Consider the following 56,290-nt stretch of genomic DNA (forward strand, 5'->3'; position numbering starts at 1 on the left):
GCCGGCACGGTGATGACCGCCTCGGTCACCTTCTCGCCCAGGTAGGCCTCGGCATCGGACTTCAGCTTCTGCAGGATCATGGCGCTGATCTCGGGCGGGGTGTAGCTCTTGCCGTTGGCCAACGTCACCGTGACCCCATCCGACTTCGGGTCCTTTTCGACGGTGTAGGGCACCAGGTCCTTCGAGCGCTGGACCTCCGGATCGTCCCAGCGGCGGCCCATGAAGCGCTTGATCGAGAACACGGTGTTCTCCGGGTTGGTGATCGCCTGGCGCTTGGCGACCTGGCCCACCAGCCGCTCCCCGCTCTTCGCGAAGCCGACCACGGAGGGCGTGATGCGCGAGCCCTCGGCACTGGTGATGACGGTGGGCTCACCGCCCTCCATGACGGCCACCACGCTGTTGGTGGTGCCGAGGTCGATACCGATGATCTTTCCCATGTGTTCGGTTCCTACTCTCCGGGTGTGGTTGGCCCAGCCGGGTGGGCTGGGTTGTTGGCGACGCGGACGAGGGCCGGGCGCAGGACCCGCTCGTGGAGCAGGTAGCCGCGCTGGACCTCGTCGATGACGGTGTTGTCTGGGTATGCGGTCGTGTCCTCGTGGACGACGGCCTCGTGGAGGTTGGGGTCGAATGGCTTGCCGACGGCCTCGATGGGTGTCACCCCCTCCGACTCCAGCAGGCTGTGCAGCTTGCGCTGGACCAGGCGGATGCCCTCGACCCACGCCTCGTGGGTGTCGGGCGGGACGGTGTCCAGGGCGCGATCGAAGTCATCGAGCACGCTCAGCAGGCGCGCCAGGAGAATGGCGTTGGCGAACAGGCCGGTGGCGGCCCGCTCCTCCTCGGTCCGGCGCCGGAAGTTCGACAGGTCGGCGGCCGCACGCTGCCAGTTGTTCAGGTTCTCATCGGCCCGCTGGCGAGTCGCAGCCAGGGCGCGCTCGGCCTCCTGTAGCTGTTCGAGCAGCTCGCTGCGCGACGGCGTGGAGATGGCCTCCGCCCGTTCCTCGGCCCGCGTCTTGGGGCGCGGGTCGCCGTTGATCGGCTTCGCGGACTTGGTCGACTCAGTCATGGGTCCACCCGGTGTGGCTGTCGATGAGCTCATTCAGGACGCTGGACACGAAGCGCACGGTGGGGATGGCGCGTGGGTAGGCCATCCGGGTCGGGCCCAGCACGCCAAGCAGGCCGAGGGCGCGGTCCGGCGTCCCGTAGGGGGCGAAGACCAGGCTCACCTCGCGCATGGCGTCGTTGGGGTTCTCGCGGCCGATGATCACGTGGACACCGCCCCGTCGGGTGACCACGGGGAGCAGCTGCTCCAGGAAGTCGACCCGCTGGAGCATTTCCAGTACGGGGCGCAGGGCGTGGCCGCCGGCGAACTCGGGCTGCTCCAGGACGTAGGCCAGGCCGTCGGTGTAGACATCCTCGATCGAGGTCTCGTCCGCCTCTTCCAGCAGGTCAGCCACCGTGGCGGCCACATGGGCGGCGAGGGGGGTGAGCTTGCGGGCGCGCCGGCGAGCCTGGGGAGCGGTGAGCCCCGCCAGCTCGACATTCAGCTCCGCGGCGGCGGCGTCGAGATCGGCCTGGGTCGCCGGCGAACCGGCGGCACGAGTGAGGGACGCCGGGTCGAGGTGGCGCTGGACGACGGTCCCGTCGGCCAGGACCACCACTGCCATCCGGGCATGATCAGGCAGCTCAACCAGCTGGAGATGGGCGAACTTCGCGCGCCGGGCACGAGCCGGGGTGACGACCGCCGCCGAATGGGTGGACGCGGCGAGGGTCGAAGCCGCGAGGCGCAGCCAGTCGTTGGAGGTCAGCTGTACCTGGCTGAACTGGTGGCGAATCATGAGTGCGTCGGCGCGGTCCAGCTCCGACTCGCGCATGAGGGCCTCGACGTAGTAGCGGTACCCCAGGTCGGAAGGGACGCGGCCGGCGGAGGTGTGCGGATGGCTCAGCAGGCCCAGCGCCTCGAGGTCGGCCATGGCGCCGCGAATGGTGGCCGGGCTGACGTCCAGCCCGTATCGGCGAACGAGGGCCTTGGAGCCGATGGGCTCGGCGGTGAGAACGTAGTCCTCCACCACCGCGCGCAGGACCGCTCGCTGCCGCTCGGTCAGATCGACCGGCGGGTGCGACGCGGAGGCGGTTTGCGGCGTTCGTTGTGACATATCGAGGCGGATTTTAGCACTCTCGATGGTAGAGTGCTAACGACCCGGATTCGATCCTACCAACCCCGCTTGACCACTGTCAACGCGGGGGCAGCCGCGCCAGGAGGTCAGATGCGCTGCATCCGCAGCCGGCCGCCGGCGAAGGCGTAGATCCCCATCGTCACCGCGAAGTGGCCGACCATTGCCGGGATGACGGTGCCGGTGTTGACTGTCACCAGGCCGCACGCATATCCCAGCAGCACCGAGCCGGCGACGAAGTACCAGTCCCGCTCGCGCCACACGCGCCGGTGAGCAGCACCGAAGATGACCGCCTGAAGGGCCACCGCCACGCCGGGGTTGAGCCCGCCCACGAGCATCAGGCCCAGGATGACCGCGCGGAACTGCAGCTCCTCGGCCACGGCGTTTAGGCCGGCCGCCAGGGCGCGGCTGGGGAGCATCTCCAGCGGCAGCGGGAGCAGGGCCCGGAACCGGACCACGGCCAACGCAGCACCGTTGGCGATACCCACCACCGCGAAGATGAGCATGGCCGGCAGCAATTCCCCCACGTCGCCCCCGACCAGGAACAACGAGGCCATGCCGCGCGGCAGGATGATGATGATCCCCGCCGTGAAGATCAGGACCAGCCCGTAGTAGCTCAAGGGGCCCAACCACCAGGATCGGCTCCGGAAGTAGTCGCTGCGCATGATCCGCTCCTGGTCGAAGCGGAGGACGACCATGAACACGGTCATCCCGATCGCGATGGCCAGGCGCAGCGAGTCGCCGAAATCTCCGAGGGCGCCCATCAGGTGGTCGTTTCGTTCATGCGGAGCACGGCCAGGAACGCCTCCTGCGGTATCTCGACCGAGCCGACCCGCTTCATGCGCTGCTTGCCCTCCTTCTGCTTCTCGAGCAGCTTTCGCTTGCGCGTTACGTCGCCGCCATAGCACTTGGCGATGACGTCCTTGCGGAGGGCCCGGATCGTCTCGCGGCTGATGATATGGGAACCGATGGCCGCCTGGACCGGCACTTCGAAGAGCTGACGCGGGATGAGGGCCTTGAGCTTTTCGACCAGGCTTCGACCGATGCGCACCGAATTGGACCGGTGCACGATGAGGCTGAGCGCATCCACGGGCTCGCCGTTGACCAGGATGTCGAGCTTGACCAGGTCCCCGGACCGATAGCCGATAAACGCGTAATCCATGCTGGCGTAGCCCGACGATCGGCCCTTGAGCTGGTCGTGGAAGTCCACGATCAGCTCGGCCAGCGGCATCTCGAAGTGGAGGTTGACCCGGCGTGGGTCGAGGTACTCCATAGTGCCGAAGACGCCACGCCGAGCGGTAGCCAGCTCCATGATCGGGCCGACGTGCTCGGTGGGGGTGATGACCTGGACGCTGACCCATGGTTCGGCGATGTCCTCGATCTCCCCGGGCGGCGGCAGGCGGGCCGGGTTGTCGACGACGACCTCGTCGCCGTGGTGGCCCTGGACGCGGTACTCGACCGACGGGGCCGAGGCGATGAGGTCCAGGTCGAACTCGCGCTCCAGCCGCTCTTGGACGATCTCCATGTGGAGGAGGCCCAGGAACCCGCACCGGAACCCATGCCCCAGGGCCACGCTGGACTCGGGCTCGTACCCGAAGCTGGCGTCGTTGAGGTGGAGCTTGTCCAGCGCGTCGCGCAGAAGCGGGTACTCGTCGCCGCGCAGGGGGTAGATGCCGGCGAACACCAGCGGCAGCGCGGGACGGTACCCGGGGAGCGGTTCCGCCGCGGGATGGCGAGCGGTGGTCAGCGTGTCCCCAACCCGGGCCTGGGCGATGCTCTTCAGCCCGGTGGCCACGTAGCCCACCTCCCCGGCGCCGAGCGAGGCGGCCGCCACGGGCTGAGGTCGAAAGTAGCCCAACTCCAGGATATCGGAGCTGAGCCCGGTGGCCATGAACCGGATCCGGTCGTGGTCATGCAACGTCCCATTCGCCAGCCGGACGTAGGTCACCACCCCCTTGTAGGAGTCGTAGTGGCTGTCGAAGACGAGGGCCTGGAGAGGCGCGGCCGGATCACCGGGCGGCGGCGGGATGCGGGTCACGATGGCCTCCAGGATCTCCGGCACACCGGTTCCGTCCTTGGCCGAGGCCAGGATGGCCTCCTCGCGGGGGATGGCCAGGGTCTCCTCCAGCTCCGCCATCACCATGTCCGGGTCGGCGCTCGCCAGGTCGACCTTGTTGATGACCGGGATGATGACCAGGTGCTGCTCGAGGGCCAGCTGGGCGTTGGCCAGGGTCTGGGCCTCGATGCCCTGGCTGGCATCGATGACCAGCAGCGCCCCCTCGCAGGCCTGGAGGGATCGGCTCACCTCGTAGCTGAAGTCGACGTGCCCCGGTGTGTCGATGAGGTTCAGGACGTAATCCAGCCCGTCCGCCGCGGTGTACTGGAGCCGAACCGCCCGGGCCTTGATGGTGATGCCCTTCTCGCGCTCCAGGTCCATGGAATCGAGGACCTGGCTCGTCATCTGGCGGGGATCGATGGTGTGCGTCGCCTCCAGCAACCGATCGGCGAGCGTGCTCTTGCCGTGGTCGATGTGGGCGACGATGCTGAAGTTCCGGATCCGCTCGCGGGCTGTCACGCGGGCAGAGTCTAGCCGGGCGCCCGCGCCGGGCGCCCGCATCGGGCTAGCCGGTGCCGACCAGGGTGATGCCGTTTACCGTCTTGTACGAGCTGTCATAGGTATTCTGGTGGATCACCTCGCCGGTCGTCCCGTCGCTGACGACCCGGGTCACCGTTACGTCGAACCCGTGGTGCATGTATTCGACCCGCTGGCTGGTGCCGGTCGGCAGGCTGCTCGTGTATTCGATCGTCTCGACCGCATAGGTCCGGTTGGTGATGATCGGGTTGGTGAAGCTGACGACCCGGTTGAGGGGCAGTCCCCACAGGTCGAAGCGGACCAGGCCCCAGTCGGTGTACGAGCGGATGATGAGCGGACCCTCAGTGTCGTTGGTGAAGCTCATCGTCTGCGAGAAGTAGTCGGTCTCGAACACCGTGGCGTCCAGGCCCATGGGGTAACGGTCGATGTAGTAGTAGTGGTTCATCCGGGCGTCCATCTGGAGTCCTGCCCGCAGCGCGGTGTTGAACAGGGTGGTCGATGTCGAGCAGATTCCGCCCGCCAGCGCGACTCCACCGGTGCTCCGGCCGCCAATGATGGCTCCGCCATAGGTATAGCCATGCTCGGGCGTGACCGGGTCGATATCGCGCCAGAAGTCGAATGTGTCGCCGGGCAGGATGACCATGCCGTCGAGGTCGACCGCCGGAATGGAGATGTTGGCCCCGTATCCGTTCCCGTCGCCCGGGACGTAGTAGGTGCTCCAGGTCGACAGGCGGACGAGGTTGGGCAGGATGGCCTCGGCGTCGGCCGTGGTGAGAGTGGGCTCCAAGAACGAGGCGCTGAGCATCACGCCTGGCACGTCGCGACCCGCACCGCGACGGTGCAGCCCGGCCACGATGGCCTCCACGGTCCCATTCACGTCCAGCTCGCGGCCGCGAACAGCCGGAACCACCCCGGATGGGCCGGCGGCGTCGAAGCTGAACCCGGCATCGGTCGGATCGCGCTGAATGGCCTCCGCCAGCTGTTCCACCGCGTCACTCAGCGTGGTCCGATTCAGGATCACGCCGTATAGCTGGTCTTCATCGGTACTGAAGCCGATGGCCGCATGGATGTCATCGGCCGCCAACGTGTAGGCGTCTGCTCCGTCGGTGAGCTGCAGCGGCGCCGCGAACATGGCCCGCGCCGCGGCGGCGGCCTCGGCCGCCTGCCGCTGGGTGACCTCGAACGGCACCGCCTCGGACGCCAGCTCCACCGCCACGTTCCCCGTTTGAGGGGCGAGCAGGACGGCGGTCAGCGCGGCCCGGATGTCGTCGGGGTGCAGTCGACGGCCGGCGCTGGGCGGCGCGACGGCGTAGGTCCCGTCCGGGTTGGTGACCACCGCCCCATCCTGCGGGCGGGCAAACGCACGCGCCGCGATGTCGACCACCAGCCGGTCGAAGCGGGCCTGGTCCACGGACACCGCGTCCGACACCTGGGTGCCCACGACCAGCGAGGCAAGCCGATGCTGACCATCGGTCCACGGGTTGCCGGTTCGCCCGACGGCCATGGCCGCACTCACCAGGGCTGCGAAATCATGATCCCGCCCCAGGCTCTCGAAAGAGACCGCACTGGGGGTCCCGTCGAGTGTGATGAGCAGATCACCGCTTGCCAGGTCCGCCAGTCCGGAGCGCAGCCGGGCCTCCGCTTCGGCGGCGGTCAGGAAGCCGACATCCAAACCCGCCACGCTGACGCGCGGCATGACCCGGCCATCCAGCACCAGTCCCATCCCCGCCGCCACCACGGCCGGGATGGCGAGGGCGGCAGCCAGCACGCCCGCGGCGACGAGTGCCGCGACGACGGGGCGGGGGAGCGCGGGGGCGCGAGGGGCTAGGTCAGCGCCGGGGGTTGCGACCGCAGGGCTACGCATCGGTTGTGTAGGCGATTGTCGCCGAAGCGGCGGATGGGTGTCGAGGCGACCCCGGTGCTATACTCCGCCGCCGATCGGCCCCCCGGCCGAATGCCCCCGCGGAACCCTCCGCGAAGTCCCCTCCGCCAGCACGAGGATGGCCCATTCGTGGCTCGCAAAGCTCGCATCTGGAAGGGCGCACGGACGCCATCCGCCTTGAAGCGCGCCCGGCAGGCGCTGCGCCGTCGGACCGTCAACCGGCGGACCCGGAGCGAGGCCAGGACCCTGGTCCTGCAGGCGGCCAGCGTTGCGAGCGGACGATCCGAGGGTGATGCCGCCGGCGCGGTGGCCGCCGCCATCAGCGCCCTCGACAAGGCCGCCGAGAAAGGGATCATCCATCCCAACAATGCGGCACGCCGGAAGAGCCGGCTGATGGCCAAGATCAACGCGTCCCACGCGCTCGACGCCCAGGCGGGAGCCGGCCCGCGACGCCCGACGACCGCGGGCAAGACCGAGCAGCGCAAGAAGGTCGCCGCCGCTAAGGCCTCCAAGGCCGCTGCTGCCCGTTCCGCCGACCGGCCGCGCACCGCCGCCGGCAAGGCCCGGGTGGCGGTCACGCGTGCGACCCGCGAGACCTCGGCCGCCAAGCGCCGCGCCCCGAAGGCCGCGCCGGCCGGCGACACTCCGTCCGAGATCCCGAGCCCGGAGGGCGGCGAGTCCTGACCCGCTCCTAACCGGCGCGGGCGTACGGCGCTCGGCCGGCGTAGACGGCCCGCTCCCCGAGCTCCTCCTCGATCCGCAACAGGCGGTTGTACTTCGCGGTCCGTTCTGATCGGCTCATGCTGCCGGTCTTGATCTGGCCCGTTCCGAGCGCCACCGAAAGGTCGGCGATGGTCGTGTCCTCCGTCTCGCCCGAGCGGTGGCTGATGACCGCTCCCCATCCGGCCGCACGAGCGGTGTGGACCGCGGACATGGCCTCTGACAGGGTCCCGACCTGGTTGACTTTGACCAGGATGGCGTTGCCCGCGTGCTCCGCGATGGCGCGCTCCAGGCGCGCGAGGCTCGTCACCAGCAGGTCGTCACCCACCAGCTGCAGCCGATCCCCGAGCCGCCCCGTCAGCGCGGCCCAGCCCGCCCAGTCGTCTTCGGCCAGGCCATCCTCCAGGCTGACGATCGGGTATCGGCCGGTCCAATCGGTCCACAGGTCGATCAGGGCTGCGGCGTCCAGGCTTCGGCCCTCGCTGGCCAGCGTATACGTCCCCTCCCCGTACAACTCGCTGGTGGCCGGGTCGAGCGCGATCGCCACGTCCTCTGCGGGGCGGTAGCCCGCCTCCTCGATCGCCTCGAGCACCAGCTCGACCGCCGACTCGTTGCTCGGCAGGGCAGGCGCGAAGCCGCCCTCGTCCCCGACCCCAGTTGGCAACCCGCGCTGGCGGAGCAATCCACCCAGGGCGTGGAACGTTTCCGCCGCCCAGCGCAACGCCTCGCGGAACGTGGGGGCACCGAGGGGAACGACCATGAACTCCTGGAAGTCGGTTCCGCCCGCTGCATGCCGGCCTCCGTTCAGGATGTTCACCATTGGCACCGGGAGGGTGACCGCCTCATCCCCACCCAGGTACCGATACAGGGGCTGCCCGACGGCCGCTGCCGCGGCCCGAGCGCAGGCCAGCGAAACGGCGAGCACGGCATTGGCTCCCAGCCGCGCCTTGTTCGGGGTCCCGTCCAGCTCGACCAGGAACTGGTCCAGCCCTGCCTGATCGGTTGCGTCGCGCTCCCCGACGGCCGAGGCGATCTCGCCGTTGACGTTCGCGACCGCGCGCAACACACCCTTCCCGCCGTAGCGCGCCGCATCGCCATCGCGCAGCTCGACCGCTTCGTGGGTCCCGGTGCTCGCCCCGCTGGGGACGGCGGCTACCCCCACCGCCCCGCCGGCCAGGGTGACCTCGACCTCGACCGTCGGGTTGCCACGCGAGTCAAGGATCTCGCGGGCGTGGACGCGCCGGATGGCGCTGTCGGTCACGGCCGGTCCAAGAGCGCCGCCACCCCGGGAAGCGTCCGGCCCTCCACGAACTCGAGCGACGCCCCGCCACCGGTGCTGACGTGGCTCATCTTGTCGATGAGCCCCAGCTGCTGGACCGCGGCCACCGAGTCTCCCCCGCCGACCACGGTGATCGCCCCGTCCGCGGTGCGCTCCGCAATCGCCTGCGCGATGGCGTTGGTGCCTTCCGCGAAGGGCGCCACCTCGAAGATGCCCATCGGTCCATTCCAGAAGATGGTTCGCGCCTTGCTCAGCGCCTCGCGGAACTTCTCGACCGTCTGGGGGCCGATGTCGACCACCATCCAGTCCTTGGGCACCGCAGTGACCGAAACCACCTCCCGCGGGGCGCGGTGGTGCACCTGGGCCGCCACCAGGACGTCGGTCGGCAGCATGAGCCGCATCCGCCGCCGGCGAGCTTCGGCCATGATCGCGGACGCGTTCTCCAGCTGCTCGGTCTCGACCAGGCTCTTGCCCATCTCCAGCCCCTTGGCGGCCAGGAACGTGTTGGCCATACCGCCGCCCACCAGGATGGCCTGGCAGCGGCCAATGAGGACCCGGAGTACGTTCAGCTTTTCGGAGATCTTGGCTCCGCCGATCACGGTGTGGAATGGGCGCGGCGGGCGATTCAGCAGGCGGGACAGGGAGTTGACCTCGCGCTCGAGGAGCAGTCCGGCCACGGCCGGCAGGAAGTGGGTGATGCCCTCGGTCGAGGCATGGGCCCGATGCGCCGATCCGAACGCGTCGTTGACGTACAGGTCGGCGAACGTAGCCAGGGCCTCGGCGAAGGCGGGATCGTTGGCCTCCTCGCCTGCGTGGAAGCGCAGGTTCTCGAGCAGCAGCAGGTCGCCGGGACGGAGCTTGCCGACCGCGTCCTGGACGCCGGGACCCAGCGCATCGCCGGTCATCTTCACTGGGCGCCGCAGCAGCTGGCTGAGTCGGTCCGCGACCGGCTTGAGCCGATAGGCATCGTTGACTTTGCCGTGCGGCCGTCCGAGGTGGCTGGCCATGATCACGGTGGCGCCCTGCTCGAGGAGGTAAATCAGGGTGGGGAGACTGGCCCGGATCCGGGTGTCGTCGGTGATCCGGCCGTCGTCGATCGGTACGTTCAGGTCCGAGCGGAGGAACACACGCTTGCCGCGGACGTCGACCTCCCGGACGGTCTGCTTGTGGAGCGGCCGGAACCGGGCGACCGTCACATGCGAGCGCCGATGAAGGCGGCCAGGTCGGCGACGCGGCAGCTGTATCCCCATTCGTTGTCGTACCAGGCGACGACCTTCAGGAGCCGATCCCCGGTGACCAGGGTCAAGGCCCCATCGACGATGGACGAGTGGTCGTCGCCCTTGAAGTCCATGCTGACCAGCGGCGCCTCGGTGTAGTCCAGCAGGCCCTTGAGCGGGCCCTCCGCGGCCGCGCGGAACGCCGCGTTGGCCGTTTCGGCGGTCACCGGGCGCATGGTCTGGGCCACGAAGTCGATGACGCTCACGGTTGCGGTCGGAACGCGCAGGGCGTAGCCGTCGAAGCGGCCCTTCAGCTCGGGGATGACCAGGGCCAGGGCGCGCGCCGCGCCGGTGGTGGTGGGGATGATGTTCTGACCCGCGGAGCGCGCGCGGCGCAGGTCCTTGTGGACCACGTCGAGGACGGGCTGGTCGTTGGTGTACGAGTGGACCGTGGTCATGAGGCCGTGCTCGATGCCGAAGGTGTCGAAGATGACCTTCGCTGGCAGGGCCAATCCGTTGGTCGTGCAGGAGGCGTTGCTGACCACGTGGTGGCGGGCGGGGTCGTATCTCGTCTCGTTGACGCCGAGGACCACGGTGATGTCCTCGTTGCGGGCCGGCGCGGTGATGATCACTTTGCGGGCGCCGGCGTCGATGTGGGCATGCGCCTTCTCGGCATCGGTGAAGACGCCCGTTGATTCGACCACGATTTCGACCCCCAGCTCCCCCCAGGGCAGGGCGGCCGGATCCTTTTCGGAGTGGGTGCGGATGTGGCGGCCATCGACCACGATCTCGCCGTCGCCCTCCTCAACGCTGCCCGGGTAGCGGCCGTAGGTCGAGTCGTAGCGGAACAGGTGGGCGTTGGTGGCAGTGGGAGCCAGATCGTTGACAGCCACGACCTCAAGGTCATCCGGGTGGCGCTCCAGGACGGCACGCAGGGTCTGGCGGCCGATCCGGCCGAAGCCGTTGATCGCGATGCGGGTGGTCATCGTGGTCGTCGAGCCTCCATCTCGTGAACGAGCGCCCAGCAGCCGACCAGCGACACGTCATCGCCGAACTGCGGGGCGGTGAGCCGCACGCGGGCGGCGGGAATGGCGAATGCGCGGCGCCTGATCTCGGCCCGGACCACGTCGTGAAGATCCGGTCGGTGGTCGGCGATGGCGCCGCCGAGCACCAGGACCTCCGGGTTGAGGACGTTGACCAGCCCGGCGCACATGGCGCCGATGGCGCTCCAGGCGCGGTCGAGCAGGGAGCGGCAGCCGTCATCGCCGGCGTCGGCGGCGGCGCACACGGCGGCCGCGTCCAGGGTGCTGCCGCGGTTCACGAGCTCCGCCAGTCGGGGCGCCTCTCCGCGTTCGAGCAGGGCGGCGCCGTCTCGAGCCAGGGCGGCTCCGGACGCGATGCCCTCCACGTGGCCGGGGGCGCCCTCCCCGTCCGGGGGCCCGTCCAGATCCACGGTCAGGTGCCCGACCTCGCCGGCCGTGCCATCCGGCCCGTGGAGCAGGCGCCCGTCGATCACCGCCGCGCCGCCGATCCCCGTCGATACGGTGACGTACACCGCGTGGTCCACTCCGGCCGCCGCGCCGTGGCGCCACTCGGCGAGGAGGGCGACGTTCGTGTCGCGCTCGAGGGTGGCGGGCATGTCCAACGCGGCGGACAGCCGATCGGCGATTGGCACCTCCACCCAGCCCGGCAGGTTCGGAGCCTGGTGGATGACGCCGCGCCACGGGTCGAGTGGACCGGGCGATGAGATGCCGATGGCTGTGGGTGCGCCGTCGCCGGCAGCCTCGGCCGCGGCGCGCACGGCGCGGGCCAGCGTCGTGATGCGGTCGAGGGCGTCCTCGACACCGAGCGCGGGCATGGTCGGGATCACCTCTCGGTGGGCGACCGTCAGGTCGGAACCCAGATGGGCTACGCGGATCCGGCTGCCGCCGAGGTCGATGGCCAGAATCGGCCCCAGATTCCCGGCGTGCACTGCCGTCATTCTACCGGCGGGGTACAGATCGGCCGCCGAGCTTGGCTCGGCGGCCGGTGAGGCGTTGGCGTTGATGGGCGGCCCAGATAGGCCGCCCGAACGACCGAATCCCGCGCTCAGCCCCCGATCTTGAACATCTTGGTGCCGCACACCGGGCAGGTGCCCTGCGTCGCAGGCTTGCCGTTCTTCATCGTGATCTTGCGGTCATTCAACATCGTCCGCTTGGTCTTGCACTTGACGCAGTAGCCCTCGGTCGCCATCGGTCCGTTGCCTCCTCAGCCTTGATTGCTTTATTTCGACCCGCCGTCCTGGTCCTTCCCCCACAGCCGGTGGATGCCGGTCAGACCGGCATCGATGCAGCGAGCCTCCGCGGCCTCCTTATCCGCGCCTTCAATGAAGCTCCCGTCCGTCCGCTGCGCGTAGACCGCGCAGATCGTCCCCGCACGCGAACCGGCCAGGCCCGCCAGCACAAACAATGCCGACGACTCCATCTCGAGGTTGACAACGCCTTGACGCTGCAGCTCCTCGGTGAGATCAGGATAGCGAACCGGGAGCGTGCGCATCGCCCTTCCCTGCGGAGCGAAGAATCCGGGCGCCGTGGCGGTGATGCCCAGGTGGTGGGTGTACCCCAGCTGCCGGCAGGCTTCTTCAAGGGCCCAGACCACGTCGCGATGGGCGATGGCGGGGTACCCCGGATGGACGTAGAAGGCGGTCGTGTTCTCGAGGCGCACCGCGCCGGTCGAGACGATGAGATCGCCGAGGCCGATGTTCGGCTGGAGAGCTCCTGAGGAACCGATGCGAACGAACGTCGGCTGGTCGGTGATCTCCAGCACCTCAGCCAGCACGATCTCCACGTTGTCGGGCCCCATCCCGGTCGACATGACGGACAGGCGCATGCCCCCGTAGGTCCCGGTCGCGGTGGTGATCTCGCGGTTGCTCCGCTCGAGCTCGACGCTGTCGAACCGCGCGCTGACCTTGGCCACCCGCCCCGGGTCGCCGACCAGCAGGATGTACTCCGCCAGCTCGCCCCGCTCCAGCGCGATGTGGTACTGGCGCGCTCCGGTGCGCGGCGCGTCGGCGCTCGTCGGCTCCCTCACGGGGCCGGAGTATACGACTCGTCCTCCTCGTCTCCGCCGTCGTGAGCCTCGCCGCCCGCCCGTGCCGCTGCGTGCTGGATCTGGCTCATCGCGCGGCGCAGAGTCCCATGCCGCCAGGCGAGGGTCAGCAAGCCCGCCATTCCGCCGATACCCGCGGCCAGAGGAACGGGGATCCGCGATACCGGCGACGGGACGGGTTCGATTGGAGCATCAGTGACGAGGTTGATGGTTGGCGAAGGCTGGGTGCTGGTACCCAGGTCCGGCGCAACCAGTGGGGCAGCCACCGCGGACGGGTCGACGGGCAGCTGGCCAGGCGACTGCGTCGCGCGAGGGGTCACCTCGGCGCCGGGAGCGCGGGCACCGGCGATGACCCGGACATCGGCCCGATCACGCGGCCACAGTCGGTAGCCGGCAGCGGGCTCGGCACCGGTCGTCTCCTGGCCCACCACGCCCCGCAGCTCGACCCACGCCCCGGCCGGGAGATTGGGGGCGGTGATCCCACTGGCCGGTGGTGCGAACACGCGCACGGATCCGCTGCCGTCGTTGACGGTGAGCGACAGGCCGCCACCGGTCGTGCGTCGCGGGCCGTCGCCGACGACGCCGCGGACCACGACCAGGGTTGCCTCGTCCGCCTCGCCGATCCCACCCGTCGCCCGCTGTACCGGTACCGGTTCTGCCTGCGTCCCGAGCCTGAGCGCCGGCTCGGTGACCCGCAGGCTGGCCATGCCGGCCTTGGACGAGCGCGTTCCGGTCAGCTCGACCAGCTGCCCGCGGGCCAGCCGCCCGACCTCCGAACCGGTGCGGACCAGGATGGAACCGCTCGGATCAGCCATGACCGCGGTATTCGGGTCCAGCAGGCTGGTCGGGAGGGTCACGACCCCGCGGATCCGAAGCCGGGCGCCGGTCTCGGCGCGGCGCGCGTCCGCAATGGTCACCAGAGCCGGCAGGTCTGGCCCAGGACTGGCCGATGGCGACGGACTGGCCGTTGGCGACGGGCTGGCCGGCAGGCTCGGGCTCGGTGTCGGTGTGGGCGGCGGCAGCACGAAGACGATGTCAGTCGGGTCGCGGGGCTGGAGTCGATAACCCTCCACCCCGGTCCCGGATGAATCGCGCTGTCCCACCACCCCGGTCAAGCCCACATTGGCCCCGGCGAGCCATTCGGCGGTGTCGATCCCGGTGCCGGGGCCGACCAGGATCCGGACCGGCCCCGAGCCGTCATCAATCTCGAACGCGTCACCTGCGGCCAGAACCGCCGGGGCCCCCTGCACGATGCCATTGATCGTCACGAGCTGCCCCTCGAACGGCTCGTCCACACTGCCCGTCGCAACCGAGATGGGTTCGGGCTCGATCCCGGGGCCAAGGATGCTCACATCGGCGGCATCAACCCGAATGGTGCGCTGCGCGTACCGATCGTCGACCACGCCGCTGACGAGCACGCTGCTCCCTCGACGGAAGGCGGCGCCCTCGACCAGCACCGCAATTCCGGCAGTGGCATCGGTCAGGTAGCCCCCGCCTTCGGTGAACTCCGAATCGGTGATGGCCACGCCGGCCACGACCACCGAGCTGCCGTCGGGTCGGGCGCGTGCCTCGGCCACGGTGAGCGGAGAAGGCGTCGAAGCAGTCGCGGTCGGCGTGGGCGACGGCGTCTCCGCCGCGGTCGGCGCGGGCGTGTCGGTCGGCGCGGGCGTGTCGGTCGGCGCGGGCGTGTCGGTCGGCGCGGGCGTGTCGGTCGGCGCGGGGGTGGCCGAGTCCGTGGGGCTGGGCATCTGCGAAGCGGACGGGACCGGCGGCGAGCCGCTGTTCTGCGGATCTGGCGCGGAGCGCACCACGAAGTCGACCAGGTTGTGGTCGGTGTCCTGCCCCGAGCCCAACCCTCCGCCCGGAAGGCGCTCCAGGCTCGATCCGGCAGCCGGTGCCGGCGCGGGTGCCGTTTCCAACCAGGTGCTGGCCGCGGTTCCCCAGCCGACCGCGTCGGTGGCCGTGGGGCCGCCGATCGTGCGCAGGGCGAGGCTGCCGCCGGCGGCAGCCAGGCCCCCGGCGTACGTGGAATCCGCCACACCGGCGAAGACCCCCGCCTCGTTGGCTACCAGCACGTGCGCACCCGGGCCGATGGCCGTGCCCACTCCCCAGGTGGCCTTTCGGGTGACGGTGGCTCCGCTGGCAGTCACGTACATGAGCTCCAGGCCGTCGAGCGGCAGCGGGGCGGCGTCCGGGTTGTAGAGCTCAACAAACTCGTCCGACGCGCTCGCGCCCCCCGTCATGACCTCCGAGATGACGAGGTGGCCAGCCGTCGCCGCGAAGACCTCGCCGTCGATCGGTGCGGCACGGACCACGTCCGAGATAGCCGCGCCGATAAGCAACACGACCAGCGCGAATGCGCCAAGGGGCGTCCGGTTCGAACCGGCAGCAGAACGAGACATGAATTGCCCTTTCGCGGAGGCGAAACAGGGTTGCGCGCGGCCCGGGTGACGCGGCGGGCAGGGTGGTCCATGCCGGTTACCGCCGGCTTAGACGGCGCGTACAATCCGCGCCCCATGCCCAGCCGTCGCTCTCGCTCCGAGCAGGACCGCGCCGAGGCACGCCGCCGTGCGCGACGTGTTGCCCAGGGCAAGGAGCTGCTCCCCGAGGATGAGCCGCCCGACGAGGCTCCCCAGGCCGCACGTGGCCGACCCCCGAACATCCTCAGCCGCCTGTTCCCGGCCGCCCCACCGCTGCCCGGCAAGGGCGACCCATTAGCCGGATTCACGTATTCGGGCCGGTTCCGCAGCCTCGTGGCCGGGGCGTGGCTCCTCACCCGCCACCCGCTGCCGTGGGGAGTTGCGGCCGGCGGCTGGGCCATCCTCCAGCTTGCCCTGTTGCTCACCACGCGCGAGAACCTACTGCCTTTCGCCATCACCTTGGGCCAGTACACCCTGCTGATCGGTGCCGGGTGGGTGGGCTGGTGGCGGCCGTGGCTGTTCGGCGCCACGGCGGGCGTGGTCGGGGTCGTGCTCCACGCCGTCATCGCCGGACTCATCACGATCCAGGCCGGCGAAGGGTTCACCGCTGCCCTGGCCGTCATCGGCAGCCTCGTCGCGCTCGTGGCCCTGTACGGCCTGGTCGGCGCCTTCGCCGGCTTCTACGGCGGTTACCTGCGTCGCCGCATGGCCAACCCGACCGCCCCGATCAAGGGCAAGCGCCGGTCCGCCCCGCGCTGAACCGCGGCGGAAGCGCCACTGACCCCTATGGGCGGTGGGCCGCCACTGCCTCCTCGGCAGCACGCAGGGCCGCCGGATAGTCCAGGCCCAGCCCCAGCACCTCGCCGGTCGAGCGCATCTCCGGCCCCAGCTCCACCCCCACTCCGGGCAGGCGCCACAGGGAGTCGACCGGGGCCTTGACCGCGACCATCGGCCCGTCGGCGGCCAGGCCGGGTGACAGCCCGGCCTCGGCCAGGGTCGCCCCCAGCGCGCAGCGGACGGCGGCGGCCACCACGTCCCGGCCTGTGGCCTTGGCCACGATGGGTACGGTCCGGCTGGCGCGCGGGTTGGCCTCGATGACCACCACCCGTTCACCGTCGACGATGGCCTGGATATTGAGGATCCCCCGCACCCCGAGCGCGAGCGCGATCCGGCCCGCGGCCTCGGCAGCGCGCTCCTGCGCGGCCCGCGACACGGAACGCGGTGGCAGGACCGCCAGCGAGTCACCGGAGTGGACGCCGGGCGGGTCCCGCTGCTCGAGGATCCCGGGCACGCACCATTCGACCCCGTCCGAGATGACGTCCACGTCGAGCTCCACGCCGGCCACCATGGCGTCCACCCGCAGCGGCCAGCCGATGTCGCCGGCCAGGAGCACGCCCAAACCGACCCGGTCGCGGATGACCACGATCCCGCGTCCCCCGATGACCCACGACGGCCGCGCGATGACCGGCAGCCCCAGCTCGGCGACCGCGGCCTCCAGCTCGCCTGCGTCCCGGGCCAGGACGCCGCGGGGCCCCTCCAGGCCAAGTCGCTCCAGGAGCGTGGCAAAGCGCTCGCGGTCCTCGGTGTCCTCGATCGCGTCGGCGGTCAGGCCGGCGATCGGGACATCGGCGTACGCCAGGTCGCGGGCCAGGTCGATCGCGGTCTGCCCCCCGAAAGTGAGGAGGACGAGTGGCGGCTCTCCCGTCAGCGCCCGTTCGTGGTCCAGCACGTCGAGCACGCTCTCGGTGTCCAGCGGCTCGAAATAGAGTCGCGAACAGGCGTCGTAGTCGGTGCTCACCGTCTCGGGGTTGTTGTTGATCACCACCGCGTCGTAGCCGAGGTCCCGGATCGCCCACGCGGCCCGCACCGAGCAGTAGTCGAACTCGATCCCCTGACCGATGCGGATGGGCCCCGACCCGACCACGATCACCGAGCGCCGTTCCGCCGGCGGCGGGACTTCCTGCTCCGCGTAGGACGAGTAGAAGTACGGCGTCTCGGCCGGGAACTCCCCGGCGCACGTGTCCACCCGCCGGTAGGCCGGCGCGAGCCCGGCCCGTACTCGGGCCCGGCGCACGGCCGCAGGAGGCACCCCGGACAGGGCGGCAATCTCCGCGTCACCGAATCCCAGTCGCTTGGCCTCGCCCAGGGCCCCGCCCACCAGGCCGGACTCCGCCGCCACGACCTCCGCGATGCGCTCGCTGAACCACGGCGCGATCCCCGTCACCGAGCTGATCGTCTCCGCGTCGGCGTGTCCATGGCGGAGCAGGCCCACCATCCGCCACAGCCGCGTATCGGACGGCGCCAGGAACATGCCCAGGTCGGCCGGCGCCCTCCGGCCCAAACCCCATGCCGGGTCTTCCCACAGCCAGCCCCGACCCCGCGGCTCCAGCGAGCGGACTGCCTTGAGCAGCGCCGGCCCGAACTCGCGGTCGATGGCCATCGCCTCACCAGTCGCTTTCATCTGGACCCCCAGGTCGCGCTCGGCGAGCGGGAACTTGTCGAACGGCCAGCGTGGGAGCTTCACGACCACGTAGTCGACCGCCGGCTCGAAGGCGGCCGATCCACCGCCGGTGGCGGGGTTCACCATCTCGTCCAGCCGCTTCCCCAACGCCACCAGGGTGGCGACGCGCGCGATGGGGTAGCCGGTGGCCTTGGAGGCCAGGGCCGACGAGCGGCTCACGCGCGGGTTGACTTCGATCACTCGGTAGTCGGTCGCATCGGGGCTGACCGCCAGCTGGACGTTGCAGCCACCCTCCAGGCGCAGCGCCCGGGTAATGGCCAGTGCCGACCGGCGCAGGCGCTGCACGACGGTGTCGGGCAGGGTCTGGATGGGCGCCACCACGATCGAGTCGCCGGTATGGACGCCCATGGGGTCGAGGTTCTCCATGCCGCAGATGGCGATGGCCGTGTCGGCCGCGTCTCGGATGACCTCGAACTCGATCTCCTGCCAGCCCAGCAGGCTGCGCTCCACCAGCACCTGGCCGATGGGGCTGGCCGCCAGCCCGCGCTCGATCGCCCGCTCAGCCGCGGGCCGATCGGCGGCGAAGCCCCCGCCCCCGCCGCCCAGGGTGAAGGCCGGACGGACGACGACCGGCGCGCCCAACGCATCGACGAAGGCCAGCCCATCCGCCACCGACTCCACGACCCGCGACTCCGGGACCGGCTCCCCGATGGAGCGGACCAGGGCCCGGAAGCCACCGCGGTCCTCGGCCGCGCGCACCGCGGCCAGCGGGGTGCCGAGCACCCGCACTTCGTATCGGTCCAGCACCCCTGCGTCGTCCAGCCCGACGGCCAAATTGAGCGCTGTTTGGCCACCCAGGGTCGGCAGCAGCGCGTCGGGGCGGTGCTCGGCAATGACCCGCTCGAGGTGCTCCATGGTGAGCGGGACGATGACCACCGTGCCGCCCACGTCCGGATCGGTCATCACGGTCGCCGGGTTTGAGTTGACCAGAACCGTCTCCACCCCTTCGCCACGCAGCGCCAGGCAGGCCTGGACTCCGGCGTAGTCGAATTCGGCCGCCTGACCGATGACGATCGGCCCCGACCCGATGATCAGCACCCGGCGCGGTCGCATCGGTTCAGGCAACACTTGATTCCGACAGATTGGCTCCCGCGAGGGCCGCGTCGAACAGGCCGGCCGCGTCGATCGGCCCGGGAGCGCCTTCGGGGTGGAACTGGACCGATGCCACCCGGCCCCCGGCGTGGACGAGCCCTTCGACCGTCCCATCGTTGAGGTCGCGGTGGCTGACCGCCAGGCCCGCGGCTGCGAGGGCCGGGTGGTCGAGGACCTCGACCTCGTGGTTGTGGGCGCCGATCGTCACGCGACCGGAAGCCGTCTCGATCACTCCGTGGTTCCCGCCGTGATGGCCGACTGCCAGGCGACGAGTGGGGGCGCCGGCGGCCAGGCCGACCAGCTGATGTCCGAGGCAGATCCCGAGCAGCGGCGTCCCCCCGGCGGTGGCGCGTGCCATGAGCCCGGACACGGCGGCGATCTGGGGCTCCATCCGGGACGGGTCGCCCGGCCCCGGGGAGAGGACGACCAGGTCGGGGGCGTGGGCCGCCACATCGGCCGCGGTCGCGTCCGGTGGCAGGGCCACAACCTCCAGCCCGCGGCCGGTCAGCGCGGCGAGCAGCGAGCGCTTGACGCCGTAGTCGATCAGGACCGCACGACCACGGCGCTCCCCAGTCGGGGCGCAGCGGTACCGCTTGCGGGGCGCGACCGCGGCCACGTAGTCGACCGCGTCCCACCGCGGAGTGGCGCGGGCGTCCGCGACGGCCTGGTCCGGCGACGAATCGGCGGTCCGGATCACGGCCCGCCGGGCCGCCCCCCGCCGAAGCTCGAGCGTCAGCGCCCGGGTGTCCACACTCTCGAGAGCAGGGATGCCCGCTTCGATTAGCAGTTCCTCGACCGACAGGCCCGGCCCGGGCGGTGGCGTGACCAGGCGGGTCACCACCAGGGCACGCGCGTGGACTCGCGCCGATTCCAGCTCGGCGCGGTTGATCCGGTAGCTCCCGACCATCGGATGGGTCAGGACCACGATCTGGCCTGCGTACGACGGATCGGTCAGGATCTCGCCCCAGCCGGTCGCGGCGGTGGTGAAGATGAGCTCGCCCTCGGCCGGCTGGGCCGCGCCGCGGAGCCGCCCGGCGTGGAGCGTCCCGCCTTCCAGGGCCAGCCGCCCCGGAGATGAGAACGACGCCGGCCCGGGTGCAGCGGGCGGCGTCGTGGTAGGCAGTCTGGCAGGTGTCGGCATCGCGCTCCTTCCCGGCCTCGCGGGACCGGACTTAAAGGACGCTTCCGAGTGTAGCCCAGGCAGTCGCGGTTTGCGGCCCCGGTCTACACTCGCCGGCACGAGGAGGGAGCCGCCCATGACCACCCCGGAAGCCAACCTGCCATCCTTGCGCGCCAGCCAGGCCACGCTTGCCGAGGCCTGGATCCCGCACGTCACCGGTCGGTCGGCCCGGCTTGTCCGCGACGTGGTGCTGATCGTGGCCGGGGCCGGCTTGACCGCCCTGGGGGCCCAGGTCTCGTTCACGGTCGGCGAGAACCCGGTCCCCTACACCCTGCAGACCGCCGCCGTGCTGGTGACCGGCACCGCCTTAGGGGCAGGACGCGGGTTCGCGTCAATGGCGCTGTACGTCGCCGCCGGGGCACTGGGTCTTGGCGTGTTCGCGGATGGCCGGAGCGGCCTGGAGAGCAGCATAGGTGGGCTCACCCCGACGATCGGCTACCTGCTGGCGTTCATCGTCGCCGCCACCCTGTGCGGTCGGCTGGCCGAGCGGCAGTGGGAACGGACGCGAACCGGTGCCTTCCTGCTCATGCTCCTCGGATCGTTCGTGATCTACCTCATCGGCGTACCGCTGCTGGCGGTCATCGCCCGCATGGACCTGTCCGACGCGATCTACTGGGGCGCCATCGTGTTCGTGCCATGGGACCTGGCCAAAGTGGTCGTGGCGACCTTCGCCTTCCCGTTCGCGTGGCGGCTGGCCGGAGACCGAACCGGGGAGTGACCACGGACCCCGAAGGCGGCAACGCCATCTCCGATGATGAGGCCAGCCGCGCCGGCCTGAGTGCCGAGGCGTTCGACCGCGAGTGGATTCGCGACCATGTCGCGGAGGAGCGGCGCGAGGCCGCCTTTCTGGGCGACATCCGAGAGGCGATCTTCGGGGCCCAGGACGGCCTGGTCAGCACCCTGGCCGTGGCCAGCACGGTGGCGGGCGCCACTGGCGACAGATTCGCGATCCTGGTGGCAGGCATCGCCTCGGGGCTGGCCGGCATGTTCAGCATGGCCGCCGGGGAGTACCTGTCCAGCAAGAGCCAGCGCGAGATCTTCGAAGCGCAGATCGCCGGCGAGCGTGAAGAGGTCGCCACCCGCCCCGGGGAGGCCCAGGCTGAGGTCGCCTACATGTTCGAGGAGGACGGGCTCCCACCTGGCGAGGCGGCGGAGGTGGCCCGGGTCGTGGCTCAGCACCCGGACGTCCTGCTCCGGACGATGGTCGAGAAGGAGCTGTCGCTGCATGTCGATGAGCACGGCGGCTCGCCGTTGCAGGGGGCGGTGGTCATGGGCGGGGCATTCGGCCTCGGCGCCCTGGTGCCCATCCTCCCGTACCTCCTGGTCCCCGTGACGGTTGCCACCTGGGCCTCGATCGTGGCCACCGGCGCGGTTCTGTTCGGGATCGGGGTCGTGAAGTCGCGCTGGACGCGCGGTGGGTGGCTGCGCTCGGGTCTCGAGATCCTGGTCGTGGGCGCGCTGGCAGGCGTCCTCGGCTACTTCTTCGGCAACATCCTGCCGACGTTGTTGGGCGCCCCGCCGGTCGGCGCCTGAGAAACCAAGACGTCAGCCGGTGGGCAGCAACGCGTACAGGGTGCGAGTCCCGCTGATCCCCTTCAGCTCGAAGGTCCCGCGCTCCTGAAACTCGAGCCCGGCACCGGCGACGAGATCCCGGGTCGTGGCCGAGACGAGCACCTCACCTGGCGCAGCAGCCCCGACGATGCGCGCCGCGAAGTGAACCGCCACACCCCGTAACTCCCTGCCGACCACCTCAACCTCGCCACTATGCACCCCGGCACGGACTTCTAGCCCAAGCCGGCTGGCCGACGCCACCACCCCTGAAGCGCAGCGCACCGCGTTCCCCGGGCTGTCAAAGCGCGCAAAAAAGCCGTCGCCGGCGGTGTCGACCTCAACTGCTCGGTACCGATCGAGCAGGTTGCGCACGTCGTCTCGATGAGCGGCTAGCAGCCGCTTCCAGGGAGCGTCCCCCAGACGCTCCGCTATAACGGTCGAGTCCACGAGGTCAGTGAACAGCAGGGTGGTGAGGATTCGCTCTCCCGGCTCAGCTGGCTTTCCCCAGCCGACTATCCCCTGGAAGTCGATATTCACCACTGGCTCGTCGCCCACCACCCACGCGTCATGGCCGGCTGGGATCTCGTACACGTCGCCCGCGACAAGTTCGCCTTCGCCCTCCACGGTGGCGAAGTGCAGGCAGCCACTGATCATGTAGCCGACGTGGCGAAAGTCGCACAGCTCGGTGCGCGCCACCGGTTTAACGTGGGTCGACCAGCGCCATCCCGGATCGAAGACCGTGCGACCGACTACCAGCGGGCCGATGGAGACCTCGCGGACCGTGCCATGGTCGAACTCGATCAGCTCATCGGGCTGGTCGAAGTTCTTGATATCGAAGGGTGCCATCGCCCGAGTCTCGAACCGGGGCGCGCCTGCGTCAAGGCTCAGGTAACGTGCAGCACACCCACCATGCCGTAGGCCTCATGGCCAGGGAAGTGGCAGATGAAGGTCACGTCCCCCGGCTGGTCGAACGCCAGCGTGGTCTGAGCCGAGCTGAGAGCGCGGACCGAGACTTCGTCCGGACGCTCCCCGTGGGCTGGCTCGGTGCCGGTGCGATGGCGCTCGTGAAAGGCCGCGTCGCCAATCAGCCACTCGTGGTCGATCGGGTCCTCGTTGACCAGCACGAACGTGACCGGGGCGCCGTGCGGGACGGTCATCTCGGCCGGGGTGAAGTGGGAGTAGTGGATCAGGATCTCCAGGCGCTGCGGGGTCGGTGAGGCGCCACAGCCGGCGACGACCGCCGCTCCGAGGAGCAGGGCGATCGCCGCCAGCACGCGGTGGGAGACCATCAGGCTCCGGCCAGCGGCGGGGACTCCCGTCCGCGCAGCATCGAGGCGGCGAACCAGGCCGCCAGCAGCGGCAGCGCCAGGGCGAGGACCAGCAACGCCCAGGCCCGTGGCGTCCACGGCGCCGGGGTGGGTCCATACGGCAGGAAGCCGGCGTCCACGAGCGACGGGGTGCCGCCATCGGGATCGATGGCCAGGTCGAACGTGATGTCCGTCGCGGCGCCGTTCACCCGCACCTTGGTCAGCCATGCGCTGTCGGGGATCCACTCCATGCCCGCATCGGACCGCAGGTCGTCCAGCAGCAGGTCGTTGGCCTTCCCGCTGCGGGCGAGCTCGAGCCCGTTGGGGCCGAACGCGGAGCCGGGTGCGGGCAGCAGGCCCGGGCGGTGGTCGGTCAGCAGGTACACGTCGGCCTCCACGATGTCCGCCTCGGTCTTGCCGAGGGCCAAGATCCGGAGCGGCACCCAGGGGTCGTCGGTCGGGATGGTCAGGTGGACCGGTGTCCCGTCCCCCACTGCCTGACCGCGCTCGGCGGCCGCATCGGCATCGAACACCGCGGCCAGGAAGATTGGTGAACGGTTGGCATAGAAGTCGAGCACTTCCGGCGCATCCGGCGGCAATCGAAATCCGTGCTCGGTGGCCCAGGCGCCGACTTCGGCCCCGCCGCCGCGCAGGATCGTGATGTCCAACGCGTCGATCCGGACCTCGAGCAGGACCTGGGCCTCGGCCGCGCCCACCCGGGCCGCATCCGCGGCGAGGAACAGCTGGGGCTCGGTCTCGATGTTGAGTCGCTGGAGCGTCCAGTCCCCGCCCCGTTCGACCTTGGTCGGAACGTCGGGGAGCGGCACCAGGCTCCCGAATTCACCCTCCCCGCCGGCGAAGGCGAAGGACGTCACGTAGTGTTCGACGCCGTCGTGGTAGCCGGCGAAGGTCGTGGTGCGCAGAAGGTTGACCGCGCCGTTTGGCCCGATCAGGCCTGCACAGCCGAGCGTCGGCCCGGCGAAGGCGAGAAGGGCGGTGGTAGCAGCCACGAGGGAGATCAAACGCCGCATGGGATCGGTCCTCCATCAAGCGGCCCGGCTGCAGGCCATTGCTCAGTTGATGGGGGCAAGACGGCGCCCGACGCCGGAGGGTTCCCGATGCTGACCGATGCCGCCCGGATCACGCGGGCAGCGAGCTAGCCCTCCCGGAAGATCTTGTCGTGCTCGCGGACGTGGTCGGTGACCTGGAGCGCCACGTCGTCGCCAGGTCCCGCGGATTCGACCTTGGCGTGCTCGACCTCCATGGAGTCCACGGTCTGCTCGACGTTTGTGGTGTGGCCGCGGATGTGGATCCGGTCGCCGACGCTGAGCTTATCGGTCAGGGTGACGGCCGCCACCGAGAGGTGGCCGAAGTAATGGGTGACCGACCCGATCGATTGCCCGGGATCGTGCTCTTCAGACATGCGACTCCCTCCGTGCGCTGGAAGGCACTTTCGGTCCCCCGCCGCTCATCGTCAAGGGTCAGGTTGACGTTCCAGCGCCTGGACCAGACGTTTGGGTGCGACCGCACGATAGCTCTCGGCGATCCAGTCCATCAGCATGTCGAGCGGCGCATCCTCTGGCGGGGTGAGCCAGACCCAGTGCCCCCGGTCGAGGCCATAGCCCGGGGAGGTGCCCCACGGCAGTGAGAGCGCCGCGTCGCTCGATTCGGGCAGCTTCACGGTGAGCCCGAAGGGTCGCTCGGCGTCGGGCTGGCCGAAGAACGCGAAGACCTTCTTGCCGACCTTGGCCACGTTCTCGCCCCACGGGTGATCCTCGTAGGCCTCGGGCAGACCCAAGGCGTAGGCGCGCAGCGGCTCTGCGAGTGGATGCACACACAAGAGCCTAGCGGAACATGCGCCGCTGCTTGGTAAGGTCAAACCGGGCCTGGCGGGCGGGGTCGGCGGGCTCGGCGATGACCGCCTCCACCGGCTCCAGGTGACGGGCGACCACGTTCAGCACCGCGCCCTCCACCTGGAGCCGCCCGTCGATGACGAGCAGCGGGTGACGGTGGAGCACGGCCCGATATCTGCGGTACACGTCGGGGCGCAGGGTGATGTTCATCATCCCTGTCTCGTCCTCCAGGGCCAGGAACACGAAGCCCTTGGCGGTCATGGGGTGCTGGATCGAGGTCGCGACCCCACCCATGCGGACGGTGGCGCCGTTCCGCTGCTCCCCGGCGCCGCGGACCGTCAGCACGCCACGCTCGGTCAATCGCTGGCGGAACAGCTCGACGGCGTGGGTCGTGGGCGACAGGCCCAGCTCCCGGTAGTCGGCGGCCACGCGTTCGGCACGACTCATGGGCGGCAGCGTCGCCCCCACCTCGCCCGCGGCGGCATCGGTCAGGCCCAGCGGTGGACGCTGGGGATCGGCATCGGGCAGGGTGGCCCGCAGCTGCCAGAGCAGCTCGCGGCGGGGTATATCGGTCCAGTCGAAGGCGCCGATCGCGATCAGGCGCTCGACCACCGGCTCCGCCAGGCCAGTGCGGGCCACGAAGTCGCGCACGCTCCGGTAGGGACCGATGGCGCGCTCGCGCTCGAGCGCCACGCGCGCGGCCTCGTCGATGCCCTTCACCTGGCGCAGGCCCAGGCGGACGGCGAAGTCGCGGGTCGGGTCGCCGTCGGAACCCGCGTCGGCGGAGTCGCCGATGCGCTCTGTCTCGTGCTCCCAGGCCGAGCGGTTGACATCCACCGGCAGCACGGTCAGGCCGTGCCGGCGCGCGTCGTTGACCAGGGTGGCGGGCGAGTAGAAGCCCAGCGGCTGGTTGTTCAGCAGCCCGGCCAGGTAGTGGGCCGGGTAGCGAAGCCGGAGCCAGGCGGTGTCGTAGGTGATCTTGGCGAAGGCCGCGGCGTGGGCCCGTGCGAAGCCGAACTCGGCGAAGGCGCTGCAGCGGCGAAAGAGATCCTCGGCATCGGGCTCGGTCAAACCGGTTCGTAAGGCGCCGGTAATGAACCGATCCCGCTCCCGCTGCATGGCCTGGTGGGAGCGGTGGGAGCCCATCGCCTTGCGGAAGATGTCGGCCTCGGTGGCGCTATAGCCGCACACCGTGATGGCGATCTGCATGACCTGTTCCTGGTACAGGATCACGCCCAGGGTGTCCTCCAGGATGGGCTGCAGGCTGGGGTGGGCGTAGATCACCTCCTCGGTGCCGGCACGGCGCCGCAGGTACGGATGGACCGCGTTGCCCTGGACCGGGCCGGGGCGAATGATGGCCACCTGGACCACGAGGTCCTCGAATCGCTCGGGATGGGCCTTGGGCAGGGCCTGCATCTGGGCCCGGGACTCGACCTGGAACACGCCCACCGTGTCGGCGGCGCGGATGGAACGGAACACGTCCGGATCGTCATGGGCCAGGGCATCCAGGTCGGGGCGCTGGCCGGTGTCGCGCTCGATGCGGTCCACGGCGTCCGACACCGCGCCCAGGGTCCGCAGGGAGAGCAGGTCGATCTTCACCAGGCCCAGGGCCTCGACGTCCTCCTTGTCGTACTCGGTGACGACCCGACCCGGCATGGTGGCCCGCTCGATGGGGACCAGCTCGGTGATCGGGGTCCGGGTGACGACCATCCCGCCGACGTGGATCCCCAGGTGGCGCGGGAATCCGTCGATCTCGGCGCACAGGGCCAGCAGCCACTGCCATCGGTTGCGCGGCTGGATGACGGCTTCGCCGGGTGGCGCTTCGGCAAGGACCGATGGGCGGGGGCGGCGGTCCACCTGCATGCCGCTCTCCGGATCGACCGGCACGTGCCCATCGTGGCCACTCGGATCGCCGGCCGCCGGAGCACCGGCCGCGTATCGTTGCCGCTCCCAGCCCTCGTGGCGGACCTGGACCGATGATTGGTCCAGGGCCTTCGGCCGGCGGGGTGGGTACCAGCCGCTTTCGCTGTACGGACGCCCGTCGTGATCTCCGGCCGCCTCGCGGGCCCGGGCCTCGGCGGCGGCCAGGTCGGGGCGCAGGGTCGGCCGGCTGCGGAAATGCCACGGGTTGTCGTTGCTGCGGACGACCAGCGGGGCGGCATCGCCGGTATCGGTCCCGACATCGGCTTCCGCATCGGTCTGGCCCAGCTCCTCGAACAGCCAGCCGAACTCGCCGTCCAGCGCCAGGTCGGCCGCCACCTCGGATGCGTCGCGGGTGTCGAGCGCCTTGGCCACCCGGTCCACCACCTCGGCCGGGAAGGCGAGCGCCTTGGCCACCTCACGGACCGCGGATCGGGCGCGGTAGGTAATGACGTTGCAGACCATGGCCGCGTGGTCGGTGCCGTAGCGGCGGTACAGGTACTGGATGATCTCCTCGCGACGGTTGACGTCGAAGTCGATGTCGATGTCGGGCAGCGCGCGGGCCTCATTGATGAAGCGCTCGAACAGGAGCTTGTGCTCGATGGGATCGACCTTGGTGATGCCCAGGCAATAGGCCACGATCGAGTCGCCGGCACTCCCCCTTCCCTGGCCGATGATCCCGTTCCGGCGCGCGAACTCCATCAGGTCCCACACGATCAGGAAGAACTCGGACAGGTTGGTGCGGTCGATGACGCTCAATTCGTGCGTCAGCTGCTCTAGAGCGCGCTTGGTAATGGGCCGATAACGACGCCGTAAGCCGTCCTGGGCAAGCTGGTACAGGTACGAGAACGGCGTCTCCCCGTCGGGAACGGTGAAGCCCGGGAACCGATAGCGCTCGAAGCCCAGGTCCAGCCGGCAGGCCTGGCCGATGGCTGCCGCCCGCGCCATCCCGTCGTGCCAGGCACGCCGGGCGCGAGGGTCGGGCAGGCCGGCGCCGATGGCCGCAATCTGGGGGCCGGTCTTGAGGTCGTACTCGGCGTTCGGCAGGCGCAGCTCGCGCGTGTCGTCCAGCGAGGCGCCGTGGCGGATGGCGACCAGCACGTCCTGGAGCCGATGGTTGGCCGGCTCCGCGTAGTGGACCTCGTTGGTGACGACCGTGGGCAGGCCCGTTTCGTCGGCCAGGGATGCCAGCTCGGAGACCAGCCAGTCGTCGTCGGGAAGCAAGTGATGGGACAGCTCCACGCAAAAGTCCCCATCGGAGAAGCAGCGGGCCCAGCGTTCTGCCGCGGCCCGCGCGGCGGCCCGCTCCCCGGCCAGCAGGCGGCGCGGGACCTCTCCGTTTCGGCAGCCGCTGAGCCCGATCAGGTGGCCGCGCGCTTCGACCAGCGCGGCCGCGACCTGCGCCGCCTCGAACACGGGGAACGCCTTTTCGCCTGCCAGGTGGCCGGCGGACACGAGCCGCGACAGGGCGGCATACCCATCCGGGTCGCGGGCCAGCAGGACCAGGTGGTCGCCGGGGGACGGGCCGGCGTGATGCTCCCCCGGCCAGCCACGGCTGGCCTTCGGCCCGCGGAGTGGCAGCGCCATACGTCGGCCGCGCCGCGCCGCGCGGAGCTCGCGCTCATCGCGGGGAATGGCCAGCTCCACGCCCAGGATCGGCTGCACCGGGGACAAGCCTGCGGCGCGGCCCTCATCGGTCCGGGTCTGCTCGGCCGCCTTCCACAGGCGCACGGCGCCGTACAGGCCCGCGTGGTCGGTGAGGGCGAGTGCCGGCATCCCGATCGTCGCGGCCCGGGCCACCAGGTCCTCGGGATGACTCGCTCCGTCGAGGAACGAGAAGTTGCTGTGAACGTGGAGCTCGCAGTAGGCGTCCGGTGCGACCATCGGACGGTCCAGTATAGAACGCGTGTTCTATTTGTCCAGACCCGACTTCGCCGGCGGCCTTGACGCCTAGAACCCGGTCGCTCAGCATCGTGGAGGGTGGAACACAAGCGTCGGACCGGCCCGATTGTCGCCGTCGTCATCATCATCGCCATCGCCATCGGCCTTGCGGCGGCCGCTCTTGCCGGACTGACCGGAGGTCAGCCATCGCTCACGGCCGGACCGAGCGCGCTCGCGAGCGCGGAGCCATCACTAACGCCAGAACCCACACCGCTGATTGGATGTGAGTCGGCCCACGAATCGGGGACCTTGAGGCTCCGGATCGAGGCAATCGGAGAGACTGGCCGGACCTGGGTCATCAGCATCTATGACGATGGCCGGGTTCTGACACCCGGGATCACGCCCAACGTGTACAGCGACGAGGCGTGGATGATCGTCCGCTTCCTCACCGATGCGGGGGTCGAGCGACTGGTGGGCGAGGTCCTCGACACGGGCCTGTTCGAGGCGAGCGCGCAGTACCCGCCAGTCCCGCTCCCGGGCGTCGAACCCCCCGGCCGAGGCGCATCGGGTTACAGCATCACCGTCGCTCGGGGTTCCGAGCAGGCCGTGGTCGGATGGACCTCCGTCTACGCCGACGATGCAACCTTCTATGAGCCCTCCTCGGAGCGTGAGGCGCTCGATGCTCTGGCAACCCGCCTGGTCGACTTCACAACGTGGCTGCCTGCCGAAGAGTGGGCGTCAACTGAGCAGTGCGACTATCAGGCTCAGCGCTTCCTGGTCTTCGTCGAGGCTCAAGCCTGGGGCGGCAGTCTCGATGAGCTGCCGGTTGACATCGCGGACATCGATTGGCCGCTGGGTGGCGAGATACTCGATTGGGGCGAGGAAATCGACGTGTCCGCGGCCGACCCCGCCTATCTGCTCCGCTGCGGGGAGGTGAGTCGCGACGAGGCCGTCACGCTTGCGGATGGGCTCCGAGCGCCTGGAGCCGAGCCGTATCTGGATGAGGGATTGGGTACCGCCGCATATGTCGAGCTGCGACTTGGGGATCGGGCGGAGACGCGAGTCGTGTCGGTCTACATCGAGCCACTCATGCCTGACGAATCAGGTTGCACCGACCAGCCGCCAAACCCTTTCGGCATCTAGAGGACGGAACCGCGCGGGATACTGTGGCGTCTGGCGGGTGACAACCATCCATACCCGGAGACCACGTCCGTGAAGACCCCGCGAACCATCTTCATCATCGCGATAGCCCTGGTGGCGTTGGTTCTATCCGCCTGCCAAGGGGCAGGATTCACCAACGTCGGGCAGAACCTTAATGGGGGCCAGCCTGGCGACGCGACCGGACGCGACGTCGTACCCGGCGCGGCTGCGCCTGACGAGGCTGGAGGGGTTACCGGCGAAGGCGCTGACCAGGGCCAAGCCGACCGGTCGATCATCAAGACCGGGGAGATCACGGTCGAGGTCGACAACGTGGCCGAAACCACCGGCGCCGTCCGCGCCCTGGCCCTCGAGCTCGACGGCTACATCAGCAGCTCGTTCCAGGGCGAGTTCGAGGAGTCGGCCACCCTCACAATGCGCATCCCCGCCGACCGATTCGACGACGCCATCGCCGGCATCCACGACTTGGGCGGCGACGTCAAGTCCGAGGCCACGCGCGAGGAGGACGTCACCGCGGCCGTCGTCGACATCGAAGCCCGGCTGACGAATCTGCGGGCCGCGGAGGTCGAATACCGCGAGCTCATGGAACGCGCCGAGCGGATCGAGGACATCCTGGCCATCCAGAACCAGCTGTTCCAGGTCCGTGGCGAGATCGAGGCCATGCAGGCCCAGCTGGAGTACTACAACGACCAGGCCGACATGGCGACTCTGACCGTGTCCGTGATCCCAGGTGCGGTCGAGCAGGCCACCACGGACTTCGACCCCGGCGCCATCGTCCAGGAAGCAGTCGCCCAGCTGGTCGGCTTCGGCCAGTGGCTGGTCGGCGCAGCGATCTGGTTCGTGATCGTGGGCCTGCCGGCCCTGGTCGTGCTCGGGATCGCGCTCTTCATCGGATTCCGAGTCCTGCGGCGCATTTCGCCCAATCAGGCGAAGGCCAAGGAACAAGGCCCCAGCGACTGAAGCCCGGGTAGCCGGCGGCCTCGCCTAAGAGGCGAGGGCCTCGAGAACTGCGACCTCGACGGTGTCGCCGGATGCGGTCACCGGAATGATGGCCACGTGGTCGGCGCCGGCCGCGAGGACCTCCCCCAGCCGGGCACGAAGGGCATCCGCGTCGCCCCAGGCGACCATGGCGTCTACCAGGCGGTCACTTCCCGGCCGCTCCCAGTCGGCCGCCTCGAACCCCTGCTCGGCCCACGCCGCCTGATAGTTCGGGGTTCGCAGATAGGGCAGCAGGTAGTGGCGAGCCGCTGATCGGGCGGCCACCGGATCCGTCTCCAGCACGCACGGCAGGCTCGCCGCCACGATGGGTCGCATGGCGGCGTCGGCGGCGTCCAGCACGCCGCGCATCCAGGCCAGGCGCTCGAGGGTGACTAGGTACGGAAAGGCGCCGTCGGATTCGGTCGCGGCCAGGGTCAGCATCCGCTCGCGCAGGGCGGCCACCAGGACCAGCGGCTCAGGCATTCCGGCAGGCATTGGTCCCTTGTAGATGGCGGATCGATACGCGGCCAGGTACTCCCGCATCCGGGTCAGCGGCCGCTCATAAGTATGGCCGCGCAGCTTCTGCGCCAGGTGGAGGTGGGACACGCCCAGGCCCAGCGTGAAGCGCCCGCTGGAGGCCTCCTGAAGGGTGAGCGTCGCCATCCGGGTGGCCTGGGCATCGCGGCCCCAGATCGAGACGATGGACGTCCCCAGGCCGATGGACGAGGTCGCGCCCGCCAGCAACCCGAGCAGGGTGAACGGCTCGCGACCCACGACGTCGGGCACCCACAGCGTCCCGAAGCCGAGGGACTCGACCCGCGCGGCGTAGATCAGGGCTTCCTCGATGGGCAGGGTGTCGAAGTCGCTCCACACGCCGATCCGGCCCAGTCCCCGGTCGCCGTTCGCCATGGACCGATGCTACCCGGTCGACTCCGGCGCCAGCCGGTAGCGGAGGAACAGCTCCTCCCCGTCGCGGTGGACGCTCACCAGGCGTGCCGGTCGCGGGGTCTCGGACGAGGGTTCCGGGGCGAGCATGGGCAGCCCGTCCCCGCCGAGCAGCCACGGCCCCACCGTCCAGAACAGCTCGTCGATGAGGCCCGCGGCGTGGAATTGGGCGTTCACGGTGGGGCCGCCCTCGAGCAGGACGGAGCCGATCCCCCGCTCGCCCAACGCCCGCAACAGCCATCCCGGCTCGGGGCGCTCGGAAGGAGCGACCAGCACCTCGGAACCGGGAACCTGGCGCGGGCCGTCCGCGCCGACCACCACCAGTCTTGGCTGGTCGGTGCCGAACCAGCGCCGATCGGTCGGGATCGGTCTGTTCCCGGCAACCAGCACCGCGAGCGGCTGCGGTGGCTTGCCGGCGGCGACGCGGATCCCGGCCAAGTCGGCCGGGACATCGGTCCAGCCGTCCACCGCTCGCAGGGTGCCCGCCCCGAAGGCCACCGCGTCGAACGCCACGCGCAGTAAGCGCATCAGGCGCCGGTCGGCGCGGGTGCCGAGTCCCTCGGCGGTATCGCCCCGCTGAGCTCGCCCGTCCAGGCTGGTAACCATGTTCAGGCCAACATAGGGACGGTCCGCAGGGGCGTCTGGCAGGCCCAGGTCCGCGAAGGCGGCATCCAGGTCGAGGCCGGTGGCGGGATCGGGCCACAGGCGTTCGACCGTGAAGCGCGGCGGGGACGTCATCGGGCCCATGCTAGTCGGGCTGCCTCGTAGCATGCGGGCGTGACCCCGGCCTGAGGAGCATCGGCTGCCGGTCGGCCGGCGGGTCGGCCGCGGTATCACACCCGTTCGTGGTATCGCGGTAACGTGCTACGCGATAGCACGAGGGCCTGTGAGGCGCGCAGTGACCTGCCGGATGGGCGGCATCGGTATCGGTCAGTCGAAGATGCGCTCCAGGTGCCAGGTGCCGCGGTTCTCGTCCAGGAAGATGGTGCACAGCAGCCCGTCGCGGGTGACGAGCTTGAAGTAGGCGCGGGCCACCGGGTCGCGCCACCAGTCGTCGGCCACCCGCCAGCGGTTGCAGATGCCCACCTCGGCGTGGGTGGTGCCGTCCAGGCGAAGGCGGATCGGGGTGCCGGCCGCGTCGGTCTCGACCTGGACCAGGGGGTGGGTGGCATGGAGGCGGGTCATCGGTCCGCACCACCAGCGTTTTCGATACCGATCTCGACCAGCCGCGACTGCCGCTCGGGGAGCATGGCGGTCGGCCGGTCGGCCACCGCCCGCCACAGGCGGCCGGACCCGAACCGCGCGCTCACCCGCTCCAGCGACCAGCGCAGCTCCTCCCAGCGTCCTGCCTGGGGCTCGAAGGCGGGGAGCTGGCGGGCGGCGGGGTTGGTGAGGCGGTCCAGGGCGAGGGCTATGGCCGTGATCCGTGGCTCGTCGTCCGCGGCCACCGCCGTGCGGGACCGGACCTCGGCCTCCAGGCGGGCCAGCAGCAGGCGTGCGATCCAGTCCGGCTCGGTGGTCGGCTCGGGGAGGGCCAGGGTCACGGTGAGCGGTGTGGCCGCTTCCCGGTGAAGCGTCAGCGTGGCGCGGCCCGGAGCGAGGTGACGGCCGCGGAGCGGGTTGGTCAGGCTGGTGGCCGCGCGGCGCAGGGCGAGGGTGATCTCCGTCGTCCCCTCCGCCGGCGGCTCGAACCGGACGGTGGAGGCCAGCCGCTCCGGCCGGCGGCGCGGGACCAGCGGCCGCGAGTCCTCCCCCCGAGCCAGGGCCTGGAGCCGCTCCCCCGCTGCCCCGAACTGGGCGGCCACGGCCGACCGCGGCAGTCCCGCCAGCTGCCCCATGCTGGTCAGCCCGAACAGGCTGAACCGATCTCGCACGGCCTGATCCGCCGGCAGCAGGCCGATGGGCAGCTCCGCCAGCGCGGTGCGCCCCTCGCCGGGCGGGAGAATCAGGCAGGCGGCCCGGGCGGTGGCGTCGCCGGTCCGGGCTCGGGCCAGGCGGGCGGCCAGGGCCGCCAGCCAGCGGTTGTCGCCGATCCCCGCTTGCACCGTGTACACGTCGGCCAGGACCACCGCCCGGGCCGCGACCCGGCGCTCCGACCCGTGCATCGGCTCCAGGCCCGTCACATCGACCAGCGCCACGCCCACCTCCAGCGCTTCGATCCGCGGGGAGAGGTCATCCAGCCGGTCGAGCATGGCCTCCCAGCGGGCCGTGACCTCCAGTCCGCCCCCGTCGGCTCGGAGAGTCGGCCACACCAGCATCAGCACCCGCATCCACGGTCCTCCGACGACCCGCTGGGGTCAGGCGCTGAGGACGGCCAGCGCGGGGAGTGACTCGGCGGATTCGACCGTGGCGGACTCCGCAGCTGGCTGGGGGACGGCGAGGGCGGGCAGCAGGGGGTCGATGCGGCGACCCTCCCCGAACCACAGGTCGATCTCCGAGTGGCCGCCGGCCAGGGCCCAGCGATGGCGCGTCACGCTGGCCGCCACCCGCAGCCCGACCAGGTCCCGACCCACTGCCAGCCAGGCCTGACGCTCGAGGCGGACCCGGACCCCGGCCACCCGGCCGGCGGCCTCGCGCAGCGCGGTAGGAGCGAGGAGCAGGGCAGTGGCATCGGATCGGGACAGGAGCGTGACCAGCCGGTCAAACCGGGAGGGCGCGGGCCCGTCGAGATCCATCACCAGCAGGTCGATGAGGCGGGAACGGGCCAGCCAGGCGGCCAGCTCCAGGGCTTCAGCACCGTCGGCCGGACGGACCACGAGCAGCCACTCCAGGCGAACCCCGCGACGGGCGGCGAGGGCCGGATCGAAGGTGCCGGCCAGGTCGACCCAGGCCACTAGGCCCCCGGCCGCCTGGCTGGCGGCCACCGAGTCGAGGGCCAGCGAGGTGGCGCCGTGGCCGGGAGCGGCATCCAGAACGGCCAGTGCGCCCCGGGGCCAGCCGCCCGTGGCCAGCGCAGTGTCCAGCGCGGCGTGACCGGTGGGGACGGCGGGGATCGACGGCTCCCCGGGGAGCGGCGCCACGCCCCGTCGCAGGCCGCGCTCGCGGAGCGCAACGAGCACCTCGGGGAGCGGACGGGCAGCCGGTAGGGTCACATCGGTCAGTCTAATAGAACAGATGTTCTATTACAATCCCCCGCGTGGGGGTGTGCGGAAGGGGCCGTGCTATCCTGCCGGCGCCCCGTGGGGGCGCCCCGTGGGGATGTAGCTCAGCTGGGAGAGCACCGCGTTCGCATCGCGGGGGTCAGGGGTTCGAGTCCCCTCATCTCCACCATTCCATGGCGGATGCGGTATCGCGAACCGCCCTTGGGCTACTCACTCGCGGGCTCTCGGTCCTCGTAGAGAACGTTGACGATCGACCATCGGCCGTCGAGCTTGGCCAGGTGGAGATAATCGATGAAGGGCTCGGAGACGACCTTCGCGCTGGCGATGCTATCGGCTATGTCGAGCACCGTGATCTCGCACGTACGTGCGAACTGTGGACGAGGACCTTTCGCCGCGCTTCGCTCCATGTACTCAGCAGTTAGGTGATGCACGCCGGACGGCCTTCGGTCGGCGGTGTAGTCCAGTCCGCGCTTCGCGAGGTCCGGATGGAGCGCGCCACGCATCCGTTCGCCATCTCCCTCCAGCCACGACTCTAGATAGGCCCTCGCGACGCTTCGGATGGACTCCTCGTCGGTCTCTCGTGGCTGCATGGCTGCATTATCCCCCGTCGTCCAGCACCCTTCACCTCGCCGGTGTGGGTCACGGCTGCCCTACGACCGCTAACAGAGTCTCAGTTGATGGGGGCTTCGGCAGGCGATTGGGGCGGCTCAAGCATCCAAGGGACTCGTACGACGGATCGAGCCCGCCGGTTGGTTCGCATACTGTGAGGTACGCACCACCATCGCTCGCGCCACTGAACCGGCTAGGGCGGGCCGAGCTCCTCGACCAGGATCGCGGTCTCCACGCAGTTCGTTCCGAGCGCCTCGGACACCCGCCCGCGGATCCGGAGGGGATCATCCACCCGGGCGATCACGTGTCCGCGTCCATCCTCCAGCCTGAGGGGTGAGTCGCCGCGGACTTCCCACCCCTCGCCTCCAATCAGCTCGTACCGCTGGCCGTTCGATTCGATCCACGCACAACCCGTCTGGAATAGCGGGTCCACGTTGCCCCCGAAGGTCCCGTCGAGCTCGATCGCCGGGGCGAGCGACTCCTCGAGGACCCACGCCGATCCTCCGAAGCCGCCGGTCACGTTGGCGACCCGCAGCACCGGGCGCTCGACCTCGCCAGACTGGTCAAAGCCAATCCGAAGGGTCATCGTCCCACGGCCGAGAGAATCGGCGGGGATGTCGGGATTGAAGGGGACGTCGGCCCAGCGGCCGACGATCGTGAAGTCGCTCTGGAGGATCCCGGAAAACACGGTCGTCCAGGAGCTTCCCGGCTCCTCACCGGAGTACTGACTCATCCCCAGCCAATACAGGCAGGACCCTGTCTGGTGGAGGTCGTAGACGCCGAAGTCGTTGGACCGCCACACGCCGGTCAGCACAACGCCGGTGCCCGATGGGCCCAGGATATCGATCGGCCGGCATTCGGGGTCTTCCGCTTGGACCGATTCGCCCGGGGCCAGCGAAGGTGTTGGGTCCGCCAGGCCGCAGGCGGCGGCGAAGAAGGCCAGGATCCCGATGACAGCCAGCCGCCGATCACTCATCGGCGCATCTTACGGCTGGCCTCACGAATAACCCCCAACGTCCCTATCGCGCCCACCGATGGCCCCGCGTCAGTGCAGGATCTGGGATAGGAACTGCCGAGTCCTCTCGTGCGCCGGCTCGTCGAAGATCTGACGGGGCGGGCCCTCCTCCACGATCTTGCCCTCGTCGAAGAAGACCATCCTATTCGCGACCGCCCGCGCGAAGCCCATCTCGTGGGTGATGCAGAGCATCGTCATCCCGGACTCCGCGAGCTCCCGCATGGCGTCGAGCACCTCGCTGATCATCTCGGGGTCGAGCGCCGAGGTCGGCTCGTCGAAAAGCATGATCTTGGGCTGCATCGCCAGCGCCCGGGCGATCGCGACCCGCTGCTGCTGGCCGCCGGACAGCTGCGCCGGGAACTTATGCGCCTGCTCCGGGATGCCGACCCGGTTGAGGAGGTCCATTGCCGCTTGCTCGGCCCGCTCGCGAGTCCACTTACGCACCCGCATCGGCGCCAGGGTGATGTTCTGGAGTGCGGTCAGGTGCCATGGGCGACACGGCATTCAAATCGCGTCGATGCCGCCCATTCTAGTCCTGCAGGCAATCGCTTCTCAGTTCGGGAAGAGCGGGAATTCCCCTTCCTCGGTGACCTCGTCGGCCGGCGGTGCGCTGATGTCGAAGGATGCGTTGTAGTCGCTGAACGTGACGGTGAACCTCACTTGCTCGGTCTCCGCGGCCCCCTCACCCGCAAAGCTCGTAGACACCTCGCGCAGCCACAGGCCGCTGTAGTCGAACAGCACGTCCACGACCAGCGGCCCGGTGAACGTGGACTCCGGCACGAGGCTCGCGTATTCGCCCATGTCCGGCATCGCGCCGGGGTGCGCGGCCAGGGCTTCGGCGGAGATGTCGAGCCGGACGTGGTAGCACGTAGCGTCGCCGCAAGGCTCATCGGCCAGTGTTTCCGCCGAAACGCCTTCCGTGGCCAGGAACTCGGCAATCTTGTCGGCGATTTGTTCCGGGTTGAGCGTTGCCGTGGGCACCGGGCTTGGCTCGTGACCGCTCGAAACGGGCATGTGAATCCACTTGTTCCCGCTCAGCGAGCTGAGCAGGTACAGGTCCTCGCCGAGGACGATGGCCTCGCCACCGAGGCCGAGCAGGAAGGGCACGGCGAAGGTGACGTGCGCGGCTTCTCCTGACACGTCGATGTCACCTTCCACTGACACCCCATCGAGCGGCATGCTCGAGCCCGTCTCGGGATCGGTGACACTGCCATTGGCGGTCAGGGCCACGTGGAAGCTGTCGGCCTCCGAAGTCGCCTCGGCCCCGCGGGTCAGGATCTCGGCGGGATCGGTCAATGCCGCCCCGCCGGCGACGGCATACCAGACCACCGCTGTAAGGAAGACGACGACAAAGCCGATGACGGCGATGGGCAGCGCCCGCGAGCGCATAGACGTGATCACCCGGGCAGGATACGCGCGATCCGAGTTCGAGCCATGTATCCATGGTCCCGGCACCCGATGATGCCCGCCGTGCGCCCCGGCCGTATACTCCCCGCCGAACGCGTTGACGCGGGAGCAGTACGCGCGGCCTCGTCCGCAGCGAGCCGGGATGGTGGAAGCCGGCGATGGAGGCGGGCGGAACTCGCCCGCCGAGCAGCCGCAAGGCCGGGGCGGCGTCCGATATCACGCCATTGAGTGGACCGATCGTGGGGTTGTAGCTCAGCTGGGAGAGCACCTGCATGGCATGCAGGGGGTCGGGGGTTCGAGTCCCCCCAGCTCCACCACCATCGGTCAAGTCATGGTGGTACCGCGAGGCTGACCCCCTTCGTCCTGACGAAGCGGGGTCGCGTTTTTCAGCAACCGATGCGGACAGACCGATACGAACGGAGCCTCGGCGGTGACCACGTCCACTTCAACAAGCTCGGAGCGCACCGCGGCCGACGGCCGCCACTGGCTGCTGCGCCCGGCGCGGCCGGCTGACGCCGAGCCGCTGGCGCGCCTCTACGCCGCAGTCCGGGCCGAGGGACGTTGGCTGGTCACCCCGCCGACGGCCATCAACCCCCCGTCCGAGGCGTTCTTCATCGCGGAGCTGATCCGCGCCGACGAGGCCGCCGTGCTGGTGGCTGAGGCCGGCGGGGAGGTGGTGGGCAACGCCCTGGTGATGTCGGATCGGGACGTCAGCTCGCGCCACGTCGGCATCCTGTCGGTGACCGTGGCGGAGGGCTGGCGAGACGTCGGCCTGGGAACTGATCTGGTCGCCGCGACCCAGGCCTGGGTCCGCGAGCGGGGCCTGGCACGGCTGGCGCTAAGCGTCTTCCCCGACAACGCGCGGGCGATCGCGGTCTACACACGGGCCGGCTTCGTCCGCGAAGGGCTGCGCCGCCGGCAGTACCGCCAGGCGGACGGCACGTACCGCGATGAGCTGCTGATGGCCTGGTTCCCCGATAGAGGGGCGTCGGACCGGTGGCAGGCCCGCGAGGACGCGCCGTGAGCGGACGCGCGGCGAGCGGCCGCGCGGCGAGCGGCCGCTCCAAGGAGGTGGAACGCTTCGACCCGGCCACGTTCGAGGCGAAGTGGCGCGAGCGCTGGGAGCGCGACGAGCTGTACCGCGCCCGCGACGACGCCCCTGGGCCGTTCTACCTGTTGACCATGTACCCGTACACCAGCGGCGACGTGCACATCGGTCACTGGTACGCCTCGACCGGGCCCGACGTCGTGGCCCGCATGCACCGGATGCGGGGCGAGCACGTGATGTTGCCCATGGGCTTTGACTCGTTCGGGTTGCCCGCCGAGAACGCGGCCATCGACCGTGGCATTCATCCCGCGGACTGGACCAACGCCAACATCGACCGCATGCGGGCCCAGTTCCGGACGATGGGTGCAGCGTGGGACTGGTCGCGCGAGGTCATCGCCTCAGATCCAGCGTTCTACCGCTGGACCCAGTGGCTGTTCCTGCAGTTCTACCGCGCCGGCCTGGCGTACAAGGCCATGGCCCCGGTCGACTGGTGCCCCAAGGACCTGGTGGTCCTGGCCCGCGAGCAGGTGCTGGGCGCCGAGCGCGCCTGTTGGCGGTGCGGGACGCCGGTCGTCAAGCGCGACCTGGAGCAGTGGTTCCTCCGCATCACCCGCTACGCGGACGAGCTGCTCGATTTCTCTCAGCTGGATTGGCCCGAGCCGATCCTCCTGATGCAGACCAACTGGATCGGCCGATCCGAAGGCGCGGAGATCGACTTCCCGCTGGCTCCCAACGGAGCCGATACCGATGCCGTCGCGCCGATCCGGGTCTTCACCACCCGCCCGGACACCATCTTCGGCGCCACCTTCATGGTCCTCGCGCCCGAGCATCCACTGGTGACGCAGCTGACCACCGACGACCGGCGGGCCGAGGTGGAGGCGTATGTCGCAGCCGCGCGACGGGAGACCGAGATGGAGCGCTTGAGCGCGGAGCGGGAACGGGGCGGCATGTTCATCGGCTCCTACGCGCTCAATCCGTTGACCGAGGAGCGGATCCCGATCTGGATCGCCGACTACGTCCTGCCCGGCTACGGCACCGGGGCGATCATGGGCGTGCCCGCGCACGACGCACGCGACTTCGACTTCGCGCGCCGGTACGAGCTCCCCATCCGATACGTCGTGGCGCCCCGGGGGACCGAGCCGGCTCCAGATGCCGCGTTCGGGGCTCACACCGACGACGAGGTGCTCATCAACTCGGGGGCATTCACCGGGATGAGCGCGGCGGAGGGTATTCGGGCCATCACCGCCCATCTCGGCGACCGGGGGTTGGGCGGGCCGGCCGTGTCGTACAAGATCCGCGACTGGCTGGTGAGCCGGCAGCGGTACTGGGGCGCGCCCATCCCGATCGTGTACTGCGACGTCCATGGGCCGCAACCCGTGCCCGAGGCCGAGCTGCCGGTGCTCCTGCCCCGTGACGTGGACTTCGCCCCCACGGGGGTCTCGCCGCTCCAGTCGCACGCGGGGTTCCTCGCCGCCACCTGCCCGGTGGGCGGCGAGCCGGCGCGGCGCGAGACCGACACTATGGACACCTTCGTCGACTCATCGTGGTACTACCTGCGCTACTGCTCCCCGCAGTTCGAGTCAGGCCCGTGGGATCCGGAGGCCATGCGCCACTGGATGCCGGTCGACCTGTACACCGGCGGCGCGGAGCACGCGGTCCTGCACCTGCTGTACAGCCGCTTCTTCGTGAAAGCCCTGCGCGACATGGGGCATCTGGAGTTCGACGAACCGTTCGTGGCCCTCCGCAACCAGGGCCAGATCCTGGGCGCCGACCACCACCGGATGAGCAAGAGCCGCGGCAACGTCGTCAATCCCGACGACCTGGTGGCCCGATACGGCGCCGATACGGTCCGCCTGTTCCTGCTCTTCATCGGGCCCTGGGACCAGGGTGGGCCGTGGTCCCCGACCGGCATCGAAGGAGTGTCTCGCTTCCTGGCCCGGGTCTGGGCAGTGGCCCAGGCTCAGGTCATCGAATCGGTACCCATCGTGCCGGGCATACCAACCTTCAACCCGATGACCGGGGAGATCCCCGGCAGCGGTGGCACGTCCGCCGACCTGCTGCTGGCCGCTATCGAGGGGGGCAGCCGCGGGCTCCAGCGCGTGACCCACCAGACGATCGCGGCGGTCAGCGCGGACTACGCGGGCCTGCACTTCAACACGGCGGTCGCCAAGCTCATGGAATTGACCACGGCCATTGGCCGGGCTCGAGATGACGGGCTGGCTGGGACAGATGCCTACCGAGAGGCCGTGGACACGCTCCTCCTGTTGCTGGCGCCGGCGGCGCCGCACATGACTGAGGAGCTGTGGGAGCGTCGAGGGCGGCCGTACTCGATCCATCAGCAGCCCTGGCCGGTGGCCGACGAGGGCCTGGCGGCCGCGGATCTGATCGAGCTCCCCGTGCAGGTCGATGGCAAGCTACGCGACCGGCTGCTCGTGGCGCCCGACACCCCGGAGGCCGAAATCGAGCGGCTGGCGCTCGCATCGGCGCGGGTGCAGGCACATCTTGACGGGCGGGCGCCGGCCCGCGTGGTCCACATCCCGGGGCGTCTGGTGAACGTGGTCACCGCTCGGTAAAACCGAGGTAACCGGGCGCCGGTTAGCCTCCCGGCCTGCTTCCGAGGCCCGGCGTCAAGTGCCCAGGCGTCGGGTCCCGGACGCAGACCAATCCGCGCTCGCCTCCCATGCAGGAGGCGCATGACCCGATTCGACCTGGTGACCGTGGCCGCCGTGGCAGCCGCGGTGGTGCTGGCCGGAGCGGCGAGCCTCGCCCTGGTCGCCGGCGTCGCCCTGGCGCCGGCCGATCCGTCATTTCCGCCCGACCCGTGGACTACGCCCGCGCCGTCGATGGGGCACGAGGGAGAGCAGGGCGGGGAGCTGGTGGTCGACATCGAAGGCGGAGTCAACCTGCCCGGCATCCACAGGTTGCCCGCCGGGTCGCGGGTCGCGGACGCGCTGGCCGCGGCGGGTGGCTATGCCGAGAGCGCGGACCTGGCCGCGGCCGCGCGGAGCCTGAACCTGGCAGCCGCGGTGGTGGATGGGCAGCAGATTTACGTGCCCGTGCTCGGCGAGACCCCGGGGAGCGGCGGGGGTGCTGGCGGTGATGGGCAGGTGAACCTCAATCGGGCCAGCCAGTCCGAGCTGGAGGCCCTGCCGGGGATCGGACCTGTCACGGCGGAGCGGATCATCGCGGCGCGCACCGAGCGGCCGTTCGCGACGCTGGACGAACTGGTGACCCGCGAGGTGCTCACCGCGCGCCAGCTGGAGCAGATCGCCGACCTGGTGACAGTCCCCTAGCCGGCCGCGCGCATGGACCGGCGCGGTGCCTGGCTGCTGCCGGGCTTCGTGGCGGGGGTGATGGCCGGCATCGCGACCGCGGACGCCGGGTGGCTGGGCACGTCCGTGATGGCGGTCGTCATGGGTTGCGTCGTCGTGGGAGTTGGGCTGCGCCTCGTCGCTCGCCAAATGCTTGGGTCCGCGGTGCTCGTCGCCGCCGCGCTCCTGTTCGGGATGGCCCTGGGCGGCGTTCGAGGACTGGCGACCACACCGCCCGGCGGCCCCGGGAGCGTCGACGTACTTGCCGCCGACGGAACCTGGCGGGTCAGCGGAAGCGTTGCCGATGAGCCGACACCCCGGGGCGACGCGATCGACCTGGTGCTCGATGACCTGCGCCTGGCCGGCGGCCCCCTGGCGGGGCGGGTCCTCGTCCGCGTCCCGAGATCCGCAGCGGTGATCGCCGGCGATCGGGTCGCCGTCGAAGTCATCATCCGGCCGCCGAATCCGGCGGACGCCGAGGGAATGGCGTACCGCGAGCGGCTGCGGCGCCAGGGCATCGGGGCGCTGGGTCGCGCATTCGAGGTCGCCGTCATCGGGCATCGGTCCGATCCGCTGGCGGACAGCTTCGGCAGCGTCCGACGCTGGCTCCTGGACGGGCTGGTCACGACGGTGCCCGAACCCGAGGCCTCGCTGGGGGCTGGCATCCTGCTTGGCGTGCGGGCCGGGATCGATCCGGCCGTGCGGGACGCGTTCGCGGTGGCCGGGCTTTCCCACGTGGTGGCCATCAGCGGCTGGAACGTTGCGATCGTGGTCGTGCTCATCGGCGCACTGACGCGCCGCCTGCGCCGCCGAGCGGCGCCGGCGCTGCCCGCAGCGGTAGCCGTGCTGGCCGTCGCCGGCTACGTCGTCCTGGTGGGTGCCTCGCCGGCCGTGGTGCGGGCCGCGCTCATGGCCGGTGCCCTGCTCGTCAGCCGCCTGGGTGGGTCTCCCGCACACGCCGGCTCGGCGCTCATGGCGGCGGTGGTCGCCATGCTGGTCATCTCGCCGGCAGCCTTGTGGGACGTCGGATTCCAGCTCTCGGCCCTCGCCACCGGCGGGCTGATCGTGCTCGGCGGCACTCTCGAGCAACGGCTGGGACGATGGCCGGCCTGGATCCGGACGCCGGTGGCGCTCACGGTCGCGGCCCAGCTGGCCACGCTTCCCGTCCTGCTGGCCACGTTCGAACAGGTTTCCCTGGTCGCGCCGCTGGCCAACGTGGTGGTCGTCCCGCTGGTGCCCGCCGTCATGGCCGGCTCCGCCCTGGCCGCGGTGGTGGGCGGCCTCGCCGCGGCCGTGCCGCTCGCCGGGATAAGCGATGCGGCGGCCTGGTTTGCCGGTGGGGCGGCGTGGCTCCCGTTGCGCGCTCTCATCGCCGCCGGGACCGCGGCCGCTGAGCTGCCTCTGGCCGCTCTGCCGGTGACCGGGGGCCCGTGGCTCACCCTGGCCTGGTATCCGCTCCTGGGCCTCGCCGCCCGCCGCCTCTCGCGCCGCTCGGATCCGGGCCCGCCGATGGCGTCGCCGCTGGAGGTCGCCGGTCGCCCCGGCCTGCCCCAGGTGGCGCTTCCCGAGGCGGCGGCTTTCGCCACCGCCCTTACCTGGGTCGGCCGACCCCGACGCGCGGCGGCCGGCCTGGTGCTGGTCCTCACCGTGGCCACCGTCCTGACCTGGCCGGATGGCCGGCTGCACCTGACGGTGCTCGACATCGGCCAGGGCGACGCGATCCTGATCGAGACGCCGGATGGGAGCACCGCGCTCATCGACGCCGGCGTGGATCCGGACCTGACCCTGCGGCGGATCGGCCAGGCTCTTGCGTTCCACGAGCGGGAGATCGAGGTCGTGATCCTCACCCACCCGCACCAGGATCACCTGGGAGGGCTGGGCGAGGTCCTGCGCCGATACGAGGTAGGCCTCTTCGTGGACGGCGGGCGACCGCTCCACGGCGACCCGCATCACCACGTATTGGCCGCGGCCCAGCACGAGCCGGGCGCCCGCGTGACGGCGGCTGGCGCGGGTCAGGTCATCCCGCTCGGACGCGAGGCCGAGCTTGAGATCCTCTTTCCGACGGCCGACGACATCGCCCGGCCGCTGCCGGATGGCGACATCAACAACGCATCGGTCGTGGCCCTCCTACGCTATGGCCGATTCAGCGCACTGCTGACCGGGGACGCGGAAGCACCCATCGAGGCCCTGCTTGCCGATCGCGGCCTGCTGCGCCCGGTCGACGTGCTGAAGGTCGGCCATCACGGGTCCGACTCGGGGACGACCGAGGCCTTCCTGGCCGTCGTCCAGCCGTCGGTGGCCGTCATTTCGGCCGGCGTCGACAACCAATACGGTCACCCGCATCGGTCCACCCTCGAGAACCTGGAGCAGGTGCCCGAGTTGACGGTGTACCGCACCGACCGGGACGGCGATGTCGAAGTCGTGACCGATGGGCGGGCCTACTGGGTCGTCAGCCGTCGCGGCCAGACCGCCCCGACGCCGGCGCGAGGCGGTGAGACGGTCCGGACGGGTAGGATCGAGCCATGGCCGTGCCCGACCGCTCCGTTGCCCGCCAGCTGCTCGCCGCCGACAACCCACCCGATTGGCTGGTCGTCCATTCCGAGGGCGTTGCCCGGGTGGCAGCCGAAGCCGCGCGAATCCTGGCCCGCAACGGGGTGGCGGTCGACGCGCTCCTGGTGGAGGCGGCGGGCCGGCTGCACGACATCGACAAGATGGAGACGCGGGCCAACGGCCGCCACGGACTGGCGGGGGCCGAGCGCCTCACCGCCTTGGGATATCGGGACCTGGCCGACCCGGTCGCCTCCCATCCGGTCAGCTGCCTGCTCGACCCCGAGCGGTCTCCGCGCGGCTGGCCGGCCATCTGTGTCTCGGTGGCCGACCGCCGGGTTGGCCAATCCTTCATGACGATCGCCGACCGGTTGGCCGACATGGCGGCCCGCCACCCGGCGCATGCCAACCAGATCACCGCGGCGCACGGGCCGGCCGATGCCCTTGAGGCGAAACTGGCCAATGCGGCCGGGCTGAGCCGCGGGGCACTCGAAACGCAGCTTCGGGCCGCGTGGGCGAACGGCGACCGATGACCGGGTCGGTGCTCCTGGCCCACGGCGATGACGGCTACCTGATCGACCGGGCGGTGGCCGCCTTCACCGAACGGGTAGGCGCGACCGACCGGGTGGTGCTGACTCCCGACCACGCGCCGGACGAGGCACTGCTGGCGCGGGCCGCCCTGGAGGCGGCGAGCGTCGGGCTTTTCGGGGCCCACTGCGTGGTCCTGCGGCAGCCGCTCCGCGCCGTGGGGACATCGGGAAGCGCTGCCGATCGGCTGGTGGCTCTCGTCGAGCAGCTGCCCGATGGAGCGGCGCTGGCCCTGGCTGAGCTGCGTCCCTCCCGGGACGTGGGCCGTCCGCCGGCTCTCCTCAAGCGTCTCGAGACGGCCGTGCAGGCGGTTGGTGGTCGCGTGGAACCGTGCCTCGCCCCACGCCGCGACGAGCTACGGGGCTGGGTCACCCGCCATGCGGCCGAGCTGGAGATCGCCATCCGTCCGGCGGCCGCGGCAGCCCTGGCCCAACGAATCGGCGGGGTCTGGGAGAACGACGTCGAGCGCAGCGAGCAGACGCGAGTCGCTGACGGCGAGCTACGCAAGCTGGCGCTGGCCGCTGGAGAGCGACCGATCGAGGTGCCCGATGTCGAGTCCCTCGTGTCCGACACCCGGCCGCCATCGGTCAATGCGGTCGCCAACGCGGTCGAGCGGCGCGATCCGACCCGCGCGGCTGAAGCCCTGCATCGAGCACTGGCGGAGGGCGAGCCGGTGCTGCGAATCATGGCCGCTCTTGAAGCCCGGCTGGTGGACCTCACCGTCGCCCGCGACCTGCTGACCAGCGGTGCGGGTGCGGCGGAGATCACCAAGCGCCTGCGGCCCGGCAACCCGTCTGGCGCCGAGCGGGTGACGGCCGCCGCGCGACGCTACAACGGGGAGGAGCTGGAGGAAATGCTGCGGGGCCTGTTCGAGGCGGACCTGGCGATCAAGGCCAACACGGCGGAGCCGGAGGCGGCGGTCACGGCGTGGCTGGGTGAGTACATCCTGGGTGCGGTGAAGGGCGCGGCGGCGAAGAGCTAGCCGCCGGCGAAGAGCTAGCCGCCGGCGAGCTGACCAGAGAAGGGCTACGCGGCCCCGGCGCGCAGGACCCGGTCGCTCTCAATCGCGAACGTGCAGCGCGCGTTCGAGAGGCCCAGGATCCCGATCAGCTGGTGGTCGATGTACAGCTGCTTGCACGGCAGGCACAGGGCGCCGGGGAGGGCGAAGAACAACCGCTCCTCGACGCTCTCGTCGCGGAAGGACGTGTCGAACACCGAGGTCAACAGGCTCCCGCCGCAATAACGGCAGGTCTCGACCGCGGTCGTTTCGCGCTTCCGAGAGGTGCTCATGACGCCGAGGATGGGCGCGGCGGTGCACCACCTCAATAGGACCCCCGTACCCTGGGCTGGTACCCGGCCCGTACACCGAATCGCGCACCCGGGCCCAGCGACCGGTGCGCCGGAGCACCACCAACTGGTACTCGGGGCGTACTCCTGCCGATCAGACCAGCCGGACCACCGCCGGGGCCGCGCTCCACAGCTTTTCGAGCCCGTAGCGCTCGCGTTCGTCGGGCGTGAACAGGTGAACGATGACGCTGCCGTAGTCGAGGAGCACCCATCGCGCGCCGGCGCGCCCCTCGATTCCGAGCGGCCGGACCCCCTGCGCCCGCAGCTCCTCGGCCAGCGCGCCGGCCAGGGCCGTGACCTGGCGGTCGGAACGGCCGGTGCCGATGACGAAGAAGTCGGCCAGCGAGGTGAGCTCCCCGGTGCGCAGCATGACGACGTCGCTGGCCTTGTGGTCCGACACGATCTCCACGATCCGGTGCGCCAGCTGAGCCGGGTCGAGCTCCGGGTGGAGCGGGGTCACGTTCGGGGTCGGCTGCTGCAGGTCGGTTCTCCGAGTCCGAGTGGCTATGGCTGGTACAGGCGGCGCTCGAGGATCAAATCCTCGACGGCCCGCGGCACAAGGTAGCGGATGGCGCGGCCGGCCGCCACGCGGCGCCGGATCTCGGTCGCGCTGATGTCCAGCGCCGGCCCGCCCAGGAGGTGGATCCGGACGGCCGCCTTCCCGAAGCGGCGGGCCAGGTTGGCGCGAGGCGGCAGCGGCGTCCCGCTGCGCGGGCCGACGGCCCAGGACGCCAGCTCGAGGAGCCGATCCGGCTCGCGCCACGAGTCCACCTGGGCCAGGCTGTCGGCCGCCATGACCAGCACCAGCTCGACGTCCGGATGGCGCCGGCGCAGCTCGACCAGGGTGTCAACCGTGTAGGACGGCCCTTCCCGCTCGAGCTCGACCAGCGACACGTCCAGCCGCGGGTCATTGGCGATCGCGAGTCGGGTCATCAGGACCCGATCCGCCGCGTGGCTGATGGACCGTCCGCGCTTGTGGGGCGGGTGGGCTGCGGGGATCAGCAGAACCCGGGATAGGCCCAGCTCGTCGGCGGCCAGGGTCGCCAGCCACAGATGACCGACATGCGGAGGGTCGAATGTGCCCCCCAGGATGCCGACCCGTTCGGCCCCAGCCGCCACGGGCAGTCCAACCGGCACGAGCCTGGTTCGGGCTCGCGCCCGGGACTGACCGGCGGTCACCCTTCGTCGCCCCACTCGAGCTCGAGGCGGCCGATGCGCACCATGGTCCCGCTCCGTGCGCCGCGGCGTCGGAGCTCGGCGTCGATGCCCAGCCGTTCGAGGCGGCGCTGGAAGCGCTCCCGCGACTCCTCGTTGGCGAAATCCGTGCGCGCCGCGGTTCGTTCGATCGCCGCGCCCCGGACGCGGAGCCCATCCGGCTCGGCGACCACCTCCCAGCCGTCCGCGGCCGGGTCGAAGCGGTGGACGCGGCGCGCGGGCTCGGGCCCGATTTCGGCCTGGCGGCGGTCGGCTTCAACGAGCGCATCGGCCAGCGCGGCGCGCAGGGCATCCAGGCCGGTCCCGTCGTGGGCCGAAACCGCTATCGGGTCGTACCCGTCCTTGCGCAGGGCGGCGCCCACCGATCGCCAGCGAGCGCGGGCCTCGGGCAGGTCGTGCTTGGTGACCACCAGCCGCAGCGGCCGTTGAACGAGGGTCGGATCGTGGAGCCGAAGCTCGGCGAGCACGGCACGCCACTCTTCCGCCGGCTCGTCGGCAGCCCCGTTGACGACGCCCAGCAGGACCCGGCAGCGCTCCACGTGGCGCAGGAACTCGTGACCCAGGCCGTATCCCCGGTGCGCGCCTTCGATGAGCCCCGGGACGTCGGCGATGACCGCCGAGCGCTCGCCGTCGGGGCCCGACTCCACCGAGATCACGCCCAGATTCGGGGAAGTGGTAGTGAACGGGTAGGAGCCGACCTCGGGCCGGGCTGCGGTCAAGGCCGCCAACAGGGTCGACTTGCCGGCGTTGGGGGCACCGACCAGCCCGATCTCGGCGATGAGCTTCAGCTCGAGCTCTAGCCAGCCCTCCTCGCCAGGGTCGCCGCGCTCGTAGTGGCGGGGCGCCTGGTGAGTGGATGTTACGAAATGGACGTTTCCCCGACCGCCTCGGCCACCGCGGGCCACGACCAACCGGTCGCCAGCTGCGAGCACCTCCCCCAGCACGTCGCCGTCAGGGTCGCGGCGGACAACCGTCCCGGGCGGCACCCTGAGCACGGCATCGGTGCCGTCGCGGCCGTGCGCCCGCCGCCGCGCGCCACGCCCCCCGCTGGTGGCCTTCACGTGTGGGGAGTGACGGTAGGCACCGAGGGACGTGAGGCCGGCCTCCGCCGTCAGAATGACCGATCCCCCGCGCCCGCCGTCGCCGCCGTCGGGGCCGCCGCGCGGCACGTGTGCCTCGCGCCGCATGGACGGTGAGCCGTCGCCTCCCGAACCGGCGGTTACGTGGATGCGGACGCGATCCGCGAACATCGTGCCCCGATCATATGGAGCGAACGGGCCAGGGGCCGATCTCGTCTACAGGTAGCGGAGCGGGTTGACCTGGACGCCGTTGACGATGACCACGAAGTGGACGTGGGGTCCGGTGCAGATGCCGGTGCACCCCACGGTCGCGATCTGCTCACCCCGGATCACGCCCTGTCCCGCGCTGACCAGGACCGCACCGAGGTGGTTGTAGCCGGTCACGCGGCCATCGGAATGCTGAATGGTGACGACCAGGCCGCCACCGTTGTTCTGCCAGCCCGCGGAAACCACGGTGCCGGTATCGGCGGCGAGGACCGCCCCGCCGTAGGCGTGGGCGATGTCGACGGCCTGGTGACCGCCCCAGAAGTACTGCGACACATATCCGCCCGGCACGGGCCAGGTCAGCGAGCCGTCACCGTCCACGTAGCCCGTGGGACCGGCCCACGGCAGCGAGGTCCCCGCCGACCCCGACCGGACGGGAGGCGGCGCCGGCAGCGGGATGGCGGCCACCGGCTCGGGGGCCGGAGTGGAAAGGACGCGGGTGCCATCCGTGACATCCACGGCCTCCGCCCCGGTCGGCGGCTGAAGTTCGATGGTGATCTGCCCGTCCTGGACGGCCGCCATCTGCTCCGAGACGGCTCCGCGCGCCGGGACCACCACCCGAATCGTGGTCAAATCCGGGGTCAGCGCGCCTTGGGCGCTCAAGGCTCCCAGCGTGCCACTACCCACCACCAGCACCACCACCAGCAGGTGGAGGACGCCGCGGGCCAGGAACGCACGAATGGCGCGAATCCGGCGGCGCACCGGCCGGGTCGGTTCAACCAATAGCGCTGGCTCCTGCGCGTGTTCCCAATGAACAACTCGACGCCAGGGAGCGATCCTGGCGGACCGCAGGGGCATGGAGAACGGCGTCGTGCCGGCCGATCCTAGCAAGCGGATCAAAGGCGGGTCAACCCTTACGACGGTCCGGTGTCGAGCTGCAACGCCGGCGCCCCGAGATCGGAGAGGACGGCGTTGCCCACCTGCACCGTAATCCATGCCACCGCCCGGACTCCCGACGGCGGATCCGGCAGCCGAAGCTCGAGGTCCACCGACTCGCCCGGCGCCAGCGCCGGGACCTCGACATCAAGCGGCGCCAGTCGCGGTGGTCGGGCCAGATACGGTTCGGCCGTGGGAGCCCATCCGGCGAGCAGCTGCACGCCGACGGGCCATGGATCGGAGCCGGTGTTGGTGACGCGGATGCCCGCCCGTGCGAGGTCGCCCACGACCGTCGGCCAGTACATCGGTCCCTCACCGGGCTCAACCTCGGGCGGCAGCCCCGCCGAGCCACCCGGAGCCAGCAAGTCCAAGCGGACCGCGAGGAAACGATCCGCGAACCACGCGGTGAGCGCGTCGACCAGGGCCCCTGCGATCGCCTCCTGGGCGTCCCGGGTGGCCAACAGGTCGGCCTCGGCGGCCAGCGACATCGACCCGACCTCGGCCAGCACGCCCGGCATCAGGATGCCGCGCCGCGGCTCCCGCGGATCGCCGGTCTCGGTCGCCGGGGCGATGACGTAGTAGTTCACCGCGTCGATCCCGCGGTCCTGCCGGACGTAGGGGGCCACCCCACTCAGGGCCGTCACGACCTCCTCCTGGACCAGGGTCGCCAGGCGCTGGGAAAGGGGGACGCCCCACGGCGTCTCATCGGTCCAGAACGTCTCGGTGGCCGCAATCTCGAGCACGACCCCGTCCTGGGTCAAGGAGTTGATGTGAATGCTGAGCAGGACGTCAGCGCGCGCCAGGTTGACGAGGTCGATGTGAGCCGCCAGCTCGTCCCGGGTGCGGGTCCCCTCGGGAAACAGGGAGCCGAACCCGGCATACCCGTCGCCGTTGACGTCGCTGAACGCCTCGCCGTGGCAGCCGAGGTCGGGATACAGGTCGCCAGCCAGGGCCACGTCGGCCTGGCGGGTCATGACCACCGTGACGCCCTCCGCCTCCAGCTGGTCGCGAAGCGCCAACGAGATCGCCAGCGTCAATGCCTTCTCGGAGCGCTCCACCCGGTTGTCGTACGGATTCGGCACGCCCCAGTCCAGGCAACCCCCATGACCGGGATCGATGGCCACCACGATCGCCGCCGGGTTGGGGCCGTAGATGCGGCTGTCAGATCCCGGAGCCGGGACCACCCGGCCGAAGATGGTGCCGGGCTCCGGCACGGCCGAGGGACTCGCTGACGGCCCAGGCGCGGAAGCCGGTAGGCTCGCCGAACTTGGGGCGCAGGCCGCCAGGACCAGGACCAGGCCGGCAGCGAGGGTTGTGGATGCCCGGAGGTGGGAGTCCCGGAGGCCGCTAAGCGGCCTCATCGGCCCTCGGAAGCCTCGACGCTCTTGGAGAGGGAGACCAGGAACTCGGAGTTGTTCTTCGTCTTGCCCAAACGCTGCATGAGCAGCTCGATCCCCTCGTTGGGGCCGACCGCGCTCAGCATGCGGCGCATGGTCCAGATCATCTTCAGCGTGTTCTCGTCCAGGAGCAGCTCCTCGCGGCGGGTGCCGGAGCGCAGAACGTCGAGGGCCGGGAAGATCCGCTTCTCGCTCAGCTTGCGGTCGAGCACGAGCTCCATGTTGCCGGTCCCCTTGAACTCCTCGTAGATGACGTCGTCCATCCGCGAACCGGTGTCCACCAGGCAGGTGGCGATGACGGTCAGGCTGCCGCCGCCTTCGATGTTCCGCGCCGCACCGAAGAAGCGCTTGGGCGGGTACAGCGCCGCCGGGTCCACGCCACCCGACAGGGTCTTGCCCGATGCCGGCAGGGCCAGGTTGTAGGCACGGGCCAGGCGAGTGATCGAGTCGAGCAGGATAATCACGTCGCGCCCGGTCTCCACCTGCCGCTTGGCGATCTCCAGGGTCATCTCCGCCACACGGGTGTGGTTCTCGGTCGGCTCGTCGAAGGTGGAGGCGTAGATCTCGCCCTGCACCGAGCGCTGCATGTCGGTGACTTCCTCGGGCCGTTCGCCGATGAGGGCGACCATGAGCAGCGCGTCGGGATGGTTGTCGGTAATGCCGTGCGCAATGTTCTTGAGCACCGTCGTTTTGCCGGCCTTGGCAGGCGACAGGATCAGGCCGCGCTGGCCCTTGCCGATGGGGGCGATCAGGTTGATCAGCCGCTGGGTGAGGTTCTTCTGGTCGGTCTCCAGGTTGAACATCTCATCGGGGAAGACCGGCACCAGCGAGTCGAAGTTCGGCCGCCGGCGGGCGAGCTCGGGATCGATCTCGTTGACCGTGTCGACCCGCGCCAGGCCCCAGTACTTCTCCTGGTCCTTAGGGGCGCGGCTGAGCCCCACAACCCGGTCGCCGGTGCGCAGGCCGAAACGACGGACGATGCTCGATGACACGTAGATGTCATCCGGCGAGGGCATGACGCCGTGGCGGCGCAGGAAGGCAAAGCCTTCGTCCACGATCTCGAGGATGCCGGACACCTCGCCGGCCACGACCTCCTCGCGGTGCGTGGCCTGGGCCAGCGGTACCGCGTCAAGGAGCTTCAGCACCAGGTCCGAGTGCTCGAGGCCATCGGCTTCGATGCCGTATTCGGTGGCCAGCTCGCGGAGCTCGTCGACCGACTTCTCCTGCAGCTCCCCGAGGGTCAGGGCCGGCTCTTCGTCGGCGCCCTGCGGGTAGCCACCCGCATAGACCGATGCATAGCCGGGGCCGAAATCGCGCCGGCGCTGGAAGTTTCCGCGCGGTGCGCCGCCGTGGCGGCGTGGCCCCCCTCCGTCGGGTCGACGGCGCGGGCGTCCGCGTCGGGGCTGGCGGGATTCGTCATTCATGGGGAATAGGTCTCCGTCAAGGGGTACCGGGGCGCAAGGCGGGCCGAACGGCCGCTGCGGGCTCCGGGTGGGGTTGAGGTCGGCGTCCGGTCAGACCTTGCGGCTCCCGGCTCGGGTCGTAATGTTCGGCCCGCCGTAGCCACTCATCTCGCCGATCAGCTGCGCGCGGATCTGGCGCAGGACCGGCCGCCAATCGAGATGATCATACCCGAGTGAGGCAACCACCTCCTCGGCAGATGGTCCTAGCCCGGCGCGCCACATGGAGCGGAGGAGGTCGCCGGCGTCCGTCGCGCGCCACCAGGCGGGGCCGAACCGATCGCGGAGAGCGGTCGACAGGCTCCCTTCCAGCAGCCAGGCGCGAAGGTATTTCGCGGCATATAGGCCGTCATCCACGTCCGCCAGGTAATTGGCTTCGGGAGTGATGACCCCGGTCATCATGCCCAGCAGGCCGGCGTACTCGGCCCGGTGCACCGCCCACGCCCCGCCGCGATGGAGTCGCAGCTCGTACAACAGCTTGGCGGTGTAGCGGCGCAGGAAAAAGAGCTTGCGGAAGGCCTCGAAATCGAGCCAGCCGCCGATGCCGTCGGCCGGCATGCGCAGCTCATCCCCCAGCCAGTCGGGGTCGGCGACCAGGTACTGGAACAGGAACGCCCAGCCCTCGGTCACGCTCTCGTCGCCGACAAGGCGGTCCGCCGGGGCCAGCTTGGGATTGATGTGTGCGAAATGCTGGAGATGACCCATCTCGTGGAGCGCGCCACCGTAATCGTCGTGCCCGCCCCGGGGCTGGACGACGAGCCGCACGTCACCCGGCACCCGGATCGGGACGCAGAATGCCCGGGACGACTTGGCCGCCCGCGGCTCGAGGTCGAGCGTGATCCCGGGCTGGGTGCCGAGGTCAATGCCCAGCCGCGCCAGGGTTTCGACCAGGACCGGCATCAAGCGGGTCGACTCGAAGTGCTGGTCCCAGCCGCGGCCCCGCAGCAGGTGGGCGAGATCCGCAACGCTGGCATCTCCGCCCTCGATCTCGATCAGGGCCAGGTAGCGCCGTAGGGCGGCGTAGTAGATCGTCTCCGAATCGGTCAGGAAGGCTGCGGCGCCGGCGGCCACGGCATCCGGGTCCAGGCCGACCGCGTCGCGGATGAGGTCCACGTAATCGGCCGCGCCCAGGGCCTGAGCCTGGGCATGGAGGCGGGCCCAGCGCTCCTCGCGCATCGGGTTGATGGCCTCGACCGCCAGCCGGTAGCGCTCGTCGAGCGCGTTGCGCTCGCCTCGGTCGCTGATGTCCGCCACCCGGATCGGGACCTGGCGATACCCGATCCGCTCCCCGCGCCACATGACGGCCGCGGTGGTCTCGGCGACCGCGATGCGGTCCGAGATGTCCGCCACCGACTGCTCGAGATGGCCCTGGACCGCGAATCCGAGCAGGCGGTGGGCTCGGCGGGCCGACGCGTTCGTGCCCGCGGCCGCCTGGCGCAGCCCGTCGATCGCGTCCTCGGAGAACAGGCCCGCGTGCCGGCGGTAGACCGGCGCCATGTCAAGTTCGGCGCGGAACCCGGCCAGGTTGGCGTACTGGGCCTCGCCCTGTTCGGCCGAGAAGGCCTCGACCTCGTCTTCATAGGCGGCCTGGTCGAACGCGCCGGTGGCCCGGCGTCGGGTCGTGCCGCGCCGCGGAGCGGTACGGGTCACCGATCCGGTCAGGTCTCGCCGGTGCTGGCCCCGGCCGCGGCGCGGGTCTTGCGCGGACCTCGTCGCTGTCCCTTGGCCGGGCCTGATGCCTCGACGCCCACCTCGGTCGCTGCGGTCGGCAGCCCGAGGCGAGCGGCCGCGGCGCCCACGAAGTCACGGAACAGCGGATGGGGGCGGTTGGGTCGGCTCTTGAGCTCGGGATGGGCCTGGGTGGCGACGAACCACGGGTGGTCGCGGAGCTCGATGAACTCCACCAGCCGTTCATCGGGGCTCACGCCGCTCCATCGCATGCCCGCCTCGCCCAGCCGCTCGCGGTACGCATTGTTGACCTCGAAGCGGTGCCGATGACGCTCGTACACCACCTCGGCGCCGTACGTGTCGCGCACCCGGGAGTTCTCCTCCAGCCGGGCCGGGTAGAGGCCCAGGCGCATGGTCCCGCCCTTCTCGGTCACATCGGCCTGGTCGGGCATGAGGTCGATCACTGGATGCTCGGTGAAGACATTGAACTCGCTGCTGTTGGCGTCCTCGGTCCCCAGCGCCATGCGGGCAAACTCGATGACCGCGCACTGGAGGCCCAGACACAGGCCGAGGAACGGAACCTGCTGCTCGCGGGCCCAGCGGATGGCGCGGATCATGCCTTCCACGCCGCGGTAGCCGAACCCACCCGGGACCAGCACGCCGGCCACGCCCTCCAGCTCACGGGCCACCTCGTCGGGCTCGATCCGCTCGAAGTGCTCGGCGCCGATCCAGCGCACTTTGACGTCGACCCGGTGGTGGAGCCCCGCGTGCTTCAGCGCCTCGCTGACGCTGATGTAGGCATCGGGCAGCTCGGTGTACTTGCCGACGATGGCAATCTCGACTTCGGGCCGGGGAGCTCGGATGCGCGCCACCAGCTCCTGCCAGTCGGACAGGTCCGGCTCGGTGGTGGGAAGGTCGAGCTCATGGGTAATGAGCTTGCCGAGACCGGCCCGTTCGAGCAGGAGCGGGACCTCGTAGATGCTGCGCGCGGTCCGGAGCGGGATGACGGCATGGACGTCAACATCGGTGAACAGGCTGACCTTGTCCAGGATGTCGTCCTCGATCGGCTCGTCGCTGCGCAGGACGATGACGTCGGGTTGGATCCCGATCCCCCGCAGCTCCTTCACCGAGTGCTGGGTGGGCTTGGTCTTGACCTCACCGGTGGCGCCGATCTGCGGCAGCCAGGTGACGTGGACATACAGGACGTTGCGCCGGCCGACGTCCTTGCGCATCTGACGAATGGCTTCCAGGAACGGCAGTGACTCGATATCGCCGACCGTGCCCCCGACCTCGACCACGACCACCCCGTGCGAGGCGATGCCGCTGGTGGCCACGCTGCCGGTCCCTTCCCGGGCGACCCGCGCGATGCGTTCCTTGATCTCGTTCGTGATGTGGGGGATGACCTGCACCGTTCCGCCCAGGTAGTCGCCCCGTCGCTCCTTGGCGATGACCGACTGGTACACGCGGCCCGTGGTGACGTTGCTGGCCTGGGACAGGTTCTCGTCGATGAACCGCTCGTAGTGACCCAGGTCGAGATCGGTCTCCGCCCCGTCATCGGTCACGAAGACCTCGCCGTGCTGGTACGGCGACATGGTGCCGGGGT

The 56,290-nt window shown here is 70.5% G+C and carries 49 protein-coding genes, 2 tRNA genes and 2 pseudogenes; 14 read left to right on the forward strand and 39 right to left on the reverse strand.

The genetic code is table 11. The features are described from left to right. From AABM41_08195 to AABM41_08220, 6 genes are all read right to left on the reverse strand, one after another. Positions 1 to 437: Hsp70 family protein (locus AABM41_08195; protein MEK6192290.1), on the reverse strand; the 437-nt coding region annotated here is incomplete at its 3' end. An 11-nt stretch (positions 438 to 448) separates the two neighbouring features. Next, positions 449 to 1,063, reverse strand: coding sequence for a nucleotide exchange factor GrpE (gene grpE, locus AABM41_08200; GenBank protein MEK6192291.1), 615 nt, complete (start codon positions 1,061 to 1,063; stop codon positions 449 to 451). Then, on the reverse strand, positions 1,056 to 2,153 hold the full coding sequence (hrcA, locus tag AABM41_08205; GenBank protein ID MEK6192292.1) for a heat-inducible transcriptional repressor HrcA: 1,098 nt from the start codon (positions 2,151 to 2,153) through the stop codon (positions 1,056 to 1,058). The genes grpE and hrcA overlap by 8 nt, the downstream gene beginning before the upstream one ends. Before the next feature lie 107 nt (positions 2,154 to 2,260). Beyond that, positions 2,261 to 2,935, reverse strand: a complete 675-nt coding sequence (locus AABM41_08210) for a CPBP family intramembrane glutamic endopeptidase (GenBank protein ID MEK6192293.1) — start codon at positions 2,933 to 2,935, stop codon at positions 2,261 to 2,263. Further along, complete coding sequence (gene lepA / locus AABM41_08215) at positions 2,935 to 4,746, reverse strand: translation elongation factor 4 (protein MEK6192294.1); 1,812 nt, start codon at positions 4,744 to 4,746, stop codon at positions 2,935 to 2,937. The genes AABM41_08210 and lepA overlap by 1 nt, the downstream gene beginning before the upstream one ends. A gap of 46 nt (positions 4,747 to 4,792) precedes the next feature. Next, a complete protein-coding gene (locus AABM41_08220) occupies positions 4,793 to 6,628 on the reverse strand; it encodes a VanW family protein (GenBank protein MEK6192295.1) in 1,836 nt (611 codons plus the stop codon). Between the two features lie 165 nt (positions 6,629 to 6,793). Between AABM41_08220 and rpsT the strand changes: the two are divergent. Next, positions 6,794 to 7,060, forward strand: a pseudogene (rpsT, locus tag AABM41_08225) (30S ribosomal protein S20). A gap of 277 nt (positions 7,061 to 7,337) precedes the next feature. Here the strand turns inward: rpsT and eno are convergent. From eno to AABM41_08260, 7 genes are all read right to left on the reverse strand, one after another. Beyond that, positions 7,338 to 8,627, reverse strand: a complete 1,290-nt coding sequence (eno, locus tag AABM41_08230) for a phosphopyruvate hydratase (protein ID MEK6192296.1) — start codon at positions 8,625 to 8,627, stop codon at positions 7,338 to 7,340. Then, positions 8,624 to 9,841 (reverse strand): phosphoglycerate kinase, encoded by a 1,218-nt coding sequence (locus tag AABM41_08235; GenBank protein MEK6192297.1) that lies wholly within the window; start codon positions 9,839 to 9,841, stop codon positions 8,624 to 8,626. Before AABM41_08235 ends, eno begins: the two co-directional genes overlap by 4 nt. Further along, positions 9,838 to 10,848 carry a type I glyceraldehyde-3-phosphate dehydrogenase gene (gap, locus tag AABM41_08240; protein ID MEK6192298.1) on the reverse strand — a complete coding sequence of 337 codons (1,011 nt, stop codon included), beginning with the start codon at positions 10,846 to 10,848 and terminating at the stop codon, positions 9,838 to 9,840. Before gap ends, AABM41_08235 begins: the two co-directional genes overlap by 4 nt. Beyond that, positions 10,845 to 11,834, reverse strand: coding sequence for an ROK family protein (locus AABM41_08245; GenBank protein MEK6192299.1), 990 nt, complete (start codon positions 11,832 to 11,834; stop codon positions 10,845 to 10,847). The genes gap and AABM41_08245 overlap by 4 nt, the downstream gene beginning before the upstream one ends. A 116-nt stretch (positions 11,835 to 11,950) precedes the next feature. Next, the gene (locus tag AABM41_08250) at positions 11,951 to 12,094 is read right to left on the reverse strand and encodes a DUF5679 domain-containing protein (protein ID MEK6192300.1); all 144 of its coding nucleotides are present in this window, start codon (positions 12,092 to 12,094) and stop codon (positions 11,951 to 11,953) included. A 30-nt stretch (positions 12,095 to 12,124) separates the two neighbouring features. Continuing rightward, complete coding sequence (locus AABM41_08255; protein ID MEK6192301.1) at positions 12,125 to 12,931, reverse strand: nucleoside phosphorylase; 807 nt, start codon at positions 12,929 to 12,931, stop codon at positions 12,125 to 12,127. Further along, positions 12,928 to 15,351 carry a lamin tail domain-containing protein gene (locus AABM41_08260; GenBank protein MEK6192302.1) on the reverse strand — a complete coding sequence of 808 codons (2,424 nt, stop codon included), beginning with the start codon at positions 15,349 to 15,351 and terminating at the stop codon, positions 12,928 to 12,930. The genes AABM41_08255 and AABM41_08260 overlap by 4 nt, the downstream gene beginning before the upstream one ends. A 114-nt stretch (positions 15,352 to 15,465) precedes the next feature. On the opposite strand from AABM41_08260, the gene AABM41_08265 reads away from it, so the two are divergent. Beyond that, entirely contained in the window at positions 15,466 to 16,128 is a 663-nt protein-coding gene (locus AABM41_08265) for a hypothetical protein (protein ID MEK6192303.1), read from the forward strand. Between the two features lie 25 nt (positions 16,129 to 16,153). Here AABM41_08265 and carB read toward each other — a convergent pair whose 3' ends face one another. Continuing rightward, positions 16,154 to 18,943: a carbamoyl-phosphate synthase large subunit gene (gene carB / locus AABM41_08270; GenBank protein MEK6192304.1), complete on the reverse strand. Its 2,790-nt coding sequence runs from the start codon at positions 18,941 to 18,943 to the stop codon at positions 16,154 to 16,156. Positions 18,944 to 18,947: 4 nt separating this feature from the next. Then, entirely contained in the window at positions 18,948 to 20,123 is a 1,176-nt protein-coding gene (carA, locus tag AABM41_08275; GenBank protein MEK6192305.1) for a glutamine-hydrolyzing carbamoyl-phosphate synthase small subunit, read from the reverse strand. A gap of 115 nt (positions 20,124 to 20,238) precedes the next feature. On the opposite strand from carA, the gene AABM41_08280 reads away from it, so the two are divergent. Both AABM41_08280 and AABM41_08285 read left to right on the forward strand, forming a co-directional pair. Beyond that, complete coding sequence (locus AABM41_08280) at positions 20,239 to 20,880, forward strand: biotin transporter BioY (GenBank protein ID MEK6192306.1); 642 nt, start codon at positions 20,239 to 20,241, stop codon at positions 20,878 to 20,880. Continuing rightward, a complete protein-coding gene (locus AABM41_08285) occupies positions 20,877 to 21,695 on the forward strand; it encodes a VIT1/CCC1 transporter family protein (protein MEK6192307.1) in 819 nt (272 codons plus the stop codon). Before AABM41_08280 ends, AABM41_08285 begins: the two co-directional genes overlap by 4 nt. Before the next feature lie 12 nt (positions 21,696 to 21,707). Here AABM41_08285 and AABM41_08290 read toward each other — a convergent pair whose 3' ends face one another. The 6 genes from AABM41_08290 to AABM41_08315 all read right to left on the reverse strand — a co-directional run bounded on the left by AABM41_08290 (position 21,708) and on the right by AABM41_08315 (position 28,677). After that, positions 21,708 to 22,559 carry an adenylate/guanylate cyclase domain-containing protein gene (locus AABM41_08290; protein MEK6192308.1) on the reverse strand — a complete coding sequence of 284 codons (852 nt, stop codon included), beginning with the start codon at positions 22,557 to 22,559 and terminating at the stop codon, positions 21,708 to 21,710. Between the two features lie 38 nt (positions 22,560 to 22,597). After that, the gene (locus AABM41_08295; protein ID MEK6192309.1) at positions 22,598 to 23,002 is read right to left on the reverse strand and encodes a cupredoxin domain-containing protein; all 405 of its coding nucleotides are present in this window, start codon (positions 23,000 to 23,002) and stop codon (positions 22,598 to 22,600) included. Further along, the gene (locus AABM41_08300; GenBank protein ID MEK6192310.1) at positions 23,002 to 24,051 is read right to left on the reverse strand and encodes a DUF2330 domain-containing protein; all 1,050 of its coding nucleotides are present in this window, start codon (positions 24,049 to 24,051) and stop codon (positions 23,002 to 23,004) included. Before AABM41_08300 ends, AABM41_08295 begins: the two co-directional genes overlap by 1 nt. Positions 24,052 to 24,176: 125 nt before the next feature. After that, a complete protein-coding gene (locus tag AABM41_08305) occupies positions 24,177 to 24,443 on the reverse strand; it encodes a translation elongation factor-like protein (GenBank protein ID MEK6192311.1) in 267 nt (88 codons plus the stop codon). A 51-nt stretch (positions 24,444 to 24,494) separates the two neighbouring features. Then, on the reverse strand, positions 24,495 to 24,854 hold the full coding sequence (locus AABM41_08310; protein ID MEK6192312.1) for an MmcQ/YjbR family DNA-binding protein: 360 nt from the start codon (positions 24,852 to 24,854) through the stop codon (positions 24,495 to 24,497). Positions 24,855 to 24,864: 10 nt separating this feature from the next. Then, entirely contained in the window at positions 24,865 to 28,677 is a 3,813-nt protein-coding gene (locus AABM41_08315) for a PHP domain-containing protein (GenBank protein ID MEK6192313.1), read from the reverse strand. A gap of 96 nt (positions 28,678 to 28,773) precedes the next feature. Here AABM41_08315 and AABM41_08320 point away from each other — a divergent pair, with 96 nt between their 5' ends. Then, positions 28,774 to 29,817 carry a hypothetical protein gene (locus tag AABM41_08320; GenBank protein ID MEK6192314.1) on the forward strand — a complete coding sequence of 348 codons (1,044 nt, stop codon included), beginning with the start codon at positions 28,774 to 28,776 and terminating at the stop codon, positions 29,815 to 29,817. Between the two features lie 69 nt (positions 29,818 to 29,886). Next, positions 29,887 to 30,792, forward strand: coding sequence for a DUF4349 domain-containing protein (locus tag AABM41_08325; protein ID MEK6192315.1), 906 nt, complete (start codon positions 29,887 to 29,889; stop codon positions 30,790 to 30,792). Positions 30,793 to 30,816: 24 nt separating this feature from the next. Here AABM41_08325 and AABM41_08330 read toward each other — a convergent pair whose 3' ends face one another. From AABM41_08330 to AABM41_08350, 5 genes are all read right to left on the reverse strand, one after another. Beyond that, complete coding sequence (locus AABM41_08330; GenBank protein MEK6192316.1) at positions 30,817 to 31,719, reverse strand: TIGR03620 family F420-dependent LLM class oxidoreductase; 903 nt, start codon at positions 31,717 to 31,719, stop codon at positions 30,817 to 30,819. A 9-nt stretch (positions 31,720 to 31,728) separates the two neighbouring features. Continuing rightward, entirely contained in the window at positions 31,729 to 32,493 is a 765-nt protein-coding gene (locus AABM41_08335) for a dihydrofolate reductase family protein (GenBank protein MEK6192317.1), read from the reverse strand. Positions 32,494 to 32,685: 192 nt separating this feature from the next. Next, positions 32,686 to 32,940, reverse strand: a complete 255-nt coding sequence (locus tag AABM41_08340; protein MEK6192318.1) for a hypothetical protein — start codon at positions 32,938 to 32,940, stop codon at positions 32,686 to 32,688. Further along, a complete protein-coding gene (locus tag AABM41_08345; protein ID MEK6192319.1) occupies positions 32,937 to 34,025 on the reverse strand; it encodes a hypothetical protein in 1,089 nt (362 codons plus the stop codon). The genes AABM41_08340 and AABM41_08345 overlap by 4 nt, the downstream gene beginning before the upstream one ends. 27 nt (positions 34,026 to 34,052) lie before the next feature. Beyond that, positions 34,053 to 34,847 carry a hypothetical protein gene (locus tag AABM41_08350; GenBank protein ID MEK6192320.1) on the reverse strand — a complete coding sequence of 265 codons (795 nt, stop codon included), beginning with the start codon at positions 34,845 to 34,847 and terminating at the stop codon, positions 34,053 to 34,055. Positions 34,848 to 34,949: 102 nt separating this feature from the next. Between AABM41_08350 and AABM41_08355 the strand changes: the two genes are divergently transcribed. Next, a tRNA-Ala gene (locus AABM41_08355) sits at positions 34,950 to 35,025 on the forward strand. Between the two features lie 37 nt (positions 35,026 to 35,062). Here the strand turns inward: AABM41_08355 and AABM41_08360 are convergent. The 4 genes and pseudogenes from AABM41_08360 to AABM41_08375 all read right to left on the reverse strand — a co-directional run bounded on the left by AABM41_08360 (position 35,063) and on the right by AABM41_08375 (position 37,881). Beyond that, a complete protein-coding gene (locus AABM41_08360) occupies positions 35,063 to 35,446 on the reverse strand; it encodes a nuclear transport factor 2 family protein (GenBank protein ID MEK6192321.1) in 384 nt (127 codons plus the stop codon). 212 nt (positions 35,447 to 35,658) lie between these two features. Beyond that, a complete protein-coding gene (locus AABM41_08365) occupies positions 35,659 to 36,441 on the reverse strand; it encodes a hypothetical protein (protein ID MEK6192322.1) in 783 nt (260 codons plus the stop codon). A gap of 69 nt (positions 36,442 to 36,510) precedes the next feature. Next, positions 36,511 to 36,966, reverse strand: a pseudogene (locus AABM41_08370) (amino acid ABC transporter ATP-binding protein). Positions 36,967 to 37,032: 66 nt separating this feature from the next. After that, positions 37,033 to 37,881: a hypothetical protein gene (locus tag AABM41_08375; protein MEK6192323.1), complete on the reverse strand. Its 849-nt coding sequence runs from the start codon at positions 37,879 to 37,881 to the stop codon at positions 37,033 to 37,035. Between the two features lie 247 nt (positions 37,882 to 38,128). On the opposite strand from AABM41_08375, the gene AABM41_08380 reads away from it, so the two are divergent. The 7 genes from AABM41_08380 (at position 38,129) to holA (ending at position 46,363) form a co-directional block, all read left to right on the forward strand. Next, positions 38,129 to 38,204 (forward strand) — tRNA-Ala (locus tag AABM41_08380). Positions 38,205 to 38,317: 113 nt separating this feature from the next. Then, complete coding sequence (locus AABM41_08385) at positions 38,318 to 38,911, forward strand: GNAT family protein (GenBank protein ID MEK6192324.1); 594 nt, start codon at positions 38,318 to 38,320, stop codon at positions 38,909 to 38,911. Further along, a complete protein-coding gene (leuS, locus tag AABM41_08390) occupies positions 38,908 to 41,508 on the forward strand; it encodes a leucine--tRNA ligase (GenBank protein MEK6192325.1) in 2,601 nt (866 codons plus the stop codon). Before AABM41_08385 ends, leuS begins: the two co-directional genes overlap by 4 nt. A gap of 120 nt (positions 41,509 to 41,628) precedes the next feature. Beyond that, on the forward strand, positions 41,629 to 42,228 hold the full coding sequence (locus tag AABM41_08395) for a ComEA family DNA-binding protein (GenBank protein ID MEK6192326.1): 600 nt from the start codon (positions 41,629 to 41,631) through the stop codon (positions 42,226 to 42,228). A 12-nt stretch (positions 42,229 to 42,240) separates the two neighbouring features. Continuing rightward, positions 42,241 to 45,150, forward strand: coding sequence for a ComEC/Rec2 family competence protein (locus AABM41_08400; protein ID MEK6192327.1), 2,910 nt, complete (start codon positions 42,241 to 42,243; stop codon positions 45,148 to 45,150). Continuing rightward, positions 45,147 to 45,326: a hypothetical protein gene (locus AABM41_08405; protein ID MEK6192328.1), complete on the forward strand. Its 180-nt coding sequence runs from the start codon at positions 45,147 to 45,149 to the stop codon at positions 45,324 to 45,326. Before AABM41_08400 ends, AABM41_08405 begins: the two co-directional genes overlap by 4 nt. Beyond that, positions 45,305 to 46,363, forward strand: a complete 1,059-nt coding sequence (gene holA, locus AABM41_08410; GenBank protein ID MEK6192329.1) for a DNA polymerase III subunit delta — start codon at positions 45,305 to 45,307, stop codon at positions 46,361 to 46,363. The genes AABM41_08405 and holA overlap by 22 nt, the downstream gene beginning before the upstream one ends. Positions 46,364 to 46,407: 44 nt before the next feature. Here the strand turns inward: holA and AABM41_08415 are convergent, their stop codons facing one another. From AABM41_08415 to AABM41_08455, 9 genes are all read right to left on the reverse strand, one after another. Further along, a complete protein-coding gene (locus tag AABM41_08415) occupies positions 46,408 to 46,671 on the reverse strand; it encodes a hypothetical protein (GenBank protein ID MEK6192330.1) in 264 nt (87 codons plus the stop codon). A 151-nt stretch (positions 46,672 to 46,822) separates the two neighbouring features. Then, positions 46,823 to 47,188, reverse strand: a complete 366-nt coding sequence (gene rsfS / locus AABM41_08420; GenBank protein ID MEK6192331.1) for a ribosome silencing factor — start codon at positions 47,186 to 47,188, stop codon at positions 46,823 to 46,825. A 44-nt stretch (positions 47,189 to 47,232) separates the two neighbouring features. After that, positions 47,233 to 47,865 carry a nicotinate-nucleotide adenylyltransferase gene (gene nadD, locus AABM41_08425; GenBank protein ID MEK6192332.1) on the reverse strand — a complete coding sequence of 211 codons (633 nt, stop codon included), beginning with the start codon at positions 47,863 to 47,865 and terminating at the stop codon, positions 47,233 to 47,235. 38 nt (positions 47,866 to 47,903) lie between these two features. Then, positions 47,904 to 49,193: a GTPase ObgE gene (gene obgE / locus AABM41_08430; protein ID MEK6192333.1), complete on the reverse strand. Its 1,290-nt coding sequence runs from the start codon at positions 49,191 to 49,193 to the stop codon at positions 47,904 to 47,906. A gap of 45 nt (positions 49,194 to 49,238) precedes the next feature. Further along, positions 49,239 to 50,009, reverse strand: a complete 771-nt coding sequence (locus AABM41_08435) for a M23 family metallopeptidase (protein MEK6192334.1) — start codon at positions 50,007 to 50,009, stop codon at positions 49,239 to 49,241. A 131-nt stretch (positions 50,010 to 50,140) separates the two neighbouring features. Then, the gene (locus AABM41_08440) at positions 50,141 to 51,376 is read right to left on the reverse strand and encodes an N-acetylmuramoyl-L-alanine amidase (GenBank protein MEK6192335.1); all 1,236 of its coding nucleotides are present in this window, start codon (positions 51,374 to 51,376) and stop codon (positions 50,141 to 50,143) included. Positions 51,377 to 51,519: 143 nt separating this feature from the next. Continuing rightward, on the reverse strand, positions 51,520 to 52,803 hold the full coding sequence (gene rho, locus AABM41_08445; GenBank protein MEK6192336.1) for a transcription termination factor Rho: 1,284 nt from the start codon (positions 52,801 to 52,803) through the stop codon (positions 51,520 to 51,522). Between the two features lie 270 nt (positions 52,804 to 53,073). After that, the gene (locus AABM41_08450) at positions 53,074 to 54,669 is read right to left on the reverse strand and encodes a hypothetical protein (GenBank protein ID MEK6192337.1); all 1,596 of its coding nucleotides are present in this window, start codon (positions 54,667 to 54,669) and stop codon (positions 53,074 to 53,076) included. An 8-nt stretch (positions 54,670 to 54,677) separates the two neighbouring features. Further along, positions 54,678 to 56,290: CTP synthase (locus tag AABM41_08455; GenBank protein ID MEK6192338.1), on the reverse strand; the 1,613-nt coding region annotated here is incomplete at its 5' end.

The sequence above is a fragment of the Chloroflexota bacterium genome, from assembly GCA_038040195.1.
Classification (GTDB): Bacteria; Chloroflexota; Limnocylindria; order QHBO01; family QHBO01; genus DASTEQ01.

Excerpts from the sequence above, each read along its gene's own strand:
- grpE (MEK6192291.1), bottom strand. The coding sequence starts at position 1,063 with ATGACTGAGTCGACCAAGTCCGCGAAGCCGATCAACGGCGACCCGCGC.
- hrcA (MEK6192292.1), bottom strand. The coding sequence starts at position 2,153 with ATGTCACAACGAACGCCGCAAACCGCCTCCGCGTCGCACCCGCCGGTC.
- AABM41_08210 (MEK6192293.1), bottom strand. The coding sequence starts at position 2,935 with ATGGGCGCCCTCGGAGATTTCGGCGACTCGCTGCGCCTGGCCATCGCG.
- AABM41_08220 (MEK6192295.1), bottom strand. The coding sequence starts at position 6,628 with ATGCGTAGCCCTGCGGTCGCAACCCCCGGCGCTGACCTAGCCCCTCGC.
- gap (MEK6192298.1), bottom strand. The coding sequence starts at position 10,848 with ATGACCACCCGCATCGCGATCAACGGCTTCGGCCGGATCGGCCGCCAG.
- AABM41_08250 (MEK6192300.1), bottom strand. The coding sequence starts at position 12,094 with ATGGCGACCGAGGGCTACTGCGTCAAGTGCAAGACCAAGCGGACGATG.
- AABM41_08260 (MEK6192302.1), bottom strand. The coding sequence starts at position 15,351 with ATGTCTCGTTCTGCTGCCGGTTCGAACCGGACGCCCCTTGGCGCATTC.
- AABM41_08265 (MEK6192303.1), top strand. The coding sequence starts at position 15,466 with ATGCCCAGCCGTCGCTCTCGCTCCGAGCAGGACCGCGCCGAGGCACGC.
- carB (MEK6192304.1), bottom strand. The coding sequence starts at position 18,943 with ATGCGACCGCGCCGGGTGCTGATCATCGGGTCGGGGCCGATCGTCATC.
- carA (MEK6192305.1), bottom strand. The coding sequence starts at position 20,123 with ATGCCGACACCTGCCAGACTGCCTACCACGACGCCGCCCGCTGCACCC.
- AABM41_08280 (MEK6192306.1), top strand. The coding sequence starts at position 20,239 with ATGACCACCCCGGAAGCCAACCTGCCATCCTTGCGCGCCAGCCAGGCC.
- AABM41_08290 (MEK6192308.1), bottom strand. The coding sequence starts at position 22,559 with ATGGCACCCTTCGATATCAAGAACTTCGACCAGCCCGATGAGCTGATC.
- AABM41_08295 (MEK6192309.1), bottom strand. The coding sequence starts at position 23,002 with ATGGTCTCCCACCGCGTGCTGGCGGCGATCGCCCTGCTCCTCGGAGCG.
- AABM41_08300 (MEK6192310.1), bottom strand. The coding sequence starts at position 24,051 with ATGCGGCGTTTGATCTCCCTCGTGGCTGCTACCACCGCCCTTCTCGCC.
- AABM41_08305 (MEK6192311.1), bottom strand. The coding sequence starts at position 24,443 with ATGTCTGAAGAGCACGATCCCGGGCAATCGATCGGGTCGGTCACCCAT.
- AABM41_08315 (MEK6192313.1), bottom strand. The coding sequence starts at position 28,677 with ATGGTCGCACCGGACGCCTACTGCGAGCTCCACGTTCACAGCAACTTC.
- AABM41_08330 (MEK6192316.1), bottom strand. The coding sequence starts at position 31,719 with ATGGCGAACGGCGACCGGGGACTGGGCCGGATCGGCGTGTGGAGCGAC.
- AABM41_08335 (MEK6192317.1), bottom strand. The coding sequence starts at position 32,493 with ATGACGTCCCCGCCGCGCTTCACGGTCGAACGCCTGTGGCCCGATCCC.
- AABM41_08340 (MEK6192318.1), bottom strand. The coding sequence starts at position 32,940 with ATGACCCGCCTCCATGCCACCCACCCCCTGGTCCAGGTCGAGACCGAC.
- AABM41_08345 (MEK6192319.1), bottom strand. The coding sequence starts at position 34,025 with ATGCGGGTGCTGATGCTGGTGTGGCCGACTCTCCGAGCCGACGGGGGC.
- AABM41_08360 (MEK6192321.1), bottom strand. The coding sequence starts at position 35,446 with ATGCAGCCACGAGAGACCGACGAGGAGTCCATCCGAAGCGTCGCGAGG.
- AABM41_08365 (MEK6192322.1), bottom strand. The coding sequence starts at position 36,441 with ATGAGTGATCGGCGGCTGGCTGTCATCGGGATCCTGGCCTTCTTCGCC.
- AABM41_08395 (MEK6192326.1), top strand. The coding sequence starts at position 41,629 with ATGACCCGATTCGACCTGGTGACCGTGGCCGCCGTGGCAGCCGCGGTG.
- AABM41_08400 (MEK6192327.1), top strand. The coding sequence starts at position 42,241 with ATGGACCGGCGCGGTGCCTGGCTGCTGCCGGGCTTCGTGGCGGGGGTG.
- AABM41_08405 (MEK6192328.1), top strand. The coding sequence starts at position 45,147 with ATGACGATCGCCGACCGGTTGGCCGACATGGCGGCCCGCCACCCGGCG.
- AABM41_08415 (MEK6192330.1), bottom strand. The coding sequence starts at position 46,671 with ATGAGCACCTCTCGGAAGCGCGAAACGACCGCGGTCGAGACCTGCCGT.
- obgE (MEK6192333.1), bottom strand. The coding sequence starts at position 49,193 with ATGTTCGCGGATCGCGTCCGCATCCACGTAACCGCCGGTTCGGGAGGC.